Origin of the sequence: Streptomyces fragilis, assembly GCF_003112515.1 — a bacterium.
Lineage (GTDB): Bacteria > Actinomycetota > Actinomycetes > Streptomycetales > Streptomycetaceae > Streptomyces > Streptomyces fragilis.
The window spans coordinates 628,509-685,028 of sequence record NZ_BEVZ01000004.1 but is presented as its reverse complement, the minus strand read 5'-3'; the positions used below and the strand labels follow the sequence as shown (position 1 = coordinate 685,028).

Annotated in this window: 49 protein-coding genes (1 of these 49 cut by a window edge); 27 read left to right on the top strand and 22 right to left on the bottom strand. The window is 73.4% G+C overall.

What is annotated here, in order from left to right:
* Together Sfr03f_RS16295 and Sfr03f_RS16290 are read left to right on the top strand one after the other, a co-directional pair.
* A protein-coding gene (locus Sfr03f_RS16295) for a hypothetical protein (protein WP_245967583.1) crosses the window boundary here: on the top strand, positions 1 to 375 show its 3' portion. It extends 201 nt beyond the left edge of the window; only the last 375 of its 576 coding nucleotides appear in the window; its start codon lies beyond the left edge, outside the window; it ends in the stop codon at positions 373 to 375.
* Positions 376 to 377: 2 nt separating this feature from the next.
* Positions 378 to 1,040 carry an OmpA family protein gene (locus Sfr03f_RS16290; protein ID WP_108954610.1) on the top strand — a complete coding sequence of 221 codons (663 nt, stop codon included), beginning with the start codon at positions 378 to 380 and terminating at the stop codon, positions 1,038 to 1,040.
* Positions 1,041 to 1,163: 123 nt separating this feature from the next.
* On the opposite strand, the gene Sfr03f_RS16285 is transcribed toward Sfr03f_RS16290, so the two are convergent.
* Together Sfr03f_RS16285 and Sfr03f_RS16280 are read right to left on the bottom strand one after the other, a co-directional pair.
* On the bottom strand, positions 1,164 to 2,744 hold the full coding sequence (locus Sfr03f_RS16285) for an MDR family MFS transporter (RefSeq protein ID WP_218028156.1): 1,581 nt from the start codon (positions 2,742 to 2,744) through the stop codon (positions 1,164 to 1,166).
* A 190-nt stretch (positions 2,745 to 2,934) separates the two neighbouring features.
* A complete protein-coding gene (locus Sfr03f_RS16280; protein ID WP_245967582.1) occupies positions 2,935 to 3,930 on the bottom strand; it encodes an ArsR/SmtB family transcription factor in 996 nt (331 codons plus the stop codon).
* Positions 3,931 to 4,059: 129 nt separating this feature from the next.
* On the opposite strand from Sfr03f_RS16280, the gene Sfr03f_RS16275 reads away from it, so the two are divergent.
* Positions 4,060 to 5,256 (top strand): MFS transporter, encoded by a 1,197-nt coding sequence (locus Sfr03f_RS16275; protein ID WP_108954608.1) that lies wholly within the window; start codon positions 4,060 to 4,062, stop codon positions 5,254 to 5,256.
* Positions 5,257 to 5,338: 82 nt separating this feature from the next.
* Here the strand turns inward: Sfr03f_RS16275 and Sfr03f_RS30650 are convergent, their stop codons facing one another.
* The 3 genes from Sfr03f_RS30650 to Sfr03f_RS16265 form a co-directional block, all read right to left on the bottom strand.
* Positions 5,339 to 5,500 carry a hypothetical protein gene (locus tag Sfr03f_RS30650; protein ID WP_170145095.1) on the bottom strand — a complete coding sequence of 54 codons (162 nt, stop codon included), beginning with the start codon at positions 5,498 to 5,500 and terminating at the stop codon, positions 5,339 to 5,341.
* 201 nt (positions 5,501 to 5,701) lie between these two features.
* The gene (locus Sfr03f_RS16270; RefSeq protein WP_108954607.1) at positions 5,702 to 7,489 is read right to left on the bottom strand and encodes a hypothetical protein; all 1,788 of its coding nucleotides are present in this window, start codon (positions 7,487 to 7,489) and stop codon (positions 5,702 to 5,704) included.
* 358 nt (positions 7,490 to 7,847) lie between these two features.
* A complete protein-coding gene (locus tag Sfr03f_RS16265; RefSeq protein ID WP_108954606.1) occupies positions 7,848 to 8,429 on the bottom strand; it encodes a GNAT family N-acetyltransferase in 582 nt (193 codons plus the stop codon).
* Positions 8,430 to 8,602: 173 nt separating this feature from the next.
* Between Sfr03f_RS16265 and mscL the strand changes: the two genes are divergently transcribed.
* The 9 genes from mscL to Sfr03f_RS16220 all read left to right on the top strand — a co-directional run bounded on the left by mscL (position 8,603) and on the right by Sfr03f_RS16220 (position 21,602).
* Positions 8,603 to 9,094 (top strand): large conductance mechanosensitive channel protein MscL, encoded by a 492-nt coding sequence (gene mscL / locus Sfr03f_RS16260; RefSeq protein WP_108954605.1) that lies wholly within the window; start codon positions 8,603 to 8,605, stop codon positions 9,092 to 9,094.
* A 126-nt stretch (positions 9,095 to 9,220) separates the two neighbouring features.
* Entirely contained in the window at positions 9,221 to 10,246 is a 1,026-nt protein-coding gene (locus Sfr03f_RS16255) for a hypothetical protein (protein WP_108955021.1), read from the top strand.
* Positions 10,247 to 10,302: 56 nt separating this feature from the next.
* The gene (locus tag Sfr03f_RS16250) at positions 10,303 to 13,392 is read left to right on the top strand and encodes an SCO1167/SCO6262 family helicase (RefSeq protein WP_108954604.1); all 3,090 of its coding nucleotides are present in this window, start codon (positions 10,303 to 10,305) and stop codon (positions 13,390 to 13,392) included.
* Complete coding sequence (locus tag Sfr03f_RS16245) at positions 13,389 to 14,813, top strand: hypothetical protein (RefSeq protein ID WP_108954603.1); 1,425 nt, start codon at positions 13,389 to 13,391, stop codon at positions 14,811 to 14,813. The genes Sfr03f_RS16250 and Sfr03f_RS16245 overlap by 4 nt, the downstream gene beginning before the upstream one ends.
* Before the next feature lie 381 nt (positions 14,814 to 15,194).
* The gene (locus Sfr03f_RS16240; protein ID WP_245967581.1) at positions 15,195 to 16,097 is read left to right on the top strand and encodes an endonuclease/exonuclease/phosphatase family protein; all 903 of its coding nucleotides are present in this window, start codon (positions 15,195 to 15,197) and stop codon (positions 16,095 to 16,097) included.
* A 457-nt stretch (positions 16,098 to 16,554) separates the two neighbouring features.
* Positions 16,555 to 17,328: an isoprenyl transferase gene (locus Sfr03f_RS16235; protein WP_108954601.1), complete on the top strand. Its 774-nt coding sequence runs from the start codon at positions 16,555 to 16,557 to the stop codon at positions 17,326 to 17,328.
* 387 nt (positions 17,329 to 17,715) lie between these two features.
* Positions 17,716 to 19,041 (top strand): RNA 5'-3' helicase PhoH2, encoded by a 1,326-nt coding sequence (phoH2, locus tag Sfr03f_RS16230; protein ID WP_108954600.1) that lies wholly within the window; start codon positions 17,716 to 17,718, stop codon positions 19,039 to 19,041.
* A 462-nt stretch (positions 19,042 to 19,503) separates the two neighbouring features.
* Complete coding sequence (locus Sfr03f_RS16225; RefSeq protein ID WP_471997479.1) at positions 19,504 to 20,202, top strand: aggregation-promoting factor C-terminal-like domain-containing protein; 699 nt, start codon at positions 19,504 to 19,506, stop codon at positions 20,200 to 20,202.
* A gap of 164 nt (positions 20,203 to 20,366) precedes the next feature.
* Positions 20,367 to 21,602 (top strand): AI-2E family transporter, encoded by a 1,236-nt coding sequence (locus Sfr03f_RS16220; RefSeq protein ID WP_108954598.1) that lies wholly within the window; start codon positions 20,367 to 20,369, stop codon positions 21,600 to 21,602.
* A 139-nt stretch (positions 21,603 to 21,741) separates the two neighbouring features.
* Here Sfr03f_RS16220 and ahpD read toward each other — a convergent pair whose 3' ends face one another.
* Both ahpD and Sfr03f_RS16210 read right to left on the bottom strand, forming a co-directional pair.
* Positions 21,742 to 22,278, bottom strand: coding sequence for an alkylhydroperoxidase, AhpD family (gene ahpD, locus Sfr03f_RS16215; RefSeq protein ID WP_108954597.1), 537 nt, complete (start codon positions 22,276 to 22,278; stop codon positions 21,742 to 21,744).
* Between the two features lie 3 nt (positions 22,279 to 22,281).
* On the bottom strand, positions 22,282 to 22,836 hold the full coding sequence (locus tag Sfr03f_RS16210; protein WP_108954596.1) for a peroxiredoxin: 555 nt from the start codon (positions 22,834 to 22,836) through the stop codon (positions 22,282 to 22,284).
* A gap of 308 nt (positions 22,837 to 23,144) precedes the next feature.
* Here Sfr03f_RS16210 and Sfr03f_RS16205 point away from each other — a divergent pair, with 308 nt between their 5' ends.
* The 3 genes from Sfr03f_RS16205 to Sfr03f_RS16195 are packed head-to-tail and all read left to right on the top strand — an operon-like array spanning position 23,145 to position 25,081.
* Positions 23,145 to 24,194: a MarR family transcriptional regulator gene (locus Sfr03f_RS16205; protein WP_108954595.1), complete on the top strand. Its 1,050-nt coding sequence runs from the start codon at positions 23,145 to 23,147 to the stop codon at positions 24,192 to 24,194.
* 47 nt (positions 24,195 to 24,241) lie between these two features.
* Positions 24,242 to 24,646, top strand: a complete 405-nt coding sequence (locus Sfr03f_RS16200) for a roadblock/LC7 domain-containing protein (protein ID WP_174721610.1) — start codon at positions 24,242 to 24,244, stop codon at positions 24,644 to 24,646.
* Positions 24,647 to 24,655: 9 nt separating this feature from the next.
* Positions 24,656 to 25,081, top strand: coding sequence for a hypothetical protein (locus Sfr03f_RS16195; RefSeq protein ID WP_108954594.1), 426 nt, complete (start codon positions 24,656 to 24,658; stop codon positions 25,079 to 25,081).
* Positions 25,082 to 25,159: 78 nt separating this feature from the next.
* Here the strand turns inward: Sfr03f_RS16195 and Sfr03f_RS16190 are convergent, their stop codons facing one another.
* Both Sfr03f_RS16190 and Sfr03f_RS16185 read right to left on the bottom strand, forming a co-directional pair.
* On the bottom strand, positions 25,160 to 25,450 hold the full coding sequence (locus tag Sfr03f_RS16190) for a type II toxin-antitoxin system antitoxin (RefSeq protein WP_108954593.1): 291 nt from the start codon (positions 25,448 to 25,450) through the stop codon (positions 25,160 to 25,162).
* The gene (locus tag Sfr03f_RS16185) at positions 25,447 to 26,409 is read right to left on the bottom strand and encodes an SPFH domain-containing protein (protein WP_108954592.1); all 963 of its coding nucleotides are present in this window, start codon (positions 26,407 to 26,409) and stop codon (positions 25,447 to 25,449) included. Before Sfr03f_RS16185 ends, Sfr03f_RS16190 begins: the two co-directional genes overlap by 4 nt.
* A 299-nt stretch (positions 26,410 to 26,708) precedes the next feature.
* Here Sfr03f_RS16185 and Sfr03f_RS16180 point away from each other — a divergent pair, with 299 nt between their 5' ends.
* Positions 26,709 to 28,949 carry a transglycosylase domain-containing protein gene (locus Sfr03f_RS16180; protein WP_108954591.1) on the top strand — a complete coding sequence of 747 codons (2,241 nt, stop codon included), beginning with the start codon at positions 26,709 to 26,711 and terminating at the stop codon, positions 28,947 to 28,949.
* 112 nt (positions 28,950 to 29,061) lie between these two features.
* Here the strand turns inward: Sfr03f_RS16180 and Sfr03f_RS16175 are convergent, their stop codons facing one another.
* The 4 genes from Sfr03f_RS16175 to Sfr03f_RS16160 all read right to left on the bottom strand — a co-directional run bounded on the left by Sfr03f_RS16175 (position 29,062) and on the right by Sfr03f_RS16160 (position 35,813).
* Entirely contained in the window at positions 29,062 to 31,197 is a 2,136-nt protein-coding gene (locus Sfr03f_RS16175; protein WP_108954590.1) for an ATP-binding SpoIIE family protein phosphatase, read from the bottom strand.
* Between the two features lie 192 nt (positions 31,198 to 31,389).
* Complete coding sequence (gene fomD / locus Sfr03f_RS16170; RefSeq protein ID WP_108954589.1) at positions 31,390 to 32,082, bottom strand: cytidylyl-2-hydroxypropylphosphonate hydrolase; 693 nt, start codon at positions 32,080 to 32,082, stop codon at positions 31,390 to 31,392.
* Between the two features lie 268 nt (positions 32,083 to 32,350).
* Complete coding sequence (locus Sfr03f_RS16165) at positions 32,351 to 33,802, bottom strand: class II fumarate hydratase (protein ID WP_281262839.1); 1,452 nt, start codon at positions 33,800 to 33,802, stop codon at positions 32,351 to 32,353.
* Between the two features lie 346 nt (positions 33,803 to 34,148).
* Positions 34,149 to 35,813, bottom strand: a complete 1,665-nt coding sequence (locus tag Sfr03f_RS16160) for a fumarate hydratase (RefSeq protein ID WP_108954588.1) — start codon at positions 35,811 to 35,813, stop codon at positions 34,149 to 34,151.
* A gap of 145 nt (positions 35,814 to 35,958) precedes the next feature.
* Here Sfr03f_RS16160 and Sfr03f_RS16155 point away from each other — a divergent pair, with 145 nt between their 5' ends.
* Positions 35,959 to 36,660, top strand: coding sequence for a DUF1707 SHOCT-like domain-containing protein (locus tag Sfr03f_RS16155; protein ID WP_108954587.1), 702 nt, complete (start codon positions 35,959 to 35,961; stop codon positions 36,658 to 36,660).
* Positions 36,661 to 36,768: 108 nt separating this feature from the next.
* Positions 36,769 to 37,158 (top strand): WhiB family transcriptional regulator, encoded by a 390-nt coding sequence (locus tag Sfr03f_RS16150; RefSeq protein WP_108954586.1) that lies wholly within the window; start codon positions 36,769 to 36,771, stop codon positions 37,156 to 37,158.
* A 91-nt stretch (positions 37,159 to 37,249) separates the two neighbouring features.
* Here Sfr03f_RS16150 and glpX read toward each other — a convergent pair whose 3' ends face one another.
* Positions 37,250 to 38,284, bottom strand: coding sequence for a class II fructose-bisphosphatase (gene glpX / locus Sfr03f_RS16145; RefSeq protein ID WP_108954585.1), 1,035 nt, complete (start codon positions 38,282 to 38,284; stop codon positions 37,250 to 37,252).
* A gap of 124 nt (positions 38,285 to 38,408) precedes the next feature.
* Between glpX and Sfr03f_RS16140 the strand changes: the two genes are divergently transcribed.
* Complete coding sequence (locus tag Sfr03f_RS16140; protein WP_170145094.1) at positions 38,409 to 38,936, top strand: DUF4245 domain-containing protein; 528 nt, start codon at positions 38,409 to 38,411, stop codon at positions 38,934 to 38,936.
* 85 nt (positions 38,937 to 39,021) lie between these two features.
* Here the strand turns inward: Sfr03f_RS16140 and Sfr03f_RS16135 are convergent, their stop codons facing one another.
* From Sfr03f_RS16135 to xseA, 3 genes are all read right to left on the bottom strand, one after another.
* Positions 39,022 to 39,618 carry a malonic semialdehyde reductase gene (locus Sfr03f_RS16135; protein WP_108954583.1) on the bottom strand — a complete coding sequence of 199 codons (597 nt, stop codon included), beginning with the start codon at positions 39,616 to 39,618 and terminating at the stop codon, positions 39,022 to 39,024.
* Between the two features lie 85 nt (positions 39,619 to 39,703).
* A complete protein-coding gene (locus Sfr03f_RS16130) occupies positions 39,704 to 39,970 on the bottom strand; it encodes an exodeoxyribonuclease VII small subunit (RefSeq protein WP_108954582.1) in 267 nt (88 codons plus the stop codon).
* A gap of 11 nt (positions 39,971 to 39,981) precedes the next feature.
* Positions 39,982 to 41,262, bottom strand: a complete 1,281-nt coding sequence (gene xseA, locus Sfr03f_RS16125) for an exodeoxyribonuclease VII large subunit (RefSeq protein WP_108954581.1) — start codon at positions 41,260 to 41,262, stop codon at positions 39,982 to 39,984.
* 119 nt (positions 41,263 to 41,381) lie between these two features.
* Between xseA and Sfr03f_RS16120 the strand changes: the two genes are divergently transcribed.
* On the top strand, positions 41,382 to 42,395 hold the full coding sequence (locus tag Sfr03f_RS16120) for a 4-hydroxy-3-methylbut-2-enyl diphosphate reductase (RefSeq protein WP_108954580.1): 1,014 nt from the start codon (positions 41,382 to 41,384) through the stop codon (positions 42,393 to 42,395).
* Between the two features lie 216 nt (positions 42,396 to 42,611).
* The gene (gene ppgK / locus Sfr03f_RS16115) at positions 42,612 to 43,361 is read left to right on the top strand and encodes a polyphosphate--glucose phosphotransferase (RefSeq protein ID WP_108954579.1); all 750 of its coding nucleotides are present in this window, start codon (positions 42,612 to 42,614) and stop codon (positions 43,359 to 43,361) included.
* Positions 43,362 to 43,591: 230 nt separating this feature from the next.
* Here the strand turns inward: ppgK and Sfr03f_RS16110 are convergent, their stop codons facing one another.
* On the bottom strand, positions 43,592 to 44,137 hold the full coding sequence (locus tag Sfr03f_RS16110; RefSeq protein WP_245967579.1) for a DUF6542 domain-containing protein: 546 nt from the start codon (positions 44,135 to 44,137) through the stop codon (positions 43,592 to 43,594).
* A 425-nt stretch (positions 44,138 to 44,562) separates the two neighbouring features.
* On the opposite strand from Sfr03f_RS16110, the gene ychF reads away from it, so the two are divergent.
* Complete coding sequence (gene ychF, locus Sfr03f_RS16105) at positions 44,563 to 45,651, top strand: redox-regulated ATPase YchF (RefSeq protein ID WP_108954578.1); 1,089 nt, start codon at positions 44,563 to 44,565, stop codon at positions 45,649 to 45,651.
* Between the two features lie 320 nt (positions 45,652 to 45,971).
* On the opposite strand, the gene Sfr03f_RS16100 is transcribed toward ychF, so the two are convergent.
* Together Sfr03f_RS16100 and Sfr03f_RS16095 are read right to left on the bottom strand one after the other, a co-directional pair.
* Entirely contained in the window at positions 45,972 to 46,220 is a 249-nt protein-coding gene (locus tag Sfr03f_RS16100; RefSeq protein ID WP_245967578.1) for a hypothetical protein, read from the bottom strand.
* Between the two features lie 97 nt (positions 46,221 to 46,317).
* Positions 46,318 to 46,788, bottom strand: a complete 471-nt coding sequence (locus Sfr03f_RS16095; protein ID WP_108954577.1) for a hypothetical protein — start codon at positions 46,786 to 46,788, stop codon at positions 46,318 to 46,320.
* 256 nt (positions 46,789 to 47,044) lie between these two features.
* Here Sfr03f_RS16095 and Sfr03f_RS30790 point away from each other — a divergent pair, with 256 nt between their 5' ends.
* Complete coding sequence (locus tag Sfr03f_RS30790; protein ID WP_174721594.1) at positions 47,045 to 47,281, top strand: hypothetical protein; 237 nt, start codon at positions 47,045 to 47,047, stop codon at positions 47,279 to 47,281.
* Positions 47,282 to 47,581: 300 nt separating this feature from the next.
* The gene (locus tag Sfr03f_RS16085; protein WP_108955017.1) at positions 47,582 to 48,571 is read left to right on the top strand and encodes an ArsR/SmtB family transcription factor; all 990 of its coding nucleotides are present in this window, start codon (positions 47,582 to 47,584) and stop codon (positions 48,569 to 48,571) included.
* Between the two features lie 39 nt (positions 48,572 to 48,610).
* Here Sfr03f_RS16085 and Sfr03f_RS16080 read toward each other — a convergent pair whose 3' ends face one another.
* Complete coding sequence (locus Sfr03f_RS16080; protein ID WP_108954576.1) at positions 48,611 to 49,063, bottom strand: VOC family protein; 453 nt, start codon at positions 49,061 to 49,063, stop codon at positions 48,611 to 48,613.
* Between the two features lie 218 nt (positions 49,064 to 49,281).
* Here Sfr03f_RS16080 and Sfr03f_RS16075 point away from each other — a divergent pair, with 218 nt between their 5' ends.
* Positions 49,282 to 49,836, top strand: a complete 555-nt coding sequence (locus Sfr03f_RS16075; RefSeq protein WP_108954575.1) for a P-loop NTPase family protein — start codon at positions 49,282 to 49,284, stop codon at positions 49,834 to 49,836.
* 65 nt (positions 49,837 to 49,901) lie between these two features.
* Here the strand turns inward: Sfr03f_RS16075 and Sfr03f_RS16070 are convergent, their stop codons facing one another.
* The gene (locus tag Sfr03f_RS16070; protein ID WP_108955016.1) at positions 49,902 to 52,655 is read right to left on the bottom strand and encodes an MXAN_6230/SCO0854 family RING domain-containing protein; all 2,754 of its coding nucleotides are present in this window, start codon (positions 52,653 to 52,655) and stop codon (positions 49,902 to 49,904) included.
* Positions 52,656 to 53,012: 357 nt separating this feature from the next.
* Here Sfr03f_RS16070 and Sfr03f_RS31545 point away from each other — a divergent pair, with 357 nt between their 5' ends.
* Together Sfr03f_RS31545 and Sfr03f_RS16060 are read left to right on the top strand one after the other, a co-directional pair.
* Entirely contained in the window at positions 53,013 to 55,442 is a 2,430-nt protein-coding gene (locus Sfr03f_RS31545) for an FhaA domain-containing protein (protein WP_281262838.1), read from the top strand.
* 230 nt (positions 55,443 to 55,672) lie between these two features.
* A complete protein-coding gene (locus tag Sfr03f_RS16060) occupies positions 55,673 to 56,269 on the top strand; it encodes an NAD(P)H-dependent oxidoreductase (protein WP_108954574.1) in 597 nt (198 codons plus the stop codon).
* Positions 56,270 to 56,520 lie beyond the last annotated feature (251 nt).

Genomic DNA, 56,520 nt, shown 5'->3' with positions numbered 1-56,520 from the left:
GACGGTGTCACCTTGAAGATCACCTCCGCCAGGCGCGATGGCGGTGGTTTCGTCACTGTGGAAGGAACCGTCACCAACAACTCGAGCGACGCCAAGGGCATGGGGGAGTGGCGCGGCAACGAGCGTGAGCTGGCCCGTAACGCCGGATCAATGGCGGGTGCGAGTCTGGTCGACAGCGCCGGCAAAAAGAAGTACCTGGTACTACGGGACACCGAGGGGCAGTGCCTGTGCACGCGCTTCACAGGCGGCATCGATGCCGGGCAGACCACTGAATGGTTCGCCCAGTTCCCTGCTCCTCCTGAGGAGACCAACGACGTGAACTTCCAGGTGGGCGGGTTGCCCCCGGCCACCCTCTCGCTGTCCGGAGGGGAGTAGCCATGCCACCCACCCCCCGCCCCACCCCCGTCGCCGTCACCACCCTCGCCGTGTTCGTCGCCCTCACCCTCACCGGAACCCCCGCCTCGGCCGACGACGGCGGACCCAGTGAACCCCCCGGGTCCGTGAGTTCCGCCGCGCCGCCGGAGGTGGACGGAGGGGCGTCCGGGCTCCGGCTGGAGCCGGGGGCGAAGCTCGCGCCGGCGAAGGTGCTGGACATCAAGTCCGTCGTCGAGGACCTCGGCGGCGAGGAGCGCCGTGAGGACACGCCCCAGACCGTCACGCTCGCCCTCCAGGCCGAGGTCCTGTTCCCCAAGAACAGCTCCCGCCTGAACCCCGAGGCGAAGTCCCGCATCGCCGCGATCGCGGAGGAGATCAAGGGCCAGCAGGCCACCACCGTCCGCGTGTTCGGGTTCACCGACAACCTCGGCAGCTACGCGCACGGCGAGAAGCTGTCCAAGGACCGCGCCGACCAGGTGCAGCGCGAACTCGCCGCGAGCCTCGGCCCGGACGTGAACTACGAGGTCCGCGGCTACAGCGAGGACTACCCCATCGCCGACAACTCCACGGAGGAGGGCCGCCGCAAGAACCGCCGCGTGGAGGTCACCTTCCAGAAGGCGCCGACCCCCGACGTCGCCGCATCCGCCCCTTCCTCGGGCGCGTAAGCCACCGGGGCGGACCCTCACCGCGACCGGAACGGCGGGACGCGGTCCGCCCGCCCCCAAGACGGTCGGGAACGGGCGGACTTCGGCGGCGGCTGCCGGAGGACAGGGCGGGGAGGCGGTGGCTCAGTGGCCGCCCGTCACCGCCGGGGCGGCGCCCTCGGGGCGGCGGAGGGTGAGGCCGATGAGGAAGCCGGCGACGAGGACGCCCGCGCCGACCAGGAAGGCCAGCTGCGCGCCGCCCGTGAGGGACTCCGCCGCGGGGACGCCCTTCTCGGCCAGGGACTCGCTGCGGGCGGAGAAGAGGGCGACGAACAGGGCGGTGCCGGCCGCGCCGGCGACCTGCTGGACCGTGTTCAGGGCCGCCGAGCCGTGCGAGTACAGGGCGGGGGTGAGGCCGGCCAGGGCGGTGGTGAAGAGGGGGGTGAACATCATGGACAGGCCCAGGCAGAGCACGACGTGGGAGGCGAGGACCAGCAGCCAGGAGCTGTCCGGCTCGACGGTGGAGAGGCCGAGCATGGACAGGACGGTGAGGACCGAGCCCGGGACGACCAGGGGGCGGGGACCGACGCGGTCGTACCAGCCGCCCACCACCGGGCCGAGCAGGCCCATCGAGATCGCGCCGGGGAGCACGATCAGGCCGGTGGAGAGCGGGTCCAGGTCCATGGCCTCCTGGAGGACCAGCGGCAGCAGGATCAGCGCGCCGAACATGCCGAGGGCGGCGACGGACATCGCCGCGAGCGCCCTGGAGAAGCCGGGGGCGCGGAAGGCGCGCATGTCCATCAGGGCGTCGTCGGTGCGCTGCAGGCGGATCTGGCGGAGCGTGAAGAGGGCCAGGACGACCGCGCCGAGGCCGATGGGGATCGCGGGGTGGACGGGGGCGCCGCCGCCCTCGCCCATCGCGGACAGGCCGTAGACCAGGCCGCCGAAGCCGAGCGCGCTCAGCGGGACGGACGGCAGGTCGAGCTTCTGCCGGCTGCGCTCGGAGACGTCCTTCACCATCAGCGCGCCGAGGATCAGCGAGACGGCCGCGATCGGCAGCATGACGCCGAAGACGCCGCGCCAGCCGAGCGGCTCGACCAGCGCACCCGACATGGTGGGGCCGAGCGCCGGGGCGGCGGCGATGACGAGCGAGACGTTGCCCATGAAGCGTCCGCGGCGGGACGGCGGGACCAGGTTCATGACGGTGGTCATCAGCAGGGGCAGCATCACGGCCGTGCCGCAGGCCTGGATCACGCGGGCCAGGACCAGGACGCCGAACGTCGGGGCGAGTGCGGCGAGGGCGGTGCCCGCGGTGAAGAGCCCCATGGCTATGAGGAACGAGCCGCGGGTGCCCAGGCGCTGCAGCAGGAAGCCGGTCATGGGGATGACCACGGCCATCATCAGCATGAAGATGGTGGTGAGCCACTGGCCGACGCCGGCCGAGACGCCGAAGTGCTCCATGATCGGCGGGAGGGCCACGCCCATGGTCGTCTCGTTGAGGATGACGACGAACGCGGCGACCAGCAGCAGCGCGATCACGGTGAAGTGGTTGCGGGGGAGCTTTCCGTCGGCGGGTGCGGCGGCCGCGGCGGGGGAGGCCTCCGCGCCGGCCGCGTCCGGCGCGGCCGAGGTGCCCTCCGTATTCGGCGGGGCGTGCTCCCCGTTCATGTCGGGTGACGACGACGCCGAGGGCGGTGTCGGGCGGCGGGTGGACGCGGTCTCCATGGATCCTCCGGGTGCTGCGGGTGCTGCGTGCACTGCTGGTGACGGGGCGACCGTGTGCCGTGCCCGGATGTCCAACTCGCGCCGGGACGCGAGCATTCCTCGAGCCGTCCTCGGGTGACGCGTGTCACGGACGGCGGGGACGTGCCGGGCAGCGGCCCGTCCGGCGGTCGGCACGGGCCGGGACGGCCTCTCAGGCTACCGGGGGGCACAGCAGGGCGTCCGCGACGGCGGTGCGGGCGTAGAGGACCCGGCGGCCGTTGCGGTGGGCGGTCACCAGGCCGGCGTCACGCAGCGCGGTCAGGTGCTGGGAGACCCCGGCGGGGGAGAGGCCGCAGTGGCGGGCGAGGTCGGTGGTGGAGGCCGGGACGTCCAGCTCGGCCAGCAGGAGGGCGCGGGAGCGGCCGAGGACGGCGGCGATCGCGTCGGTGGAGGCGGTGGTGCGCCCCTCCCACAGCAGGCCCACACCGCGGGCGGGATAGGCGACCTGCGGCGGTTCGGGCGGCACCGCGCGGGTCAGCGGTCCGGGCCAGGTGAAGGCGGAGGGAACGAGCAGCAGGCCCGGGCCGGACCCGGTACGCGAGAACCCGGCCTGACGGCGCAGCAGCCGGAGCGCGCCGTCGTCCCAGCGCACCGAGTCGTGCAGGTCGTTGAGGACGTGCGCGGAGCCGTGCTCGGCGGTCTGCCGGGCGCGGTGGAAGACGTCGGCCTCCAGCAGCTTGCGGATGCGGGCCCAGTAGGGCGCGAGCGCCACCTCCCAGTAGGTCCCGATCTCCGCGGCGAGCTTGTCCAGGGCGGCCTCCGGGGCCCTCTCCAGCAGCCGCAGCCGTACCCCGGCCCGCGGTTCGGGGTCCGCGTCCAGCAGGCACGCCACGTCGGCCCGGACCCGGGCCGGGTCGGTGCCGCGGATCGCGTCGAGCTCCTCGGCCAGGGAGGCGAACGGCGCGGCGGGCAGCGGCGTGAGGAAGTCGGCGAGATAGTTCCGCGGCGGCACCAGCGCGGCCAGCCAGCCCCGGTCCAGCCCGGCCTCGCGGACCCGCGGACGCACCTGGGCCAGCCAGCCGCGGTGCGGCGGCGGCTCGGTCCGGGCGGACAGCAGCCGGAAGCTGGTGACCACCTCCCACATGGGGGAGACGGCGAAGCGGGTCTGCGCCAGGTCCGTCGCCGAGAAGGTGAGCTCTGCTTCCACGCAGCCCCCGTCGCGTCACGCGGGCGGACCGGACCGGTCCGATCACCGGTGCGGTCCCCGCGAGTCCGTTGGATTCGGTCTGAGCTTAATCAATAGGGACACGACGGTGACCAGGGACAACCTCCTCACATGTTCTCCACCTTCCGCGGGCTCCCCGCGACCGTCCGGACCCTCTTCGCGGGCACGATCATCAACCGGCTGGGCTGCATGGTCACGCCCTTCCTGGTCTTCTTCCTGGCCTCCCGCGGCGTCACCGGCGCCCAGACCTCGCTGATCCTCGGCGCGCTCGGGGCGGGCGGCCTGCTGGGACCGGCCGTGGGCGGGCTGCTCGCCGACCGGATCGGCCGCCGCCCGACCATGCTGATCGGGCTCGTCGGCACCGCGGTCGCGCAGGGCGCGCTCTTCCTGGCGCCGGGCGTCGCCCTCATGGCGGCGGCCGCCCTGCTGGTCAGCGCCACCAACGCGATGGTCTCCCCGGCCGTCTACGCGCTGATGGCCGACTCGGTGGACGGTCCGCGGCGGCGGCAGGCGTACGCGCTGTTCGGCTGGGGGATCAACATCGGCACCTCGATCGCCGGCGTGCTCGGCGGTTTCCTGGCGGCGCACGGGTACTGGCTGCTGTTCGCCGTCGACGCCGCGTCGATGCTGGCGTACGCCCTGGTGGTGGCGACCCGCCTGCGGGAGACCGGGTCCGCGGCGCGCGGCGGGGACGGATCGGAGGAGACCGGTGCCGGGTACGGCATCGTGGTGCGGGACCGGCTGATGCTGCTGGTGCTGCCCGTACTGGGCGTCCAGTCGTTCGTGTACGCGCTCACCGAGGCCGCGCTGCCGCTGGCGATCAGCGGGAGCGGGCTGTCGCCCACGGTCTACGGGACGCTCGCCGCGGTCAACGCGGCGCTGGTGGTGCTGCTCCAGCCGCTGGTGACCACCCGGCTCGCCCACCTGCCCCAGCTGTCCGTGCACGCGGCGGGCAGCGTGCTGGTCGCGGTGGGAGTGGCGATGACGGGCCTGGCCGACGGCGTCGCGGGGTTCGTCGTCTCGGTGGTGGTCTGGTCGCTGGGCGAGGTGGTGGTGGCCGGCATCAGCGCCACCGTGGTCTCACACCTGGCCCCGCCGCACGCCCGCGGCCGCTACCAGGGCGCGCTGAACTGGACGTGGGGCGTGGCCCGGTTCACCGCCCTGACGGTGGGCGTCCTGCTCTACACGGCGGCCGGTCCGGCGGTGCTGTGGTGGACGGCCCTGGTCGCGGGCGTGACGGCCTCGGCGCTGTCGCTCGGCCTGGCGAAGCGCGTCACGGCCCGCACCCGGCACGCGCTGGCCGCCTGAACCGCCGGGGAGGCGGTGACAGGACGGGCCGAGCGGGGCGGGCGGGGCCGTGACGCGAAGGCAGGGGTGCCGAGGTGCCGCGTCAGCGGGTGCGGCGGCCGCCCAGTCCCGCGAGGTGCAGGGCGACGGCTGCGAGGCCGAGCAGGGTGAGGTTGCCGGAGCTGAACACGGCGTTGGTGTCCAGCTCGGTGGCGTTGATCAGGAAGGCGATGACGAACAGCACCGCACCGGCTATCGCAAGCATGGGGCCACTCCTTGTTCGGTTGTCGGTCGTTGTGTGTACGCGTCGTTGTGTACTCGTCGTCCCGGGCGGGCGGCGGCCCCGCGTCCCTGAAGCCGTGGCCGCCGCCCGTGCCTTCCGTCTGCCCCGCTTCCCGGCGCTCAGACTCCCCGTCCGGCGCCGCCTCGTTCAGGCCCTTCCGGCCCAACCGCAGCGGCGCTCCTGTCAGTTGGTCCGCGTGTTGGTCAGGTGCGCGCCTATGTACCCGACGATCACCCGGCCCGTGATGCCCTTGGTGTCGTCCAGGAAGTACACGCGCGGCGAGGTGCTCCCCTTGCTGTCGATCTTCAGGTGCGACTGCATCTCCGCCCTGCCCGAGGCGTCGACCCCCGTCGGCACCGGGAAGATCCGCTCCTCGCCCCACCGGTTCATGGTCGTCTCCGACTCGACCAGCGCCACCTGCTTGCGCGGCCACTCGCCGCCCGACTGCGGCGAGGAGCAGTACTGGTAGAAGCCGCCCTTGAAGCCGTCCTTCGCGGCCTTGGCGTAGGCGTCGAGGGCCCGCAGCCCCTTCCACGCCTTGGCCGCCCAGATGTGGCCCCGCTGGGCGTCGTCGAGCTCCAGGGCCCGCTGGGCGTCCGCCGTGACCAGGACGCCGTCCAGGGAGTCCAGGCGCTCCCACACCATGGCGAACGAGTCGGGGGCGCCGGCCGCCTCCTTGACGACCGTCTCCTCGTACCGGCCCTCCTCGCACAGCCGCTCGCGCAGGACGTAGACCTCCGCCCGGGCGGCCTCCTCGCCGTCCATCGCCCGCAGCGCCGTCTCCATGTCCTCCTCGGCCTGGGAGACGGCCCGGTCCCGCTGCTCCTCCAGCGCCGCAAGACTGCGCGCGGACAGCTCCGCGTCCAGCCTGGCCTGCCGCAACTCCTCGCGGGCCTGCTCGAGTTCGGCCCGCAGCTCCTCGGCCTCCGTGCGCAGCCGCATCGCCTCGTCCGGATCCGGCAGCGGAGTGTCCGGCAGCGGAGTGTCCGGCGGCGGTGTGACCGGCGGAGGCGAGTTGGGCGGCTGCGCGTGGGGCGGTGGCAGGACCGGGACGGCGGCGGGCCGCCCGTCGCCGCGCCCGCGCTCCCGGCCGCCGTGCCGCCGCGCGGTCTCGTCGGGGAAGAGCACCCTCCGCAACGGCCGGGGCAGCGGCGCCGCGGTGGACAGGCGCTGCACGGCGCGCACCATGCCGAACCAGGCGCGGTCCCCCGCGTCGCACATCCGGGCGGCGGTCAGGAAGCGGTGCCGCGAGGCGTCCTTGCCCCAGGCGGGGTCGACATCGGTCAGGTAGGTGCGCACGGCCCCCGGGGCCACCCCGTGGTCCTCGCCTATCGCCTCCCGGAAGGCGTCCACCGCCTCCAGGTCGGCCAGCCGGTACAGCGAGGCGGCTCCCGCGGCCTGCCGGACGATCCGCTCCAGCCGCTCCGACCACAGCCCGTCGACGGGTGACCGCACCGGGTCGGCGGCCACCACGACGGGCAGCCGGCGCTCCGGGTCGCAGAGCACGTCCATCAGCGTCTCGACGCCGCCCGCCTCCACGCACTGCGCGTCCAGCGTGAGCCGGGCCGACCCGTCCTCCGGCCGCAGGGCCGCCACCAGGTCCCGCACCAGCTTGGGCCGCCCCGCCCGTGGCCGCGCACCCTCGTCGGGGAACACCTCCAGGCCCACCGACACCGCGGCCATGTCCTCCGAGGCCAGCGCGGTGATGGTGGTGCGCCAGACCGCCTCCTCCTTCTCCTCCAGCAGCTGCAGGCGTATCGCGCGTTCGGTGCCCTCGGGGAGGCGTGCCGTGTGGTTGGTCAGCACCGTGGCCGGGTCCAGACGGTGCCGGCCGGGCTCCAGCGGCGCGGCGCCGTACCTGCCCAGCAGCCACCGGGCACTGGTGCGCCGCACGTCCTCGAAGAGCGTCTCGGCATCGGGAACGGTCAGTACCGTTCTGTGGGCGAGTGGATGGTCACTGCGGTCCGTCACGGTCGGTACTCCCTCCACGCAGGCGGGGCCGGAACGACCCCGCGCCTATCGCAGAGCCCCTGTCCGGCACCCTGCCGCCCACAGGAGTTCGACGCTTGTTCCGCCAACGAGCGTCGAAATGCGTGAGTTCCAACCGTCCCCCGAACGGGTGACGGTTTTCCCCGTCCTGGCCGGATTCGGGCGCCGGTCCCGCTATCCGGGAAATCCGGTTCCGTTTTGCGGGCATGAACCGCGGAGTTCCGGCAACGAGGAGATCACCGTCGTGGCCGGGTGTGCCGGACGGGGCGTGTGCGGCGTTCGAACCGCACGACGGCGACGCCCCCTCCGGTCCCCGGCCCGATGTTCTTTCCCCACCACCTCACGGCTTCACGCGGGCGTGCAGGTGCATGTCGTGCGGACCGTCGAGGTGCCGCATGGCGCGGCGGCGGATCCCCTCCAGGGCGTAGCCCGTCTTCTCGGCGACCCGGCAGGACGCCGGGTTGGCGGTCGAGTGCTGCAGCTCCAGCCGCGCGAAGCCGGCTTCCCCCAGCGCCCAGTGAGTGGCGGCGGTGACGGCTGCGGGGCAGACGCCCTTCCCGCGGGCGGTCGGGGCGGTCCAGTAGGAGATCTCAGCCTGCCCCAGGTGCCGGTCGTAGCGCTGCAGGCAGACGCGTGCGAGCAGGGTGTCGTCGTGCGCGTCCGCCACCGCCCAGTGCACCGCCGTCCCGTGGGCCCAGGCGTGGCGCCAGCCGGCGATCCATTCGCGGGCCTCGTCGAGGGACTCGACGCGCCGCAGGTGCCACCGCTGGATCACCGGGTCGCGGAACACCTCCGCCAGGGCGGCCGCGTCCGTCTCCTTCCACGGCCTCAGCACCGTCCCGGCGGCGCCGCCGGGCATCGTGGGCTGGCCGCCGGGCAGGAGGGGCCCGGGAGGAAGGGCGTGATCGACGAGGAAGGGCATGGGCGCATGATGCCGGCCCCCGCGGGCGGGGTCCGGGGTGCGTGGACCTGCGGGATGCCCCGATCGAGCGCACGGATTGCGGCGGGTTGACGCTCGCCCCCTAGTGTTCAGGATCGTTGTGTTGGTCGACGGCGGCATGCGTGCCGACCGGTTCGGTACGGAAGGGGCCTCGGGTGAGCGAGGAGAAGGTCAGCGTGCTGGAGGGCTTCAAGGCCTTCCTGATGCGGGGCAACGTGATCGACCTGGCGGTCGCGGTGGTGATCGGCGCCGCGTTCACGAACATCGTGAACAAGATCGTCGAGGGCGTGATCAATCCCCTCGTCGGCGCCTTCGGCACGATGGATCTCGCGCAGTACAGCACCTGCATCAAGGGGGACTGCACGAAGAAGGGGCAGGGCGTCGAGATCATGTGGGGTCTGGTGCTCAGCGCGACGCTGACCTTCCTGATCACCGCGGCGGTCGTCTACTTCCTGATGGTCCTGCCGATGTCGCGGGTGCTGGCCCGCCAGGCGGCCCGCCGCAAGGCCAAGGAGGCGCTGGAGCGGCGGACACAGGACCCGGTGACCGTCACCGAGCTGGAGGTCCTGCAGGAGATCCGCGACGCGCTGGTCCACCAGCGCCAGGGCGGCACGGCGGCCGGCGGCAACGTCGTATCCCCCCGCTGAGAACGGGGGCCGGCGCGGGTCGACCGGGCCGGCCGGGGCGGGGCGGGAGGGGACGTCGGGGCGGAGGCCGGACCGGCATCACGGACCGGTCCCCCCGGCCTCGTCCGCCTCACTAGAGTCGTGGTCATGACCAGAACCACCCCGCCGCGCCCGCTGGACGTCGAGGCCGTCTTCCCGGAGCTCGCCGCGTACCGGGGCACCACCACCCGGCTGCACCCCCGCCCCGGCGCGCCCACCGTGGCGGACAGCTCGGTGGGCGGCCCGCTGCTGTGGCCGACGGGCGAGGCGTGGCCGGTCTGCACCGAACCGCACGACCGCGGCACCGGGTACCGCACGCGGGACGTCCGCCGCGCCCGCCGGGGTGACGGCGGCTCACTCGGCCCGCAGGACAGGCGCCGTCTGCTCGACCTGCCCGACGACCACCCGGTGCCGATGATCGCGCTGGCCCAGCTCTACCGCCGGGACGTGCCCGACCTGCGCCCGGGACCCGACGGCGCGGACCTGCTCCAGCTCTTCGCCTGCCCCTTCGACGCACACGGCCGGTCCGGTCACGGGACGAAGGTCCACGTGCACTGGCGGCACTCCGCCGAGGCCGCCGGGGCCGAGGTCGCCGACCCCCAGCCGGAGCCCGAGGTGGTCGGCTTCGACGGGTACGTGCCGGAGCCCTGCGTCCTGCACCCCGAGCAGGTCGTCACCTACCCCTTCGCCGGGTGCCTGCCCGAGGAGCTGTGCGAACGGCTCGACGCCTGGGAGGACGAGCGCGAGGAGGAGGCCGAGGAGCAGACCGTCGAGCAGCCCTGGACGGACCGCGGGCCGGACGGCGACCACGGCGACGAGACGCCCGACATCCCCCGGTACCAGTACGACCTCTCCGTCCCACCCGGATGGCGGGCCGGCGGGTACGCCTCCTGGCACACGACCGACCCGTATCCCATGGACTGCCAGGTGTGCGCCACACCCATGGAGCTGCTGCTCACCGTGGATTCCGGTGAATGGGACGGCACCGTCAGCTGGCGGCCGGTGGAGGACGCCGGTCTGCCGCCGCACCCGCACGCCTCACCCACCCAGGTGGTGTTCGGGCGCTGGGGCGAACTCAACGTCTTCGCCTGCCCCGGGGACCCCGGCCACCCCCACCGGTGGAGCATCCAGTAGAAACGGTCGATGCCGACGCGCCGGGCGCGCCGTTCACCCTGAGGGAGACTGTGCGCATGGTGTGGTTGACGGGGAGCCAGGCGGCGGAGCTGACGCGGTGTGCAGCGGTCTTCGAACCGGGCGATCCCGCGCGCACCGGGCGGGTCGCCTTCCGGCTTCCCGCCGGGTCGCGGCCGCCGCGGAACCCGGCGGGGGAGCGCGGGTGGGCCCGGCTGGTGGTGCGGGACGACGGCGGCCGCCTCGTGCTGCGCACCGTCCCGGTGCTGCGGCTCACCGTGGCCGACGCGCTCCCCGTGCTCGCCCTGGCCCGCCGCCGGGCGTCCGACACCGCACCCGACGCCGCACCCGGCACCGCACCCGGCACGGCACCCCGGTCGGCGTCCGCCCCGGACCCCGCCGCCGCCCGGGACGACGGGGATGCCGCTCCGCACCCCGCCACCGCCTTCTGGGGCGGCGTCCTCGCGCTGGCCCTGCGGCTGCTCGCCCGGGAGCGCGCGCTGCCCGGGGTCTCACCGGGCGGCTACGACACCTGGCGGGCCGGGCCGTTCGACACCGAGGACGTGGAGCGCCTGCGCGAACTGGTGGCCGCCGCCCCGGCGGAGGCCGTCGCCGCGCCCGACTCCGACGTCACCGCGCTGGTCCGCGGCTTCCTGGACGCCGTCGCCGACACCCTGCCCCGCACCCCTGCCGCCCCCGTCGCCACCGGCCGCGCCGCCTTCGCCGCGACCGAGCCGCAGTACGTGCCGCAGTTGCGGGCCTGGGCCGACGAGATCTCCGCCGGTGTCGACTCCGGCGTACGCGTCTCCCTGCAGATCGAGATCGTCGACCCCGGAGGCCCCGGAGGCCCCGGAGGCCCCGGAGGCCCCGGAGGTCCTGGAGACCCTGGAGGTCCCGGAGGCGCCCCCACCACCCGCCTGGTCCCGCGGGCCCACAGCCTCGCCGATCCCACCGTCGCCATGGACGCGGACGCCCTGTTCGCCGGCGCCGACCACGCGCTGGGCCCCGCCGCCCAGGTGGACATGGTGCGCGCCCTGCGCCGCGCCGCCGACGTGTGGCCGCCCCTGGAACGCCTGCTGCCGGTGCCCGGCGCCCTGGACCTCAGCGCCCGCGAGCTGCGCGAACTCCTCGGCGCCGCCGGCGACCGGCTGGCCGCGCACGGCGTCGAGGTGGTCCGCCCGCCCGGCTCGGAGACCGGCGTCCTCACCGCCCGCGCCGTGGTGGGCTCCGGCCAGGCCGACGGCGCGGACCTCGGAGCGCTGTTCGGCGGCGCACGCGGCGATCACGCCGGTCCCGTGCAGCTGACCTGGCAGCTCTGCCTGGACGACGACCCGCTCACCGAGGAGGAGACCGCCGAGGTCACCGCCGTGGTGGAGGCGGGCGGCTCCGCCGTCCGGCTGCGCGGCCGGTGGCTGCTGATCGGGGACGCCCCCGCCCGCACCGTCCGCGAGAAGGGCGGGCTCAGACCCCTCACGGCGGTCGAGGCGCTGGCCGCCGCGCTGACCGGCGGGACGGAGGTCCGGGGCGCCGAGGTCTCCGTGCTGCCCGACGAACAGCTCGTCGAGATCGCCCGCAGTCTCACCGCGCCCGGCCGGGGCGACGACTCCGGTCTGGTCGAGCCCCCGGCCGCGCTCACCGCCACCCTGCGCGACTACCAGCTCCGCGGCCTGACCTGGCTGCACCGGCTCACCTCCCTCGGATTCGGCGGCTGCCTCGCGGACGACATGGGTCTGGGCAAGACCGTCCAGCTGATCGCCCTCCACCTGCTCAGACGCGGGTGTGACAAGGAGGCCGGCGGACCCACCCTGGTGGTCTGTCCCGCCTCGCTGCTCGGCAACTGGGAACGCGAGGTGAAGCGTTTCGCCCCGGGCGTCCCGGTCCGCCGGCACCACGGCCCCGGCCGCACCCTGGAGGGCGTCGAGGACGGCTTCGTCCTCACCACCTACGGCACCATGCGCCTCGACGCCGCCCAACTCGCCGCGGTGCGCTGGGACCTGGTCGTCGCCGACGAGGCCCAGCACGTGAAGAACGCGTACTCCTCCACCGCCAAGGCGCTGCGCCGCATCGGCGGCGACGCCGTCCGGATCGCCCTCACCGGCACGCCCGTGGAGAACAACCTCTCCGAGCTCTGGGCCATCCTCGACTGGACCACCCCCGGGCTCCTCGGCGGCCACGCCCGGTTCCGCCGCCGCTGGATCGCCCGCATCGACGCCGAACGCGGCGGACGCCTCGACCGCTCCGACCGCTCCGACCGTGACGGGACCGCGGCCGCGCGCCCCGCCACCGGCCCCGGCGAACTGCCCGCCGCCGAGCAACTGGCAGCCCTGGTCAGCCCGTTCCTCTTGCGGCGGCGCAAGAGCGACCCCGGCATCGCGCCCGAGCTGCCGCCCAAGACCGAGACCGACCGCCCGGTCCCGCTCACCGCGGAACAGGCCACGCTGTACCGGGCCCAGGTCGAGCGGGCCATGGCGCGGATCCGCGCCGCGGGCGAACAGAAGGGCGGGGACGGCGCCTTCGCCCGGGCCGGGATGGTGCTGCGGCTGCTCACCTCGCTCAAGCAGATCTGCAACCACCCGGCCCAGTTCCTCAGGGAGGACCCGGCCGAGGCGCGGCTGACGGGCCGCTCCGGCAAGCTGGAGCTGCTGGACGAGCTGCTCGGCACCATCCTCGCCGAGGACGGCGCCGCCCTGGTCTTCACCCAGTACGTCACCATGGCCCGCCTCCTGGAACGTCACCTCGCTGCCCGCGGCATCCCCGCGCTGCTGCTCCACGGCGGCACCCCGGTCGCCGAACGGGAGCGGCTGGTGCGGCGGTTCCAGGACGGCGAGGCACCGGTCTTCCTGCTCTCGCTCAAGGCGGCCGGCACCGGCCTCAACCTGACCCGCGCCGACCACGTCGTCCACTACGACCGCTGGTGGAACCCGGCGGTCGAGGCGCAGGCCACCGACCGCGCGCACCGCATCGGGCAGACCCGGCCCGTGCAGGTGCACCGGATGATCGTCGAGGGCACGGTCGAGGACCGCATCGCCGCGCTGCTGGAGGCCAAGAAGGAACTCGCCGACGCCGTCCTCGGCTCCGGCGAGCAGGTGCTCGCCCGGCTGTCCGACGACGAACTGGCCGACCTGGTCGCGCTGAGGAGCACCGAATGAACGACGCCGCAGCACCGTCGTCCGGATCCGCGGGGGAGCGGACGCTGCCCGCGTTCCCCGTCCGCCGCGGAGGGGCCACCCGCGGCCGCACCGCCTGGGCGCGGGCGTGGACGGCGGCCGTGGAGGACGTCTGGCCGGAGGACGAACCGCTGCGGCGGGGCCGTGCCTTCGCCCGCTCCGGCCGCCTCGGACCCGTCACCGTCGCCCCGGGCCGGGTCCGCGCCGAGAGCTACACGGGGGACGCGGCGCACGCCACGGAGCTCACCGTGCCGGTGCTCGACGACGCCGCGTGGGACCGGATCTCCGAGCACCTCGCCGACCGGCCGGAGACGGCGGCGGCGCTGCTGGAGGGGGAGGTGCTCCCCGCCGGACTCGCCGCGGAAGCCGGGCTGCCGCTGCTCCCCGGCCACGGTGACCTGGACGCCGCGTGCGGCTGCGACGCCCCCGAGCACCCCTGCGCCCACGCGCTGGCGCTGGCCGTCCAGACGGCGTGGCTGCTGGACGACGACCCCTGGCTGCTGGCGCTGCTGCGCGGACGGACCCCTGAGGCGGTGCTGGACGACCTGAAGTCGGAGCTGCTGCTGCGGGCCATGACGGAGGTGACGGGGCAGGACGACGGGGCGGCCCCGGACGCCGAGGCCGACGAGGTCTCCGCGGAGGAGGACGAGGACGGGGCGGCCCCGCGGGAGGGGGACGACGAGGCGGAGGAGGACGTCGAACCCGTCCCCGCCGACCCCCCGGAGCCCGACGGCAAGGCACCGCGGAGCAACCGCGAGGCGTACGCCAGACCCCCGGCGCCGCTGCCGCCGCTGCCCCCGGTGCCGAAGCGGCGGACCGGAGCGGAGGAGGAACCACCGGCCACCGGGATCGAGGCGGACCCGCTGGACCGGTTGGTGGCCGACGCGGCGGTACGGGCACGCGAGCTGCTGGCCCATCTGCACGGCACGGGCGCCGAGGACCCGCCGCCTCCGCCGGACCCCTGGCAGGACACCGTGCGCCTGGCCGCCACCCACCCGGACCCGCGGGCACGGGAGCGGCTGCGGCAGGCGGTGGCGGAGCGGGCCGCCGAACGCGGCACCGGGCACGACGTCGACCAGCTGACCGAGGCGTGGCGCACGGCCGGTGCGGCGGGACTGGACGTGCTGGAACACCCCTGGACGCCGGACCCCGCCGCGACGGCGCGGGCACGGACCGCGCTGGCCGAGGCCTGGTCGCCGGACGAGGAGCCGCGGCTCACCGTGGAGGAGAACCGCTTCACCTTCGGAGGGAGAGGGCTGCAGCTGCGACTGGGGCGGGACGGCCGGTGGTACGGGTACCGGCGACGTGACGGGGTGTGGTGGCCCTCCGGCGAGCCGGCCGCCGACGCCGCCGCCGCGACCGGCGAACTGCTGGCGGCCGAGGAAGGGCACCACAAGACCTGACCCCCACCCCCGAGCCCGCACCGCCCGTGACCGGCCGCCGCCGTGGTCCGCCCGGGCCACCCGTGACCGGCCGCCGACGCCGTGGTCCGCCCGCACCGGTTGCCGCCCGGGTCACCCGGGTCGCCCGGGGACCCGAACCGGGAGCCGCCGGGTCGCGCCGTGGACCCGCACCGCCCGGACCGGCCATCCCCCGTCCCACGCCCGTCCCACGGCCGTCCCACGCCCGACCCGCCCGCCGCCCGGGTCGCCCCCGGAACCGCGCCGCCCCGATCCGCGTCCTGCCCCCACATGGCCTCGACGCCGACACCGAACCCGAACCCGACCCCACGCCGGCCCCGGACCCGGAAGCTCGCCGTCCCGGCGCGGCGGCACGCCCCCGCCGTGTTCGCCCTGCCGGTGGCCGCCCTGCTGGCAGGGCACTCGGCGGTGCCCGACGGCGGTCCGCGGCTCGGCAGCCTCCTGGAGACGTTCCTGCCCTGGCTGGGCCTCGCCGTGCCGCCGCTCCTGCTGTTCACCCTGCTGCGCCGCCGGACTCCCGTCGCGCTGTGCGCCGCGCTGCTCCCCGCCCTCACCTGGGTGTGGCTCTTCGGCCCCCATCTGCTGCCGCGGCCGGAGCCGCGCCCGGACCTCACCGTCGTCCAGCACAACGTGAACGACGTGAACCCCGACCCCGCGGCCACCGCCCGTGCCGTGGCCGCTCCCCGCCCCGACCTGATCGCCCTCGAGGAGGTCACGCCCGACAGTCTCCCCGTGATCCGCGCCGTCCTCCGCGCGCGCTACCCCCACCACGCCTCGTCCGGCACGGTCGCCCTCTTCTCCCGCCACCCGCTCGGCGACGTCCGCCCGCTCGACATCCGCCCCGCCGGGGTGGACCCCTCCTGGCGGCGGGCCCTGCGCGCCACCGTCCGGCTGCCCCGCCACGGTGAGATCGCCGTCCACGTCGCCCACCTCCCCTCGGTCCGCGTGTCGCCCGTCGCCGGGTTCACCTCCGGCCGCCGCGACGAGAGCGCCCGCCTCCTCGCCGCCGCGATCGACGCCGAGCCCCTGCCCCGCGTCCTCCTCCTCGGCGACCTCAACTCCACCCTCGACGACGGCGGCCTCGCCCCCTTGACCTCCCGCCTCGCCACCCCCGTGCACGGTGGCTTCTCCTTCACCTGGCCCGCCGCCTTCCCCCTGGCCCGCATCGACCAGGCCCTCGCCCGCGGCCCCCGCGGCCTCCACGTCTCCTCCCTCCCCCCGACGCCCAGCGACCACCTCCCCCTCCTCGCCCGCATCCGCCTCTGAGCGGCGCGGGCCGTCGCGTCAGCCGCAGTGTGTCGGAGGTCGCCCGGACGGGGGACGGGAGAGGTGGGAGGGCTGTGACGGGACGGGGCTGTGAAACGGGGGTGAGGGGGCGGTGACGCCTTGGAATGAAATGTGACATCGGCCCCATGGGATGCGAATCGATCACGAGCCGGTAGGCTGCGTGGTCGAAATGCCGGAAATGCGGTGCGCGTGGCGTCGCCGAGCGGCTTCGGAGAGTAGTTGTTTGCCGCCAATGTACGCGCCATCCCTTACGAAGGGTTATGGTGGAACTCCCCCCCTCGGGCCGGTCCGTCTCCCCCCCACGGACCGGCCCGTTTTCTTTGCCGCGACACGGCCCCGGTGTCCGCGCCCCTCGGCCCCGCAGGGGGCGGGCCGGGCGCCGCAGGGGGCGGGGGTACGCTTCCCGGGGGATCCGCACGGAGGGGCTGACAATCACGTGAAGCTGCGCGACAACCTTCGCCGCCTGCTCGTCAGGGTCTACGCACGCCGCGTAGAGGGCCACCTCGACCATGCCCAGGTGCCCAAACACATCGGCGTGATCGTGGACGGCAACCGGCGCTGGGCGAAGGCGGCCGGCGGCACCACCGCCGAGGGTCACCAGGCCGGTGCGGAGAAGATCGAGGAGTTCCTCGGCTGGTGCGCCGAGACCGACGTCGAGGTCGTCACCCTCTGGCTGCTCTCCACGGACAACCTCGACCGCCCGCAGGAGGAACTCGTCCCGCTGCTCGGCATCATCGAGGGCGTGGTGAACTCCCTCGCCGCCGACGGCCGCTGGCGTCTGCACCACGTGGGCACCACGGACCGCCTCCCCGACGGGATGCTGCGCACGCTCAAGGAGGCCGAGGAGGCCACCGCCGGCAACACGGGGATACTCGTCAACGTCGCCATCGGCTACGGCGGGCGGCAGGAGATCGTCGACGCGGTGCGCTCCGTGCTCCAGGAGGCGTCCGAGAAGGGACGGACCCTGGACGAGGTCGCCGAGACCATCGACGTCGACCTCATCGGGCGTCACCTCTACACCGGCGACCAGCCCGACCCGGACCTGGTGATCCGCACCAGCGGTGAGCAGCGCCTGTCCGGCTTCATGCTCTGGCAGACCGCGCACTCCGAGTACTACTTCTGCGAGGTCTTCTGGCCTGCCTTCCGCAAGGTCGACTTCCTGCGCGCGCTGCGCGACTACGCGGCCCGGCACCGCCGTTTCGGCGGCTGAAACTCGACGTTCCGCGGGCCCGTCCACCGGGCCGGAACGACGTTGCTTTTCCAACTCCCCCTCGCCGCCGACGAGTTCACACACTCGCGGGTGGCGTGGGGGAGTTGTCGTACGACGGGGCGTGGCGACGGCATGGCGAGGGTCCTGGGCGGGCATAACCCCTGCAGGTCGACGCCCGAACCACGGGTGTCACACCTCAGCGGGCGGCGCAGGGACCGTCCGTCCGGGAGGCCCTTTGCACCAGCCCGACCGTGCCGCCGAGGCAGTCACGGACGAAGCGGGGGGCCGGTTCTCGGCCCGCGCATCTGCGCCCGAGACCGGTCCGGACGCGTTGTCCTCAAACCCTGTCGTCGCTCCCCGACCTTCCCCGAGGGGGTACGTCCTTCCGTGGTGACCAGCGCACAGCGCCACAAGCCCGACCGGCGCACCTACGTTCTCGACACCAGCGTCCTGCTGGCCGATCCCAACGCCGTCCACCGTTTCGACGAGCACGAAGTCGTGCTCCCCGTCGTGGTGGTGACGGAACTGGAGGCCAAGAGGCACCATCCCGAGCTGGGGTATTTCGCCCGGCAGGCGCTCCGCCTGCTCGACGACCAGCGGGTGCAGCACGGGCGGCTGGACGCGCCCATCCCGATCGGAGACCTGGGAGGCACCCTCAGGGTCGAGCTCAACCACTCGGATCCCAGCGTGCTGCCCTCCGGCTACCGGCTGGGCGACAACGACTCCCGGATCCTCGCGGTCGCCCGGAACCTCCAGGCCGAGGGCTTCGACGTCACGGTCGTCTCCAAGGACCTCCCGCTCAGGATCAAGGCGTCGTCGGTCGGGCTCCTCGCCGAGGAGTACCGCGCCGAGCTTGCCATCACGGACTCCTCCGGGTGGACCGGAATGTCCGAACTCACCCTTTCGGCCGAGCAGGTGGACCTGCTCTTCGAGGAGGGAGTGGTGCACGTCCCCGAGGCGGTCGACCTCCCGGTCCACACCGGGCTGCGGATCACCTCGGAGCGGGGCAAGGCGCTCGGCCGGGTCACCGCAGAGGGCGACGTGCGCCTGGTGCGCGGGGACCGCGAGGCGTTCGGGGTGAAGGGCCGCAGCGCCGAGCAGCGGATCGCCCTCGACCTGCTGCTGGACCCGGACATCGGGATCGTCTCGATGGGCGGCAGAGCCGGCACCGGCAAGTCCGCGCTGGCCCTGTGCGCCGGCCTGGAGGCGGTGCTGGAGCGGCGTCAGCACAAGAAGATCATGGTCTTCCGGCCGCTGTACGCGGTGGGCGGCCAGGACCTCGGCTACCTGCCGGGATCCGAGAGCGAGAAGATGAACCCCTGGGCGCAGGCGGTCTTCGACACGCTCTCCGCGGTCACCGGCCGCGAGGTGATCGAGGAGGTCACCTCGCGCGGGATGTTGGAGGTCCTGCCGCTGACCCACATCCGCGGCCGCTCCCTGCACGACGCGTTCGTGATCGTCGACGAGGCGCAGTCGCTGGAGCGGAACGTGCTCCTGACCGTGCTCTCCCGGATCGGCGCCAACTCGCGGGTGGTGCTCACCCACGACGTCGCCCAGCGCGACAACCTCCGGGTGGGCCGCTACGACGGAGTCGTCGCCGTGGTCGAGCGTCTGAAGGGGCATCCGCTCTTCGCCCACGTCACCCTCAACCGGTCCGAAAGGTCCCAGATCGCCGCGCTGGTCACGGAGATGCTCGAGGAGAGCGCGATGTGACAGTCCGGAAAAGATAGCTATCGGATGACCGGAGAGGAGTGCGGCTTTTCCTCCCTTAGTCCTCCGGCGGCCCTCAACTGGGCAGCACCGCAGGGAAGTCGAGCGCCGTCCGGCAAAGGCATGAGAGCCTAGCCGGGCGGCGTTCGCACGTCCTCCGGATCGGTGAAATTCCCCTGTGCGTGGGCCATGTGAGCTTTCACACGGCACCGGGAATTGCCTTGCGGTGTCCGTTACGGCAGAGTCTCACTTCTGTCAGGCCCCGCATGCGGCTCATCGGCACCCCCAGCGGTACCGCCCCCCATGAGCATCAAGGCCAACTGCATAGCGCAGCCGCATGCCGCCCGAGCTGTACACGGCGCTCCCGCTGGGGAGTCGCCCACCGGGCCCGCGCCTCCGTGACCCGCTGTTGGGAGGCCAGCGCCAGGGGCACGAACGCGTCCGCCAGGGTCACCGATGCGGGCGATGCTGGAAGGAAATCGTGTGAGCCGGATCTCGGTCCGGGGATTCGCGGTGGCTTCGGCCACGGCGGTCACCGCAGTCGGAAGCGTGGTCGGCGTCGCGACGGGCAGCACCGCCCAGCCGAACGACGCCCAGGCAACCGCCGAGGGCGCCACGCTGCTCCTCGCGGACATCCCGGCCGGCCAGCAGGCCGACGTCCAGGTCGCGCACCTGGAGGCACAGGCCGACGCACAGGCGATCGCCGCCGACTACGAGGCCCGCAAGGGCGCCGAGGCGGAGGCCCGCAAGGCGGCGGCCAAGCAGGCCATCGCCAAGAAGCAGGCCGCCGAGCGCGAGGCCGAGCAGAAGAAGGCCGACCGCGCCGCCCGCGAGAAGGCCGACGCGGCCGACTTCGCGGTGCAGTCCTCCTACACGACGGCCCAGGTCCAGGCGATGGCGCGCCAGATGGTCGCCGCCGACCAGTGGCAGTGCTTCAGCAACATCGTCTCGCACGAGTCCGGCTGGAACTACAAGGCGGTCAACCCGTCCTCCGGCGCCTACGGTCTCTTCCAGGCGCTTCCGGCCTCGAAGCTGGCCACGGCCGGCGCCGACTGGCAGACCAACCCGGCCACCCAGATCAAGTGGGGCCTCAACTACATGGAGTCCCGCTACGGCAGCCCCTGCGGCGCCTGGGACTTCTGGCAGGCCAACCACTGGTACTGAGCGGAACCGCACCGCGGTGACCCGGGAGCTTCGCTCCCGGGTCACCGCGCGTTCCCGCGGCAGCCCCCCACCGTCCGACGGTGGGGGGCTGCCGCCATGTACGGTCGTCGATACCAAGCTGACACGCACGGACTGACGGGGAGAGACGGGGGCAGAGGACGACCATGGCGCGACTACCTGACTGGGCGGGCCGGCTCGGCGCCGGACTCAACGCCGCGGGCAAGCGGTGGGAGGAGCGGCGGGCCGAGGCCCGCCGCGACGAGGGCAACGAGTCCGAGCACGAGCCGATCGTCGTGCAGCAGGTCGTGGTGCGGCCCGACCCGGCACAGGTGGTGCCGTGGGGGCTGCGCGTCGCCGCCGAGGCCGGCTGGCGGCTGCTCGTCCTGGCCGGCACCGTCTGGGTGCTGATGCGGGTGATCAGCTCCGTCCGGCTGATCGTGCTGTCCTTCGCCGGCGCCCTGCTGGTCACCGCGCTGCTGCAGCCGCTCGCCGCCCGCCTGATACGCCACGGGCTGCCGCGCGGCGCCGCCACCGCGCTCACCGCCGTGCTCGGCTTCGCGGTACTGGGCCTGATGGGCTGGTTCGTGACCTGGCAGATCATGGAGAACGCCGACAACCTCTCCGAGCAGGTCCAGGGCGGCATCGACGACCTGCGGCGATGGCTGCTGAACTCCCCGTTCCACGTGACGGAGAGCCAGATCAACGGCATCGCCGAGAACCTGCGCGAGGCGGTCGGCTCCAACACGGAATCCCTCACCTCGGCCGGGCTCGAGGGCGTCACGGTGGTCGTCGAGGCGCTCACCATGCTGCTCCTGATGATCTTCTGCACGCTGTTCCTGCTCCACGACGGCAAGAAGATCTGGGGCTGGACGCTGAAACTGGTCCCGGCGGCGGCCCGCTCGGGCGTCGCGGGCGCCGGCCCGATGGCCTGGCGCACGCTCACCGCCTACGTGCGGGGCACGGTGGTGGTGGCGCTGATCGACGCCGTCTTCATCGGCCTCGGCATCTACTTCCTGGACGTGCCGATGGCGGTGCCGCTGGCCGTCGTCATCTTCCTGTTCGCCTTCATCCCGCTGGTCGGCGCCTTCGTCTCCGGCGCCCTGGCGGTGCTGGTGGCGCTGGTGACCCAGGGCGTGTTCGTCGCGGTGATGACGCTGCTGGTGGTGCTGGCGGTGCAGCAGATCGAGGGCCACATCCTGCAGCCGTTCATCCTCGGCCGCGCGGTGCGGGTGCATCCGCTGGCCGTGGTGCTCTCCGTGTCCGCCGGCGGCATGATCGCCGGCATCGGCGGCGCGGTGGTGGCCGTCCCGCTGGTCGCCGTGCTGAACACGGTCGTCTCCTACCTGCACCGGCACGCCCACCGGGCGAGCGGACCGCCCGCCGGATCGACGGTGGCCTGACCGGGCGTCCCGCCGGACCGGCGGAAGGGCCCGAGCCGGCGGACCCGCGGAAGGACCGGGCGGGACGGGAACGGGTGAGGGGCGGGCGCCGTGCGGCGCCCGCCCCTCCCGCATGGGTCCCACCCGCGTCGGGGACGCGTCAGGATGACGCCATGACCGCCTCGGCGTCGAGGGTGACGGCGACGGCCTGGAGGACCGCCGCGATCTTGGTCGCCTCCTGCACCACCTCGCGGGAGACCCCCGCCTCGCGGAGCTTGTGCTCGTGCGAGTCCAGGCACGCGCCGCAGGCGTTCACCGCGGACACCGCGAACGCCCACAGCTCGAAGTCCGCCCGGTCCACGCCGGGGTCACCGAGGACGTTCATCCGCAGCCCGGCGCGCAGCGAGCCGTACTCCGGGTCGGAGAGCAGGTGCCGGGTGCGGTAGAAGACGTTGTTCATGGCCATGATGGCCGCGGCCGTCTTCGCCGCCCGGTAGGCCTCCGGCTTCAGGTTCTCCCGGGCCTCCGGCTCCAGTTCCCGCAGCACGAGCGGGGAGCGCGAGGCGATGGCGCAGGCCAGCACCGTCCCCCACAACGCCTGGGTGGGCAGCAGCGAGTTGCCGATCACCGTGCCCAGGTTGAGCCGCAGGTCCTTGGCGTAGTCCGGTATGGCCGACTTCAGTTCCGCGAGCGCCATCGGTCACACACCCGCCAGCAGGGCGGCCGGGTCCAGGGTGGCGTCGCCCTTGTTCCAGTTGCAGGGGCAGAGCTCGTCGGTCTGCAGGGCGTCCAGCACGCGGAGCACCTCCTGCGGGTTACGGCCCACGGAGCCGGCGGTCACCATGGTGAACTGGATCTCGCTGTTGGGGTCGACGACGAAGACCGCCCGCTGCGCGTACCCGTCCTCGTCCTCGATGCCGAGCGCCCTCATCAGCTCGTGCCGGGGGTCGGCGAGCAGCGGGAAGGGCAGCTCACGCAGGTCCGGGTGGTCCTTGCGCCAGGCGTGGTGGACGAACTCCGAGTCGCCGGAGAAGCCGAGCACCACGGCGTCGCGGTCGGCGAACTCCTCGTTCAGCCGGGCGAAGGCGGCGATCTCGGTCGGGCAGACGAAGGTGAAGTCCTTCGGGTAGGAGAAGACGACCTTCCACCGGCCCTCGTAGGTCTTGTGGTCGATCGTCTGGAACTCCCTGCCCTTCTCCAGCGAGACGCAGGCGGTGAGTTCGAATTCCGGGAACTTGTCACCGACAGTGAGCACGGGCTCTCCCTTGCGCGGGGGTGGACGTTCCACGTGATCGTGGCACAGACGGGTGCGTTTCCGGAAATAGGCCAACTCGCGGGTTTCGGGGCGGCGGTGCGCTGTGGGGGCGGTGTGACGATTCCGGTCCCCGACCGGTCGGATGAGCGAAGCATGACGGGGCTCGGCTGGCGTGAACGGTCATCTCCCGTCACCTGGCGACAGCTTCGGTCGCGTGCGGCCGGTATGCGCCGGGCCACTGTAGACATTGCCCCCTCAGGGCGACGTGTCAGGCAGATGTGCGACGGCGTTGCGGGTCGGGGGGTGTGATGACGGGCGTTCTGGACGGGGTGCTGGGCGCCGGCGCGCGCGGATCGCTCGACCGGGCCGGCTACGAGCGGCTCTCCGGGTCCCTCGCGGAGTGCGGACGCGAGGAGTTCACCGGGGAGCTGCGGGTGCAGGGCAGGCCCGGCGGCAGCTTCCACCTGCGCGGCGGCCTGGTCGTCGGGGTGGAGAGCCCCGGCGCTCCCGGCCCGGAGGCGCTGCTGCTGAGGTCCGGCCGGGTCACCGGGGAGCGCTGGACGGAGCTGGTGCGCGGCTCCGGCGGGCGGCGGTGGCCCGAGGACGAGCTCGTCGCGGACGGATGCGTGGGGGCGGCCCAGCTGCGGGTGGTCTGCATGCTGGCGCTGCAGGACGCGGCGTTCGCGATGGTGGCGGGGCGGGTGGAGGAGTGCGAGCGGCACGCCCGTGGGGAGGGCGCGGCGGAGCCGGTGGCTCCGGTGGGGGTGGGGGAGACGGCCGGGCGGCTGCTCCAGGAAGCGGTGCGCAAGCTGACCGCCCTGGACGGCATGGCCCGTCCGGTCCGCCCCGAACGCGAGACCCCGGCGGTGACGGCCGGGGCCGGGGCGGCCCTGCGCGGACGGCTCCTCACGCCGCTGCGTCGTGAGGTCCTGGCCGCCGCCGACGGCCGCAGCACCGCGCGGGACCTGGCCTTCCGGCTGGGCCGCGGGGTCTACGTCGTCACCGTGGAGGTGGCCCGCCTCCTCGAGGAACACCTCCTGGACTGCCCCGGCGGCCCGGCCCCGGTCCGTGTGGGGCCGCTCCCGGGCGTGGAGGTCCTGCCCCGCGTCCCGGTTCCGCGCGCGACCGCGGCCCCGTTCGCCGCCCCGGCCTCCGGACCCGGGCGGGAGGGGGCGGCCACGCAGGCGCCGGTCACCGAGCCGTCGGGGGTGCGCGCCCGGGCGGACCCGGCGGACACGCCCCAGGGGCTGCCGCGGCGCGAGCCCGGGGCCAGCGGGATCACCGAGGCCCTGGGCCGCGGCGCCCGCGGAAAGGGCTGGAAGGAGTTCTTCCGCAGGGGTGACGAACCCCCGCGATGACCGGACGCGAGACGACGACCACCGGCAACGGGGACAGGGGAGCGGGCATGGACCACGAGGCGTTGGCCAGGGAGATGCAGGACCTGCGCCGGCAGGTGACCGGCATCACCGACACGGCGGTGGCCGCCGCCGACGGCCTGCTGATCGCGGCGGACACCGCCGCGTCGATCGAGCCCGAGGGCCTCGCCGCCCTCGCGGCCGCGGGCCTCGGCCTGGCCCGCCGCACCACCGACGCGACCGACCGCGGCGTGCTGCGCCGCACGGTGACCTACGGCAGCCACGGCTGCGCGGCCTTCTACGCCGTGGGGGACACCGCCCTGATGGTCGTGCTCGGCGACGAGGGGGTGGACGTCGACCGCCTGAACGCGGCGGTGCTGCCCGCCGTCGACAGGATCGAGTCGATCCTCACCGGCACCACCCGCACCAGCCCTTCCACCAGCGCGAGGATGTGACGGAACAGCATGACCACCAGAACGACGGCAGGCTTCTCGGACCAGGTGATGGGCCTGGTCAAGACCCTGCGCAACGAGGCACCCGACTGCGTCGCGTCGGGCGTCGTCGACATGGCGACCGGCATGCTGCTGGCCTACGAGACCATCGACAACCACCCGCCGGAGGTCCTGGACCTGCTGGCCGGCGCCACCCTGGACCTCTTCCAGGGCCGCACCGTGGTGATGATCGAGGACATCTTCAAGGAGCGCCGCGGGGTCCGGAGCGACAACCACTTCTTCCAGGAGATCCTGGTCAACAGCGACAACCTCACCCACCTGTTCGTGAGGATGACCGAGCAGCAGGACGTGGTCGCCGTCGTCGTCTGCCGCAAGGCGGTCAACGTCGGCATGCTCTTCGCCCAGACCCGCCGCGTCGTGCGCGAGCACGGCCTTTAGCCGGGCCTCCGAACGCCGCGCGCACGAGGCCGTCGGCACGTGACGCACGGCCGCCGCCCCGGACGGCGGCGGCCGCGGTCACTCCCCGCGCGGCCGCCCCCGCCGGGGCATCGGTCCGGTGCCCTTCGGCAGCCGGCCCGCCTCCGCCAGCGCGCGGCGCAGCAGGAACTCGATCTGCGCGTTGGCGGACCGCAGCTCCTCGCCCGCCCACCGCGCCAGCGCGTCGTGCACCAGCGGGTCCAGCCGCAGCAGCACCTGCTTGCGCTCGGCGGTCCGCCGGCGCCGCGCGGGCGGCCGGTCCCCGGAGCCGGACTCCTCGGGGGCGGCGCCGGGCGGCTCCGGCGGACGCTCGTCGTCGCCTTCGCTCACTGGTACAGCGTTCCCGTGTTGAGCACCGGCTGCACGGAACCGTGGCCGCACAGGACGACCATCAGGTTGGAGACCATCGCGGCCTTGCGCTCCTCGTCGAGCTCCACGATGTCCTGCTCGGCGATCCGGGCGAGCGCCGACTCGACCATGCCGACCGCGCCGTCGACGATCTGCCGCCGGGCCGCGACCACCGCGCCGGCCTGCTGCCGCTGGAGCATCGCGGAGGCGATCTCCGGCGCGTAGGCGAGGTGCGTGAAGCGGGACTCGATGATCTGGACGCCCGCGGCCTCGACCCGCGCGTGCAGCTCCACGGCCAGCTTCTCGGTGATCTCCTCCGCGTTGCCGCGCAGCGAGAGCTCGTCCTCGCCGTGCGCGTCGTAGGGGTACTCGATGGCGATGTGCCGCACGGCGGCCTCGGTCTGCGTGGAGACGAACTCCAGGAAGTCGTCGACCTCGAACCGGGCCTGCGCGGTGTCCTCGACCCGCCAGACCACCACGGCGGCGAGCTCGATCGGGTTGCCGTAGGCGTCGTTGACCTTGAGGACGGCGGTCTCGTGGTTGCGCACCCGGGTGGAGATCCGGGAGCGGGTGGTGAGCGGGTTCACCCACCGCAGGCCGTCCTCGCGGACCGTGCCGCGGTAGCGGCCGAAGAGCTGGACGACCCGCGCCTCGCCCGGGGCGACCATGTTCAGCCCGGCCATCGCGGCCAGCGAGAGCAGGGCGAGCAGCAGCGCGGCCACGATCAGCGCGACCTGGGCGCCGCCGGAGGCGCGGTCGGCGCCCAGGTACCCCAGGCCGACCGCGACCAGCACGCCGAGCAGTCCCAGCAGCAGCGCGAGGCCGCCGCCGAGCGAGCGGGCCGGGAACTCCCGGACGCTGGGCCTGGGCATCTCGGGCACGTCGACCGTCTCGCGGGACGGCCGGGCGGGAGGAGTGCCGGGACCGGCAGGAGTGGACATGGGAGCCCCCGTTTCATGTCTGCGCCGTCGCACGACGACGACCGATGTCTATCTAAGTGATATCACTTTTTCGGCGCCGTGAAACCCTCCCCGGGTCCTCTCCGGGCAACCGTTCGGCCTCGTGACACGTCAGAAACGGTGGAAGCTGAAAGATTCGGGTGCTGATTCTCACGTCCGCAAAAGACCGGATCGACACCTCTTTGTCACAGGGTGCGGTGTTACCTTTCGGGACTGGCCGTGCCTCCGGAGACCGCCGGGGCCAGGACGACGAACGACGTGAAGCGGGGCGAAAGAGGACCATGGGGCGAGCTGATCTACGACATGCGCGCCGACCACGGGGCATACGCAGGTTCTTCACCTGGCGGAAGCTGCTCGGCACGTTCCTCGGCGTCTGCCTGCTCGGCATCGGCTCCCTGATAGCCCTGTACCTGCTGGTCGACGTCCCGGACGAGGGCAACGCCCTGGCGCAGAGCCAGAGCAACATCTACCGCTACAGCAACGGCAAGGTCCTCGCCCAGCGCGGCGAGGTGAACCGGGACGTCGTCGACATCGACGTGGTGCCGGAGCCCGTCCAGCACGCCTTCGTCGCCGCCGAGAACAAGACCTTCTACAAGGACCCCGGCGTCGACATCAAGGGAACCCTCCGCGGCCTGCTCAACACCGCGCGCGGCAAGGGCAAGCAGGGCGGCTCGACGATCACCCAGCAGTACGTGAAGAACTACTACCTCACGCAGGACCAGACCGTCACCCGCAAGATGCGGGAGGTGGTCATCGCGCTGAAGGTCGACCGGCAGATGACCAAGGACCAGATCCTCGCCGGTTACCTGAACACCAGCTACTACGGCCGCGGCGCCTACGGCATCCAGGCCGCCGCCCAGGCCTACTACCGCGTCGACGCCAAGGACCTCACCGTCCAGCAGGGCGCCTACCTGGCCGCGCTGCTGCAGGCGCCCAACCAGTACGACTGGGCGATCGCCTCCAGGACCGGCAAGCGGCTGGCCGAGGAGCGCTGGAACTACGCGCTCGACAACATGGTCGAGATGAAGTGGCTCGGCGCCTCCGACCGCGCGGGCATGAAGTTCCCGGTGCCCAAGGAGCCGCGCCCCGCGGCCGGACTCCAGGGCCAGGCCGGCTACCTGGTGCAGCTGGCCAACAAGGAGCTCCAGCAGCAGCTGATGGAGACCCAGGGCATCACCGCGGCGGAGGCCGAGGCCAAGGTCGAGGGCCAGGGCTGGGACGTCACGCTCAACGTCGACCCGAAGAAGCAGCAGGCGCTGGAGAAGGCCGTGAAGCGGCAGCTCACCGGCAAGCTGGACCCCGAGCAGCGGAAGGTCGACGCCGTCGTCCAGGCCGGCGCGGTCTCCGTGGACCCCAGGACCGGACGGATCGTGGCCCTCTACGGCGGACAGGACTACCTGGAGCACTACTTCAGCAACGCCACCCGCACCGACTTCCAGATCGCGTCGACCTTCAAGCCGCTGATCTTCGCGGCGGCGCTGGAGCGGGGCGCGACCACCCAGGACGCGCAGCAGATCACCGCGAACACGGTCTACGACGGCACGAGCAGGCGGCCCGTCGTCGGCAGCGACATCCCCTTCGCCCCGCCGAACGAGGACGAGGTCGACTACGGCCCCGTCACCGTGCAGACCGCGATGAACAAGTCGGTCAACTCCGTGTTCGCGCAGATGGGCGTGGACGTCGGCATGGACGACGTGCTGGAGACCGCCGACCGGATGGGCGTGGACACCGACAAGCTCGACCCGCTGCCCGCCTACACGCTGGGCTCCATGGACGCGAGCCCGCTGCAGATGGCCGGGGCCTACGCGACGCTCGCCCGCCACGGCCTCCAGGTCACCCCGACCCTCGTCAAGAAGGCCGAGCAGGGCGGCACCACCGTCGACATGCCCGACGCCGTCGGGGACCGGATCCTCACCCGCAACACCGCCGACACGGTCACCTCGGTGCTGACCGGCGTGGTCGACGACGGCACCGCCCGCACCTCCGTGCGGGACAACCCGGCCCGCGCCGGCCAGCAGGTGGCGGGCAAGACGGGAACCTCCGACGGCAACAAGTCCGCCTGGTTCGTCGGCTACACCCCCGACCTGGTCACCGCGGTCGGCATGTTCGGCGAGCACCCGAAGAGCCACAGGCACGTCTCGCTGAGCGGAGCCACCGGACTCATCCCGGGCAAGGGCCGCATCAACGGCGGCGGCTACCCGGCGCAGATCTGGGCCGACTACACCTTCGGCGTGACCGACGGCTCCGCGCGGTTCGACCTGCGGACCGACCAGGGCGCGGCGATCGCCCCGACGCCGACCCAGACGCCGTCGCCCACCCCGAGCGAGACGCCGACCGAGACGCCGTCCCCCACCCCGAGCGAGACGGTCACCGAGACGCCGACCGGCACGCCCACCACGGAGGCCCCCTCCGAGTCGGGCCGGCCGACCGAGGAGGAGACGACCACCGATCCGCGCCCCGGCCGTCCGACGGACGACGCGGAGGCCCCGGCCGCCGGCGACGACCTCGACGTCCTGAGGTAGTCACGGGCCGTCCCTCCGGGGACGGGCCCTCCGGGGACCGCCACCGAACGGAAGGGGCCCCGCCGCTGTTCGCGGCGGGGCCCCTTCCCGCTGTCGTACGCCAGGCGTCGCGTCAGGGATGGTTGAGCTCGAACCAGACCGCCTTGCCGGTGGACAGACGGGTGGCGCCCCACCGGCGGGCCAGCCGGCTCACCAGGTACAGGCCGCGGCCCCCCTCGTCGGTGGCCCGGGCCTGCCGCAGCCGCGGCAGCTGCGGGACGTCGTCGACCACCTCGCAGCGCAGCACGTCGGTGCGCAGCAGCCGCAGCGTGATGGGCCGGTTCGAGTACCGCACGGCATTGGTGACGACCTCGCTGACCAGCAGCTGGACTGAGTCGGTCAGCGCGTCCAGCCCCCAGTTCTGCAGTGCCGTCCGCGCCAGCCGCCGCGCCTGGCCCGGCGCCGCGTTCTCCGGGTACAGCTCCCAGGACGCCACGTCGCTGGGGGCGATGCCCTCGAACCGGGCGGCGAGCAGCGCGATGTCGTCGTCGCGGTCGCCGGGGCCCAGCATGTCCAGCACCTCGTCGCACAGCGCCTCCAGCGGCGGCGCGTGGTCCTGGCCGGTGAGCCGGGCGGTGGCCTCCAGCCTGTCCCGCAGCTGCTCTATGCCGGTCCACACGTCGCGCAGCCGGGACTCGACCAGGCCGTCGGTGTACAGCAGCAGCGTCGCCCCGGCCGGGGCGTCCAGCTCGACGGCCTCGAAGTCGACCCCGCCCACGCCGATCGGCGCGCCGGCCGGCACCTCCAGCACCTCGGCCCGCCCGTCCATGTGCAGCAGGACGGGCGGCGGGTGACCGGCGTTGGCGATGGTGATGCGGTGCGCGACCGGGTCGTAGACCGTGTACAGGCAGGTCGCCATCCGGTCGGTGCCCAGCCGCTGCGCCTGCTCGTCCAGGTGGTGCAGGACCTCCTGCGGCGGCAGGTCGAGCCCGGCCAGGGTCTGCGCCGTGGTCCGCAGCTGGCCCATGATCGCCGCGGAGGTCATCGAGTGACCCATCACGTCGCCGACCACCAGGGCGACCCGGCTGCCGGGCAGCGGGATCGCGTCGTACCAGTCGCCGCCCACCCGGGCGGTCTGGGCGGCCGGCAGGTAGCGGGAGGCGAGGCGCACCCCCGTCGGGCGGGGCAGCGTCTCCGGGAGCATGGTGCGCTGCAGCTCGTCGGCGATGTACGCCTCACGGCCGTAGAGCACCGCCTTGTCGATGCCCAGCGCGCTGTGCGTGGCCAGCTGGGCGGCGACCAGCAGGTCGTCCCCCTCGAACGGGATGCGCTCGGGACCGCGCAGGAACACCGCCGCGCCGATCACCCGGCGGCGGCCGCGCAGCGGGGCCAGGATGGCGTGCTGGCCGGTGGCGACCGCGTCGGCGCCCTCGCCGAGCAGCCCGGACAGCGCCTCGCGGGCGGTCGGCGAGTCGGCGAAGACGGGGCGGACCCCGCGCAGCACCTCGTCCAGCGGGCTGCCCGGCGGCACCTCCGCGTCCGGCGCCTCGCCGGTGGCCAGCGCGGGCAGCGCGGGCAGCGGATCCGGAGCGCCGGACACCCGGTCGGGCGGGATGCGGTCGGTGCGGCGCAGCCGCAGCACCACCGGACCGGCGGGCCGCTCGTCGCCCACCGGCAGCGGCTCACGCAGGTGGACCAGGATGGCGTCGGCGAAGGCGGGCACGGTGGCCCGGCACAGGCCCATCACGATCTCGTCGAGGTCCATGCCGCGCGCGATGCGCCGGGTGGCCGCGCCGACGAACCGCAGCCGCTCGCCGTCGCGCCGCATGGGGACCGGGCCCGCACCCGGCCCGGCGGCCCGGCCGCTGCGGCGGTCCTTGCCCCCGGGCGCGCCGGAGCCGCCCGGGGCCCCGGACGGTTGCGGGGCGCCGGACGCCGAGGCCGGGGCGGCCTTCGCCGCGGGCGCGGTCCGCACCGCCGGGGCGCCCCGGCCGTTGCCCCGGCCGCCTTTGCCCTTGCCGCCGGAGGCCTGCTTGGCGGACCGCCGGCGGGACGGCTTGGGCTGCGCGGGGATGGAGTCGGGCGCGGGGCGTGGGCGCGGGGCGTCGGCGGGGTCGGCGCCCGACTCCGGCTGACTGTGCTCGGACCGGGCGCCGGCGGGGCCGGACCGCCGGTCGCGCGGCGCCGTGGACCGGGCCGGCCCTGCGCCGGGGCGCACGGAGGCCGGGGTGTCGGGTGTGGGGTGCTCCGTCACGCTTGTCGAATCCATCCGTCCGGGGCCGCCAAAGGCCAATCCCGTGCTCGCCGGTCCGCACCGGCGCCGCCCTCGCGAACCTTCCCTCTCATCCCTGCCACCAGGGGCTGACCTGACGTCAACCCCTGGGAGAACACTTGCCGTTGCCCGCCGCGCGCGTTCCGGAGGACGATCCTACGGTTGGGCTCCCACGGTGCATCAAGGGTCTCACGTGGAGACGTGCGCGGGCGTGCGGTCCCAGTCATCCGGCAAGGACGGAAGCGTCCAGGCCGGGTCCGGCCGCCAGTTCTCCCAGCCGTCGGAGAACGGCGAACCCCAGGCGCGCACCACCTCCACCGCCTGCAGCCCCGCCTCCCGGACCCGCACGGCGGTGCCCGCGTCCATCAGTCCGGCGCGCTGCGCCTCGGCGAACTCGTCCTCGTCCTGCCAGGACCAGGTGCGGTCCGGGCCGACGACGACGTCCAGGAAGTGGTCCTCGGAGTCCACGCCGCCCGCCCAGCGGGCCAGCGGCTCCTCCAGATTGACGTACCAGTTCTTGAACCGCCAGCCCGATTCCCAGAACAGCCACACCGACCACGGACGCCCGGGCTGCGCCAGCTTCAGCACCCCGGTGCCGAACCAGCGGCCGCGGCGCGTGGCGCGGGGCTTGGTGTAGCGCGACTCCAGCGGCTCCCGGTGGACCGGGGTGCCGTCGGCGAGCACCGGCCGGACGCACTCGGTGTCCGGGGCCAGCCAGACCGCCAGCAGTTCGGCGTCGTCGCGGACCACGGTGACGGGACGGCAGATGTGGAAACGGCTCCCGGCGTTCTCCCGGTACCGCCACAGGATGTGACTGCCGGGGGTCCAGTACTCCGTCGCCCCGCTCCCGTTCCGCCGTGCCGCTCCGCAGTCTGCTGTCATGGGCCGATCCTAGGCGTCACCCGGGCGCGCCCGCTGCGGTCCGGATCACGCGCGTTCACACGGGCGCGACGGGAGGGGTCCGCGCGGCGGTGCGGGCGTGGCGGCGCGGTGGGGTGCGGCGGCGTGGTGGGGGGCGGTCACGGGCGGTTCTGCCCGCGGCCACGGGCGGTTTCCACCCCCGGCCACGGGCGGTCCAGCCGGCGGAGCGGGGGACTGGGCCACGGGCGGTTCGCCGGCGGTGCCGGGGCCGCCCGTGGCCGTCAGCGGGTCAGGGCCGGGTCATCCGCAGCACGTCCAGGGCCTCGTCCAGCTGCTCCAGCGTGAGCTCGCCGCGGTCCACGTAACCGCCCTCCAGCACCACCTGGCGGATGGTGCGCCGCTCCGCGAGCGCCCGCTTGGCCACCTTCGCCGCCTCCTCGTAGCCGATGTACCGGTTCAGGGGCGTGACCACGGACGGCGAGGACTCGGCGTACTCCAGGGCCCGTTCACGGTGCGCGACGATCCCGTCCACCGTCCGGTCGGCCAGCAGCCGGGAGGCGTTGGCGAGCAGCCGCACCGACTCCAGCACGTTCTTGGCGATCACCGGCAGCATCACGTTCAGCTCGAAGTTGCCCGCGGCGCCCGCCCAGGCGACGGTGGCGTCGTTGCCGACCACCTGCGCCGCCACCATCAGGACCGCCTCCGGCACCACGGGGTTGACCTTGCCCGGCATGATCGACGAACCGGGCTGGAGGTCGGGCAGGGCGATCTCCGCGAGGCCGGTGCGCGGTCCCGAGGACATCCAGCGCAGGTCGTTGCAGATCTTGGTCAGGCTCACCGCGACGGTCCGCAGCTGCCCGCTGGTCTCCACGACGCCGTCCCGGGCGCTCTGCGCCTCGAAGTGGTCGCGGGCCTCGGTGAGCGGGAGCCCGGTGTCCCGGGCGACCTCCGCGATCACCGCCGCCGAGAACCCGGGCGGGGTGTTGATGCCGGTGCCGACCGCCGTGCCGCCCAGCGGGAGCTCCGCCAGGCGCGGCAGCGAGGCGCGCAGCCGCTCCACCCCGTACCGGATCTGCGCCGCGTAGCCGCCGAACTCCTGCCCGAGGGTCACCGGGGTGGCGTCCATCAGATGGGTGCGGCCCGCCTTCACCACGTCGGCGAACTCCTCCGCCTTGCGCTCCAGCGCCCCGGCCAGGTGCTCCAGCGCCGGGATCAGGTCCCGGGTGACCGCGGCCGTGGCCGCGATGTGGAGGGAGGAAGGGAAGACGTCGTTCGACGACTGGGAGGCGTTCACATGGTCGTTGGGGTGGACGTCCCGGCCGAGCCGCTCGGTGGCCAGGGACGCGATCACCTCGTTCATGTTCATGTTGGACGAGGTCCCCGACCCGGTCTGGAAGACGTCCACCGGGAAGTGGTCGTCCCACGCGCCCCGGGCGACCTCGGCGGCGACCGCGCGGATCGCCTCGGCCACCGAGCCGTCCAGCACGCCCAGTTCGGCGTTGACCTTGGCGGCGGCGCCCTTGATCCGGGCCAGCGCCTCGATGTGGGCGCGCTCCAGCCGCTGCCCCGAGACGGGGAAGTTCTCCACCGCGCGCTGCGTCTGCGCCCGCCACCTGGCCGTGGCGGGGACCCGCACCTCGCCCATGGAGTCGTGCTCGACGCGCCACTGCCCGGCCCGCGCCTCGGCGCCGGGCCCGTCGAAGTCGTCCGTCGCGGCGTCCCGTTCCGTCCCGCTCGTCATCGTCGTCCCTTTCCTCACCCGGTTTCCACCGGCCGGGGCGCCGGCCGGTCCGCCGCACGCCTCCCCCTTCAACCGGTTGACCGGTTCGTCGTCTTCCCAACCGCCCTTACCCGCCGGTACACACCCAAGGGGACGTCCGAGCGGGACACCGCACCACGCGGGAGGGGTCGTCCACCGCGCAGCACCGACCGGCCACGGCCGCCGCGCGCGGCGAACCGGCGGTTCGTGTGAGCGGCGCGCCGACGTGAGCGGCGCGCCGACGTGAGCGGCGCCCGACGCACGCGTGCGGCGCGCGCCGCCCGTAGGACCCGGGCGGTGCACGCCGCACGCGTGTGGTCGGTCCGGGTCAGAGGCCGGGGCCGCGGACCGGGATGGAGGTGAAGGTGGGGGCGGGCGCCGGGTTCTGGAAGAAGTCGTTGCCCTTGTCGTCGACCACGACGAACGCCGGGAAGTCCTCGACCTCGATCCGCCAGACCGCCTCCATGCCGAGCTCCTCGTACTCCAGGACCTCGACCTTCTTGATGCAGTCCTGCGCCAGGCGCGCGGCGGGGCCGCCGATGGAGCCCAGGTAGAAGCCGCCGTGCGTGGCACAGGCGTCGGTGACCTGCTGGGAGCGGTTGCCCTTGGCCAGCATGACCTTGGAGCCGCCCGCGGCCTGGAACTGCTCCACGTAGGAGTCCATCCGGCCGGCCGTGGTGGGGCCGAAGGAGCCGGAGGCGAAGCCCTCGGGGGTCTTGGCGGGGCCCGCGTAGTAGACCGGGTGGTCCTTCAGGTACTGCGGCATGCCCTCGCCGGCGTCCAGGCGCTCCTTGATCTTGGCGTGCGCGATGTCGCGGGCGACGACCAGCGGGCCGGTGAGCGACAGGCGGGTCTTGACCGGGTGCTTGGTCAGCTCGGCGAGGATCTCGTCCATCGGCCGGTTGAGGTCGATCTTGACGACGTCGCCGGACTGGATGAGGTCGGCCTCGGTGGTGTCCGGGAGGAAGCGCGCCGGGTCCCTCTCCAGCTGCTCCAGGAAGACGCCCTCGGCGGTGATCTTCGCGACGGCCTGGCGGTCCGCGGAGCAGGAGACGGCGAGCGCGACCGGGCAGGAGGCGCCGTGGCGGGGGAGGCGGATGACGCGGACGTCGTGGCAGAAGTACTTGCCGCCGAACTGGGCGCCGATGCCGAGCTCGCGGGTGAGCTCGAAGACCTTCTCCTCCAGCTCGGTGTCCCGGAAGCCGTGGCCCAGCTCGGAGCCCTCGGTGGGGATGTTGTCCAGGTAGTGCGCGGAGGCGTACTTGGCGGTCTTCAGCGCGAACTCGGCCGAGGTGCCGCCGACGACGATCGCCAGGTGGTACGGCGGGCAGGCGGCCGTGCCCAGCGAGCGGATCTTCTCCTCCAGGAACTTCATCATGGAGGCCTCGTTGAGGACCGCCTTGGTCTCCTGGTAGAGGAACGACTTGTTGGCCGAGCCGCCGCCCTTGGCCATGAAGAGGAACTTGTAGGCGCCGCCGTCGGTCGCGTACAGCTCGATCTGCGCGGGCAGGTTGGAGCCGGTGTTCTTCTCCTCCCACATGGTGATCGGGGCCATCTGGGAGTAGCGCAGGTTGAGGTTGCGGTACGCGTCGTAGATGCCGCGGGAGAGGGCCTCCTCGTCGCCGCCCTCGGTCAGCACGTTCTGGCCGCGCTTGCCCATCACGATCGCGGTGCCGGTGTCCTGGCACATGGGCAGCACGCCGGCCGCCGCGATGTTCGCGTTCTTCAGCAGGTCCAGGGCGACGAACTTGTCGTTGGCGGAAGCCTCGGGGTCGTCGATGATCTTGCGGAGCTGGGCGAGGTGGTCGGGGCGCAGGTAGTGCTGGATGTCGTGCACGGCCTCCTCGGCGAGCTTGCGCAGCGCCTCCGGCTCCACCTTGAGGAACGTGCGGCCGTCGGCCTCGAAGGTCGACACGCCCTCGGAGGTCACCAGCCGGTAAGGGGTGGTGTCCTCTCCCGCGGGGAGCAGATCGGTGTACGCGAACTCAGGCATCTTCGCCCATTTCCTCACTCGAAAGACAGCCGGTGCCCACCAGCCTAAGACGTGGGCGCGGGGCCGCCGATGTGAGGTGGGGCTCGTCACGACATCCCCCTTCCGGAGGATGTTCGCGATACATCGCGACTGCTAGCCTCCGGATGTGGACCTTCACAAGAACCTTGAGCTGCGGGCGTCGGACGCCGAGCGGGACCGTGTCGTGGATCAGCTGCGCGAGGCCGTCGCCGAAGGCCGCCTCACGCCCGAGGAGTACGCCGAGCGGGTCGAGGGGGCGCTCGCCGCCCGGACCCTCGGCGAGCTGGAGGAGTACGTGCGTGACCTGCCCGTGGGGCGGTCCGCGCCCGCCGCGGCGCCGGCCTTCGCCCTCGAGTCCCTCCCCGTGGCGGAGGAGAACGTGACGGCGGTGTTCAGCGCCGCCTCCCGTACCGGCCGCTGGCGGGCCGGGCGCCGCATCAACGCCTACGCGATATTCGGCAGCGTCGAGATCGACCTCAGCGAGGCCGTGTTCGAGCACCAGCAGGTCACCGTCAAGGCCGTGTCCGTCTTCGGCAGCGTCGAGGTCTACGTGCCGGAGAACGTCACCCTGCGCGGCACCGGCGGCGGCGTGCTCGGCAGCTTCGAGGTGGACACGGCCGACGCCGCGGACTCCAACGCGCCGGTGATCTACGTGGACGGCTGGGCGGTGCTGGGGAGCGTCGAGGCGCGGGCGCGCCGCGGGCGTCTGGTGGCCGACATCCGCGACCGTGTGCAGCGGCACCTCGACCGCTCACGGCACAAGCACACCGGCGGCGGGCACGGCGCCGGAGCGCGTCGGCATCTCGGCGGCGGCGCACGGGAGTTGTGACCGCGCCGCTGCGTCGCGATGCGTGTACAGGGTGCATACGGCACGTGTGCGAGGGGTAGTGCTTGACGCATCGCCGCTCGCTCGCGAAGCCTTCGTCAGGAGTAGACCGTGCCGCAGCACACGCGTTCGTCCCTGCAGGTCACCAAGGTCGCACAGGTCCCGGCCCGGCGGAGCGCCCGCAGGGAGCGCGACCAGGAGGCGCCCTGGCACAACGAGGCCGTCTGCCGCAGGGACGAGGCGGGACTCTTCTTCGCCCCGTCCAAGGAGCCCACGGCCGCCCGGCTGTCCCGCGAGGAGGCGGCCAAGCGGGTCTGCGCGCAGTGTCCGGTGATGGTGGAGTGCCGGGAGCACGCCCTGCTGCAGCCGGAGCCCTACGGCGTGTGGGGCGGGCTGACGGCCGCCGAGCGCCGCCTGGTGCTGGCGCGCCGCCGGCGGCGGGACATCGAGCTCAAGAAGGCCCGCTCCTCGGCCGGCGGCCGGATAGCGGCCGCGGGCTGACCGGCACCACAGAGGAAGCGGCGCCGGCCCGGAACCCCGAAGGGCGCCCCCGCCGCACCGGGAGCGCCCCTCTGCCCGCCGAGCCCTCCGGCTACTTGGCCCGGTCGAAGTCGATCTTGCTGTACGCCCGGAGCTTGCTCAGCCGGTGCTCGGAGTGGATCTCCCGCACCGTGCCCGACTTCGAGCGCATCACGATCGAGGACGTCGTCGCCGTCTCGGAGCGGTAGCGCACCCCGCGCAGCAGTTCGCCGTCGGTGATGCCGGTGGCCACGAAGAACACGTTCTCGCCGGAGACCAGGTCGTCGGTGGTCAGCACCCGGTCCAGGTCGTGGCCGGCCGCGAGCGCACGCTCACGCTCCTCGTCGTCCTTCGGCCAGAGCTTGCCCTGGATGGTGCCGCCCAGGCACTTCACGGCGCAGGCCGAGATGATGCCCTCCGGCGTGCCGCCGACGCCCAGCAGCAGGTCGATGCCGGTCCCCTCGCGCAGGGCGAGGATGGAGCCCGCCACGTCGCCGTCGGAGATCAGCTTTATCCGCGCGCCGGTCTCCCGGACGTCCTGGATCAGCTGCTGGTGGCGGGGGCGGTCCAGGATGACCACGGTGACGCTCTCGGGCGTGGAGCGCTTCGCCTTGGCGATCCGGCGGATGTTCACCGACACCGGGGCGTCGATGTCGACGAAGTCGGCGGCCTCCGGGCCGGTGACCAGCTTGTCCATGTAGAAGACCGCCGACGGGTCGAACATCGAGCCCCGGTCGGCGGCGGCCAGCACGGAGATCGCGTTGGTCATGCCCTTGGCGGTGAGGGTGGTGCCGTCGATCGGGTCGACGGCGATGTCGCACTCGGGGCCGGTGCCGTCACCCACCCGTTCCCCGTTGAACAGCATGGGGGCCTCGTCCTTCTCGCCCTCGCCGATGACGACGACGCCGTTCATCGAGACGGTCGAGACGAGGGTGCGCATGGCGCGCACGGCGGCGCCGTCGGCGCCGTTCTTGTCACCGCGGCCCACCCAGCGGCCCGCCGCCAGGGCGGCCGCCTCGGTGACCCGGACCAGTTCCAGGGCCAGGTTGCGGTCGGGGGCCTCGGAGGGGACCTCGAGTTCGGACGGCAGCAGATTGTGCTCGGTCATCGGCACCTTCCCTGTATGACGACGGCCGGATGAGGGTCGTTCGTCCTCGACTCTAGCCTCCGAGTGAAATTATGAGCAGAGGACCCCACGGATGAGCGCGTGGCGCACCTGCGACGATAGGGGCGTGGCAGGTATGAAAGGCAAGCAGTCGGTCCGGGACATGGTTCTCTCCCTGGGCCTCATTCTTCTCGCGGCGTTCGTGATCTATCTCTTCGTCCCGCACGACGACACCGCGCCGGAGCCGAAGCGGGTGGACTACCGGGTGGAGCTCCTGACGGCCCGCCGTGCCGCGCCGTACCCGGTGGCCGCGCCCGAGGGCCTGCCGGGCGGCTGGACGGCGACGTCGGTGCGCTACAAGGCCGAGCACGCGCGCTGGCACCTCGGCTTCGCCGACCCGGACGGCGGTTACGCGGCGCTGGAGCAGTCCACGCAGAAGCCGTCGGAGTTCGTGGAGTCCGCCACCCAGGGCGCCTCGAAGGCCGGCACGGCAAGGGTCGCGGGCCGCGACTGGGACCGTTACGAGGGCGACCGGTACGACGCCCTGGTCCTCCGGGAGCAGGGCGTGACCACGGTGGTGACCGGCAGTGCGGACCTCGAGGAGCTCACCGTCCTGGCCGGGGCGCTGCGCACCGAGGAGAAGCCCGCGGAGTAGGCGGCCCCTTCGCGGCGCCGCCGCGCCCCCCGTACACGGAGAAAGCCCCTCGCGGAGTGCGGGGGGCCTTTCCGGTGCCGGGCGGTCAGACGGTGGTGAAGACCTGCTCGTAGGACAGGCGCGGGGCGCGCGGGTAGTGGGCGCCCTCCTCCGTGGAGGGGTGGCCGATGTTGACGACCATCAGCGGCAGGTGGTCGTCGCCGAGGAACTCCTTGCGGATGCCCTCCATGTCGGCACCGGTCATCGGGCCCGCGGCCAGACCGGCGGCGCGGACGCCGATGATGAAGTAGGCGGCCTGCAGCTGCGCGTTGGCGAGCGCGGAACGCTCACGGACCGGGCGCTCGCTGAAGAACATGTCCTTGGCGTTCGGGATCGCCGGGAGCAGCGTGTCGAGCTCCTCGTGGAACTCGGCGTCGGCGGACAGGACCGCCACCACGGGGGCGGAGGCGGTCTTGGCCTTGTTGCCGTCCGACAGCAGCTCGACCAGGCGGGCGCGGGCCTCGGGGGACTGGACCAGCGTCACCCGCAGCGGCGACTGGTTGAAAGCCGTCGGGCCGAACTTGACCAGGTCGTGGACCGCCTTGAGCTGCTCCTCGGACACCGGCTCGGAGGAGAACTTCTGGGCGGTGTGCGCCTCGCGGAACAGCAGGTCCTGGGCGGCGGGGTCAAGAACGAGAGACATGCGTCAGCCTTTTCGGGGGTCCGGTGGAACGGTGCCACTGTAGGACCGAAGAGGTTGAAAATTCAAATAAGACGGGCGTGCGGGGTCATTCCGCGGTGGCCTCGCCGGGCTCCTCGTCCTCCTCGGCCAGCGCGGCGTCCAGGCGCTTGCGGGCGCCCTCCAGCCAGCGGCGGCACACCTTCGCGAGCTCCTCGCCGCGCTCCCACAGCGCCAGCGACTCCTCCAGCGAGGTGCCGCCGGCCTCCAGTCGCCGGACCACCTCGATCAGCTCGTCCCGCGCCTGCTCGTAGCCGAGCATCGCCCGGCCGGCCTCGGTCGCCCCGGCGGACTGCTCGTCGGCCCTGCTGCTCATCGCGTCCGTCCTCATGCTTCGGTGTCGGTGTCGGTGTCGGTGTCGGTGTCGGTCGGGTGGGTGGAGGCGGTGGGGGCCTTCGCCGGGGCGGCCGGCACGACCGTGAAGGTGCCGCCGGCGACCCGGGCGCGCAGCGGCTCGCCCGGCGTCGCCTCGGCGGGGTCGCGGACGACCTGGCCGCCGGGGCGCTGGAGCACCGCGTAGCCCCGGCGCAGCGTCTGCGCGGGGGAGAGGGCCACCACCCGGGCGTGGGTGTGGGTGAGCTCGGACTCCGCCCGGTCCAGCAGGTGCCCCAGGGTGCGCCGGGCCCGGTCGGCGAGCGCCGCGACCTGCTCGGCCCGGTCGTCGATCATCCGGTGCGGGTCCTGTACGACCGGCCTGGCCAGCGCGTTCTGCAGGCCGCGTTCCTCCCGCGAGACCATCGCGTCCACGCACCGTCGCGCCCGGTCCCGCAGCTGCCGCACCCGCTCCGCCTCCTCGCCCACGTCCGGCACCACCTTCTTGGCGGCGTCGGTCGGCGTCGAGGCGCGCAGGTCGGCGACGTAGTCCAGCAGCGGGGTGTCCGGCTCGTGGCCGATCGCGGAGACCACCGGCGTGCGGCAGCCGGCGACCGTGCGGACCAGCTCCTCGTCGGAGAACGGCAGCAGGTCCTCCACGCTGCCGCCGCCGCGCGCCACCACGATGACGTCGACCTCGTCCATGGCGTCCAGCTCCCGCACCGCCCGCACCACCTGCGGCACGGCGTGCACGCCCTGCACGGCGACGTTGCGGACCTCGAAGCGGACGGCGGGCCAGCGGCGGCGTGCGTTCTCCAGGACGTCACGCTCGGCCGCCGAGGCCCGGCCGCACACCAGGCCGACCAGCTGCGGCAGGAACGGCAGCGGCCGCTTCCGGTCCGCCGCGAACAGCCCTTCCGCGGCCAGGCTCTTCTTCAGCTGCTCCAGCCGCGCCAGCAGCTCGCCCATGCCCACCGGACGGATCTCCGCCGCCCGCAGGGACAGCTCGCCGCGCGGGGCGTACCACTCCGGTTTGGCGTGCACCAGGACCCGGGCGCCCTCGCCGACGATGTCGGCGACCGCGTCGAAGACCTGCCGGAAGCAGGTGACCTTCACCGAGATGTCGTGCGAGGGGTCGCGCAGCGTCATGAACACCACGCCCGCGCCGGGGCGGCGGGAGAGCTGGGTGATCTGCCCCTCCACCCAGACCGCGCCGAGCCGGTCGATCCAGCCCCCGATCAACCGGGAGACCTGGCCGACGGGCAACGGGGCCTCGGGGGTCGTGTTCACAGCCATGCGCCCGAGCGTAACCGTCGGCTCCGACAGCCACCGGCGACGCCGGCGGGCCGCCGCACCGCCGCCCCGGCCACCGGGCGGGGGACGGCACCGGGCCGGTGCCCGGGACGGCCCGTACGATGGGGCCCATGACCGACTCTCCTGGCCGCCGCCGTGTCCTGCTCGCCTCTCCCCGCGGCTACTGCGCCGGCGTCGACCGCGCAGTGATCGCCGTGGAGAAGGCCCTGGAACAGTACGGGGCCCCGATCTACGTCCGTCACGAGATCGTCCACAACAAGTACGTGGTGCAGACCCTCGAGAAGAAGGGCGCGATCTTCGTCGAGCAGACGGACGAGGTGCCGCCCGGCAACATCGTGATGTTCTCCGCCCACGGCGTCGCCCCGACCGTGCACGACGAGGCCAAGGCCGGCCGGCTCGCCACCATCGACGCGACCTGCCCCCTGGTGACGAAGGTGCACAAGGAGGCCGTCCGGTTCGCCGACGAGGACTACGACATCCTGCTGATCGGCCACGAGGGTCACGAGGAGGTCATCGGCACCTCCGGCGAGGCCCCCGACCACATCCAGCTCGTCGACGGCCCCGAGGACGTCGCCAAGGTCGAGGTCCGCGACCCGTCGAAGGTCGTCTGGCTCTCCCAGACCACGCTCTCGGTCGACGAGACGATGGAGACGGTCGGCGCGCTCAAGGAGAAGTTCCCGCAGCTGATCTCGCCGCCCAGCGACGACATCTGCTACGCGACGCAGAACCGCCAGCTGGCCGTGAAGGAGATGGGCGCCGAGTCCGACCTGGTGATCGTGGTCGGCTCGCGCAACTCCTCCAACTCCAAGCGCCTGGTCGAGGTCGCCAAGCTGGCCGGCGCCTCCGCGGCCTACCTGGTCGACTTCGCCGACGAGATCGAGGAGAGCTGGCTGGAGGGCGTCACCACGGTCGGCGTCACCTCGGGCGCCTCGGTGCCGGACGTGCTGGTCGAGCAGGTGCTCGAGTACCTGTCGCAGCGGGGCTTCGAGGACGTGGAGATCGTGAAGGCGGCCGAGGAGTCGATCACCTTCTCGCTCCCCAAGGAACTGCGGCGCGACCTCCGCGAGGAGGCGGCGGCGCTGGTCGCCGAGCGCACGGGCGGCACGCGGGGCTGACCCTGCCGCCCGTCCGGAAGGCCCGCGCCTGCGAAGGCGCGGGCCTTCCGCGTCCGCGGGGCCGGGAGTGTGTCCGCGAAGGTCCTCCGCGGTGTCCGCGTCCCGGGGCGCACCACCGGCCATCGCCGGCTGGCACCGGTCACCCGCGCGTCGCCGGCTCCCTTTCGGTACACCCTTCCGGCGGTGGCGCCCTGCCGCGCGTCGTAGCGTGGTGCCATGCAGATCTTCGGTGTGGACATCGGCGGCTCCGGAATCAAGGGCGCGCCCGTGGACCTTGCGAGGGGCGACCTGGCGGCGGAGCGGCACAAGGTGCTGACCCCGCAGCCCTCGACCCCTGACGACGTGGCGGAGTGCGTCCGGGAGGTCGTCGAGCACTTCAACTGGCACGGGCCGGTGGGCGTGACCTTCCCCGGTGTGGTCACCGGCGGTTCCACCGTCCGCACCGCGGCCAACGTCGACGCGGCCTGGGTGGACACGGACGCCGCCGCACTGCTCGGCGGGCGGCTGGGCGGCGTCCCGGTCACCGTGGTCAACGACGCGGACGCGGCGGGCGTGGCCGAGATGAACTTCGGCGCCGGTCAGGGCCGCAAGGGCACGGTGATCGTGCTGACCTTCGGCACCGGCATCGGCAGCGCCGTCTTCACCGACGGCGTGCTGGTCCCCAACACGGAGCTGGGGCACCTGGAGCTGAACGGCCACGACGCGGAGAAGCGGGCGTCCCACAAGGCCCGCGAGGACGGCGACCTCTCCTGGGAGCACTGGGCGCGGCGGGTCGAGAAGTACCTGCGGCACGTCGAGATGCTGTTCTCGCCCGAGCTGTTCGTCGTGGGCGGCGGGGTGAGCCGCAAGGCGGAGAAGTTCCTGCCCCTGATCACCAAGGTGCGCGCGGAGATCGTGCCGGCGCGGCTCCAGAACAACGCGGGGATCGTGGGCGCGGCCATGCACGCCGCCCAGCACCGGAGCTGACGCCGGGCCGCGCCGCCCCGCGGCGCGCCCCCGTGCACTGAACCCGGCGACCCTGCCGCCCGCCCGCCTTCGCCCTGCGGGCGGCAGGGTCGCCCCAAGAAGGCGGGGCGCCGGCATCCGCGGACGCGAGCGCAGGTGCACGCGTTGCCGTGCGGCACGGAAGAGAGCACGGAAGGGCACAGCACGGAACGGAAGCGAACGCCGCGCCGCTCCCGCCCCGGAAGCGGCGGCTAGCCCTCGCGGTACGCGGCCCCGGCGCCGGACCCGGACGTGAACCGGATCCACCGTCCCGTCGCCACCAGCCCGGTGACCAGCACGCCTCCGTACAGCCACCCGGCCCCCGTGGCCAGCGCCGTGAAGAAGCCCATCGCGTGCCCGCCGACCCCGCTCCCGTCGGCGATGAACAGCAGCCCCAGCGCGTACGCGATCGGCCCGACGATCGGCGCCGTCAGCAGGTCACCCGGGCGCACCCACGTCGCCGTGAGCAGGCTGACCGGCAGGAACAGCAGCCCGTAGACCGTGACCGACGCGCCCAGCAGCATGCTCAGCAGCCCCAGTGTCAGCATCGCGGCCGTGCAGAGCAGCCCGCACCCGAGGCCGGTGAGCCGAGGGTTGGGGAAGCGCCGCAGCCCGTCCGCGGCCGCCGTGCCCCGGTTCGCCGTCGCGGCGATCCACGGGACCCGCGAGCCGCGCGCCGACTCCGCCACCCGCCCGCCCCACCGGGCCAGCCCGTCCATCGCCTGCCCGGCCCGGCCGACCGCGCCACCGCGTCCCACCGTGCCGCGGTTTCCGGTGCCACGCCCCGACCGGGCGGCCGCCGCACCCGGGGGCACCGCGCCGGCGACGCCCGCTCCCGCGGCAGCCGGCTGCGCACCCTGCGGCCGCCGGGGCCGCGGGGCCCGGCGATCGCCGCCGCCTCCGGAACCGCCGCGAGCCTGTCCGGGCAGCCCCGCGCGGGCGTCGCGTCGTGACGCCGGCGCGGGCCGGGCGGCCGACCGTGATGTTCCCGTCGTCCTGTGATGCTCCACTCGCACAACCTAGGTCTGCTTATGTGCTGAATAGCCCTAATGACACGCCCAGGGTCCGCACTGGTCTGATGTTCGACAGTTACGGGTGCCCCGTCCGGCACGCCGTAGACTGGGGGATCGGTCCGCCTCAGGCCCGCCCGCCCTCTTCACCTCATGCAACGGGAAGTCGCAACGTGTCGCTCACGATCGGAATCGTCGGTCTGCCGAATGTCGGCAAGTCGACCCTGTTCAACGCCCTGACCAAGAACGACGTGCTGGCGGCCAACTACCCGTTCGCCACGATCGAGCCCAACGTGGGTGTCGTCGGCGTCCCCGACCCGCGCCTGGCGAAGCTCGCCGAGATCTTCGGTTCCGCGCGGATCCTCCCGGCCACGGTCGACTTCGTCGACATCGCCGGCATCGTCCGCGGGGCCAGCGAGGGCGAGGGTCTGGGCAACAAGTTCCTCGCGAACATCCGCGAGTCCGACGCGATCTGCCAGGTCATCCGCGCCTTCAAGGACGAGAACGTCGTCCACGTCGACGGCAAGGTCTCGCCGAAGGACGACATCGAGACCATCAACACCGAGCTGATCCTGGCCGACCTCCAGACCATCGAGAAGGTCCTCCCGCGCCTCCAGAAGGAGTCCCGGATCAAGAAGGACATCGCGCCGAAGGTCAAGGCCGTCGAGGAGGCCAAGGAGATCCTCGAGCGCGGCGACACCCTCTTCTCCCAGGGCATCGTCCAGGGCACCGAGCGCAACGAGCTGCTGCACGACCTGCACCTGCTCACCACCAAGCCCTTCCTCTACGTCTTCAACGTCGACGAGGACGAGCTGACCGACGACACCTTCAAGGACGAGCAGCGCGCGCTGGTCGCCCCGGCCGAGGCGATCTTCCTCAACGCCAAGCTCGAGGCGGACCTCGCCGAGCTCGACGAGGAGGACGCCATGGAGCTCCTCCAGTCCGTCGGCGCCGAGGAGCCGGGTCTCGCCACCCTCGCCCGCGTCGGCTTCGACACCCTGGGCCTGCAGACCTACCTGACCGCAGGTCCCAAGGAGACCCGCGCCTGGACCATCAAGAAGGGCGCCACCGCGCCCGAGGCGGCCGGCGTGATCCACACGGACTTCCAGAAGGGCTTCATCAAGGCCGAGGTCATCTCCTTCGACGACCTTGTCGAGGCCGGCTCCGTCGCCGAGGCCCGCTCCAAGGGCCGCGCCCGCATGGAGGGCAAGGAGTACGTCATGCAGGACGGCGACGTGGTGGAGTTCCGCTTCAACGTGTAGTGGGTGCCATAGCTCGGTCTCGGCCGAGCTGGCAAACCTGCTGCTCAGCGGGGTCGGTCCGGTTTCGGTCCGGCCCCGCTGGCGTTCCCGGTGCTGGTTTTCTGCTGGTTGGCCCGCGGCGGTTTCGTCCGCTGTGGTCACCCCTGTGATGCCGGACGCGCGCTGGTTGGTCGCTGGTTCGCCGGCTCAGACGCTCGCCTGCATGAGTGCCCGGGCGCGATCACCGAGGGCACGCGCGGCGGTGTCCTTCAGATGCAGTGCTGGCTGACTGCTGGTTCAAGCCCACTCCTGGGAGTTGCCTTTTGAGGGCGGGGCCCCGGTCAGCGGTCGGTGTCCTTCGGGTGCCGGGGTGAGGCGTAGATCAGCCAGATGGTGTGACTGTCGTCGTCGATTGCGTAGCGGACGCGGCCGCCGCTGGTTACCTCGTATTCCCATTGCTCCATGTCGGTGCCGTTGTGCCGGTGGGTGGCGAGGTCGCTGCGGAGACGGTGCTGGCGCTCGGGGTTGGCGCGGGAGCGGGGATCTGTGCGGAGGGTTTCAAAGCAGCGGCGGGTGTTGGCCAGTGCCAAGCGGCTTCCCAGCCGCGTACGGCGTCGGTCGTGCCGAAGCGGATCTCCCAGTGGTTTTCCGATGCGGGGACGGTGACGCGGTCGCCGCGTTTGGGGCTCATGGGGTGACGTCCACGCTTCCGTGGTCGCCAGTGGTCGGGGAGCCGGCCTCCCGGTAGGTCTGGGGGTCGCTCTTGATGCGTGCGGTGGCGCGCCAGCCGGCGATGACTTCCTGAACGGGGATGTCGATGTCCAGTTCGGCAGCGTCGGAGAGGGCAGCGACGAGCTCCACCGTGAACTCCCTGATCTCCTCCTCGTGGAGGTGCCGGACCCAGGGAAAGACATCGGGGATGGCGAGCAGCAGGGTGCGGGCCGTCGCGTCGTGTTTCATCAGGGCGAGGAATATCCGCGAAGCGGTGGTGAGCGACTGGTCGCGGAGGTCTTCCTTGTCGGCCGCGGTGAGGTAGAAGTCCTTCGCATCGCGATGTGTGACCCGGACCCGCCCCAGCTGGGCAGCGCGCTCGGCCACCTCCTTGGGACGACGCGAGAGGTCGGAGAAGGTCACGGTGTCCACGGTCATGGCGCTCATAACGGACAGCTTAATTCAGAATGTGTTCTGAAGTCCACTGGTGGAGTGATTCCGGGGCGGTCACCTCTGCTGGTTGTTTGCTGGTGCATGACCCGCCGGACGCCTTCTGCCTGGCCGTGAGGACCACGTCCGCTACCAGGCCGAAGCCGCCGTACGTTTCGCCCGGCGGCTGCGCGCGACGCCGCGCGATCTGACGAGAGCGTCCCTGAGGGACGGCAGGAAACACGCCGTCGAGTTCGACACCTTCACGATCGGGTTGCAGGTCCGTGCGGACGACGGCCACGAGACGTACCTCGCCGTACGGATCACCGGGTCGGTCCCACCGAATGTCACCCCGCTGATCCTGCGGCACGTGCCCGGGTGCGACACGGAGGGCTGGTATCCGGAGTACGCGCTGCCCGAGCGGGAGCTCCTGCCGGCGGAGCAGGCGTGGTCCGACATCATGGATCCGCGGGCGGCGGCCGAGGTTCCGGGTGATCCGGACGAGTGCTGAAAGCCCACAACGACCGACCTTTGCTGGTTCCACGCTGGTTCACGGCCACCGAACGGGCGTTTCCGCAGGTGACTGCTGTACACCTCACGTTCCGCTTCAACTTCTGACGTTCCGTCGAAGGCGCTGCCCGACCCGCTTGTCGGCGGGTCGGGCCCAGGTGTCTGCCCGCGGGGAGTCCTCGGACCGCGTTCGGCCTCGGCTGCGGCGATCAGCTCCCGCAGACGTTCCCGTTCCAGCTCGCGCTGGACGAGCCGGACCGCGCTCGGCCGGGTGGGGCGGGCCGGCGGTAGCCTGCTCGACGTGCCGCAGAAGTACGTCGAGTTCCGCCTGGCTTCGGAGGACATCTCCACCGTCCGCTTCGGCGTGTCGCCGGGGCACGAGATCGTCCACGCGGTGCGGACCCTCGTGCGGCCGCAGGAGCAGCCGCTGCAGTGGGGATGGCTGCGCGCCGTCCGCGCCGACGTCCCGCGGGACTCCCTGGAGTTGCTGCGCCTGGTCGTGGGTGAGACCGGCTACGCGCCCGATCTGTTCACGTCGGCCCCGTCGTGGGACCTCACGCCCGCGGACGAGATCGAGCGGCTGCGGCAGGCGCCGCTCGAGCCGATCTCGGTGGACCTGCGCAAGCGTGCGATCCGCAGCGCCGGCGTCGCGCGGGCCGCGCTCGAGAGGATGGCGGCCGATCCCGCGCGGATCCGCGCCATGATCGTGCGGCACGTCGAGGCGTTCTGGGAGGTCGCACTCGCGCCGTACTGGCCGCAGGTCGAACGCATGCTGCACGCGGACATCGGCTCCCGGGTGCGACGGATGACCGCGGACGGTCTGGCCGGGATGGCGGCCGATCTCGGCGAGGCCGTCGAGTGGAGCGCCGACACCGGCTTCGACACCGTGCGCGTGCGGATGGAACGGCACGAGGAGACCGTCGACTGCCAGGGGCGGGGCCTCGTGCTCGTGCCGTCGTTCTTCGGGCGGCACTGCGCGGTGCTCACCGAGCCGCCCGCGCAGCCGACGCTCTTCTACCCCGCGCTCGGTGTGTCCGAGGTGTGGCACCGTGCCGATGCGGCGGACGCGCTGGCGGGCCTGCTCGGGGAGAGCCGCGCCGCCGTGCTCGTCGCGCTCGGCACGCCGCTGTCGACGACGGAGAGCGCGGAAGAGGCCGGGATCGCGGCCTCCACCGCGTCCCATCACCTCGACGCCCTGCGCGCCGCGGGGCTCATCGCCTCCCGGCGCGCCGGGCGGCGCGTGCTGCACGCGCGCACGCCGCTCGGCGACGCGCTCGTCCACCGCGCCTGACGCGGGGGACGAGCGCGTCCGGGGTCCTCGCCGCCAAGGTCACCGCCCGGGAACGGGGTCCGGCCCCGCGCCGTGCTCGGCGACGTACGCCTCCGGACCCTGCGCGGCGGCCTGGGGCTCCATGTAGAGGAACTCCAGGATGTTGCCGTCCGGGTCCTCCAGGGAACGGCCGTACATGAACCCGTGGTCCTGCGCGGCGCGCGGCTCGCGGCCGCCCGCGGCCACGCCGGCGTCGACGGTCTTGTCGACGTGCTCCCGCGAGTCACGCGAGAACGACACCAGCACCTGGGCGACCGCGTGCGGGTCGGCGATCCGCTTGTCGGTGAACTGCGAGAAGTGCCCGTGGGTGAGGACCATGAAGTTGGTGTTCTCGTCCCAGACGACGCACGCGGCGTTCTCGTCGGTGAACATCGGGTTGATGTCGCAGCCGAGCGCCGTGTAGAAGGCCTTGCTGCGCTCGAGGTCGGTCGTGGTGAGGTTGACGAAGATCACGGGGTTTCTCCTGCGGTCGGATGGGTGCGTCCTGCGCTTGCGTGATCAGACTGGCACCGGGCTCGCGGGCGTCCAATGGATTCGAGTGGCGTCGAAAGGTCGCCCGCCGGCGGTGAGTTGGGGATGGGTGTCCGGCTCGCGGGGGCGGGTGTCCGGCGGTGCGGGTTCCGGTTGAATGGCGCGTCGGAGTGGCGGTCGGACCGGAGGGGCGTGGCGCGGTGGAGCGGGTTTCGGTGGTGGGGTGTTCGGGGTCGGGGAAGTCCACGGTGGCGCGGCGGCTCTCCGACGTCCTCGGTGTCCCGTACATCGAACTGGACGCGCTGCACTGGGGGCCCGGCTGGTCCGAGGCCTCGGCCGAGGAGCTGAGCGAGCGGGTCCGGCGGGCCACGGCCGCCGACGCCTGGATCGTGGACGGCAACTACCAGAGCAAGATCGGCACCCTCGCGTGGGACCGGGCCAACACCGTCGTGTGGGTCAACCCCTCCCGGTGGCGGGTGATGTGGCGCTGCCTGCGCCGGACCGTGCGGAGAGCGGCGACCCGGCAGGAGTTGTGGAACGGCAACCGCGAGAGTTGGAGTGGTCTGCACTTCTGGCGCGGCGAGGACTCGATCCTGTGGTGGGCGTGGACCTCGTACCCCCGCGTCCAGGAGCGCTACGAGTCGGCCATGCGCGACCCGCGGAACCGGCACCTGGCCTTCCACCGGCTGAGGACGTCGAAGGAGGTCGAGGACTTCCTGGCGACCCTCGTGCGAGACCGGCGGCCGGAGCGGTAGCACGCGCCGCGCCGGCCCAGCGCCGGGGAGGCCTCACGCGACCCCGGGGGAGCGTGGCGCCGCCGTCACTCGGCGCGCCGGGGCGGGAGCGGGGCGGTATCACCGGCGGGGCGGGGCGACGGGAGGGCGGGGGCCGCGGTGGGGGCGGGGGTGAGTTCGGCGACCAGGTCGCCGGCGGCCACCCGGGTCAGGGACTCCGAGGCGTCGCCGGCTCCGGGGAACAGGCGGTAGCAGGTGCCGGTGGCTCCCGCGGGGCCGATGTCCCCGTGCACCGTGGCGAGGAACACCCGTGCGCCGGCGGCGAGTTCGGCCGCCGCCGCGGAGGGGTCCGGGTGCGGCAGCCGCTCCTCGGGGGCGTGCAGGGAGTGCACCCGCACGGCGAAGGCGGCGGTGTCCTCGTCCGGGCGCCGCCGGAAGCGGAGCAGCGCTGGCTCCGGCTCCCGGCACACGACGGCGACCTCGGGCGAGCGTGCCGCGGCCCGCCATACCGTCAGGTCCCACAGGGTCGTCCGGCTGCCGGAGCCGAACTGCTCCCACAGGTCCCGCGCCACGGCGGTCAGGGCGCCGCCGTGCGAGCCGACGCTCTGGAAGCCGCCGGTGGCCGGCAGGTGGGTGTCCGTCCACAGGGCCCGGCGGCGGCCCAGCTCCACGATCATCGGCAGGCACACCTTGGAGTCGCCCGCCAGGTCGAAGCGCTGACGGACCGCGCGCGGATCGTAGGAGGCGTCGCGCGGGCCCTGCGCCGGCAGCGCCATGAAGCCCGCGAAGGCGTCCCCCAGCTCCTCGAACGGCACGTTGTTGTAGCTGAGGACCAGGGGGACGGCGTACACGTCGCCCTGGCCGGCCAGCCGCTTGAGGTCCAGGTCGACGTACTCGGTGGCGCCGCGCGGCGCGGGGGCGGAGGTCAGGTCGCCGGAGTGGACCGCGGCCTTCGCGCCGTGCACCAGGCTGGTGTAGTCGCACAGGCCGGTGAACGTCCAGTCGGCGTCGAAGAAGGCGACCGACAGGTCGAGGTCGGTGCGCATGCCCTCGGGTTCGGTCCAGTGCAGGAACAGCCGCAGCACCGCGCCCGGGGGCAGGGTCTGGGTGCTGCCGCGGGGGACCGCCACCAGGGACTTCGCGGTGGAGCGCTCGGTGAACGGCACGGTCAGGTCGGCCAGGCCCGCGTCCAGCACCGACAGCGCGTACGGCTCCCCGGCGGTGAAGCGGCGCAGCACCTCGGCGCGCAGCAGGGTGACCGCGGCCGTGACCAGCGCGGCGGGCAGGGGCGCACGCCGCTCGGGGACGGTCAGGGCACGGGTGACGTCGCCGCGCGGGAAGAAGACCCGGCGGCGGCCGGTGCGGTCCTCGGACCTGACCCGCAGCGCGCCGAACGCCGACAGCAGCGGGCCGGGGCCCACCTTCGGCAGCCCGCGCAGCAAGGCCCGCTCCAGCTCGGGCGCCAGCTCCTCGGAGGTGTGCAGGCGCAGCAACTGGTCGAGCCGGCGCAGCAGTTCGCCGGGACGCTCCCCGGCGATCAGCGCGGCGCGGCCCGCGTCGCCCTCGGCGATCGCCTGCTCCAGCCGCCCGGCCCAGGTGGCCGGACGGATCCGGCGGCCGCCGGCGGGGGCGTCGTCGGCGGCGGTGCCACCGATGGGGCCGCCACCGGTGGGGTCGTCGGCGGCGGGACCCTCGTCGGCGCGGACGGCGTCAGGATGCGCGGCGGCCGTCTTCAGCAGGGCGGAGCCGAGGGAGGTGCCGGGATCGACCGGCGTCCGCCGGAGGACGGCGAAGGCGAGCGCGGCACGCGGATGGCGGGCGTGCCGCTCGAAGGGGTGCAGGACCTCCGCGGCGCGCTTCCACGCCGTGGGGTGACGCAGCACGTCCTCCACCAGGTACGGCGTGGGCAGGCCGTCGAGGACCGCGAGGAGGTCACGCCGCAGTGGGCGGGGCAGGGTGGTGAAGCGCGACGGGGAGACCAGGCCGGCGTCGCCGCCGGAGAGCACGGCGAGCAGTCGCAGCACGTCGGTGGCGGTGGTGAGCCGCTCGGCCAGCAGGGTCCGGACCCGCGGACCGTCCCACGCCTCGCGCACCAGCGCGCCCAGCACCGTCGCCTTGGTCTCGCGGACCGGGATCTCCGCCGGCAGCACGCCCCGGCCGGCCGGGGTGAGCGGGAGCAGGGTGAGCAGGTCGTCCCGGTCCTGCGGGGACAGCGGGGTGCGGCGGGCCAGCAGGGCGTCCACCACACCCGTGGCGTCCCGGGCCCGGTCGGTGCCCAGGCACAGCAGTCGCAGCGGACCGGGCACCGGGGCCTTGGCGGCTCCGACGGCCCGCACCGGTCGCAGGAAGGGTTCGTCGGCGTCGACGCGGCGGTGGCAGACCGGGCAGCCCGCGTAGTCGGAGCCGTCCCAGCACAGGCGGCACACCAGATGCGCGCAGGGCGAGACGGGGAACACCGTGCGCCCCTCGCCGCACAGCACGCAGGGCTGGTCCGGCTGCTGCAGCAGGAACGCGAAGACCCGGTCCACGTACAGCGCCTCGGTGTCCCGGGGCACGGTGCGCGGGAAGCCCCGGAAGAGCGGCGTGTGGGTGCGGTCGGAGCCGAGCAGGGCGTCGACCAGCCCGACCAGCCGGGTGTGCGCGGCCGCCAGGTCCTCGGGCGTCAGGGAGGCGAGCGCCTCGTGCAGGGCCAGGGTGAGCACGTGACCGCGGCCGAGCAGCTCGGCCTCCAGCCGGCGCAGTGCCGGTCCGCCCGGCCCCGTTCCGCCGCCGGACGCGGACGCCGGGTCCACGTACACGGTCCGGATGCGGCGCAGCAGTACGGACTCGGCGGCGAGCAGCAACAGGAGATCCCCCACGACGGCCTGGGACGGCGGAAACGAAGAACAACGAAGAACAACGAAGAACGGGGACGGAGAGTGGGCGCGCCGGGTCTTTTCAAGAAGGTGAGAAGGATGCACGCCGGGGAGCCGCCCCCGTTGCCCCCGATCCGACCACATCCCCCGATGGTCGCCAAACGAATTTTCCCCGGGGGCCGGCGCCTGGGCGTCGCCCGGGAGAGGCCGGTCCGGCGACCGATCCGGTGAATTCCGGCGACACGCCGCGCCTGATCACGCCGGGTGGCTATATCACCACTATCCGCAATCTCTTCGGATCGTCTGATCAAGTCACGGCGGATCGTCACCCCGGAGGCCGTAGTGGGGGCGTTGAACAAAATAGAACGAAGTTTCGAGACCATGGTGAACGGCGCGTTCGCCAAGGTGTTCAAGTCCGCGGTCCAGCCCGTGGAGTACATCGGCGCACTCAAACGCGAGTGCGACATCAATGCCAGGATCTGGGACCGCGACTGCGTCATCGTGCCCAACTGCTTCGTCATCGAGCTGAACCCGGGCGATCACGAGGTGCAGAGCTCGTGCCTGGTCATGCTCGGCGAGGAACTGGTGCACAAGCTCCGCGAGTACGCCGAGCAGCAGCACTACTCGTTCGTGGGTCCGCTGAAGGTGCAGCTGCAGCGCACCCCGCAGCTCAAGGCCGGACGGTTCCGGGTGCGCAGCCGCGTCGAGGTCCCGCCCGACGTGCAGCGCGCCCTGCAGGCCAACGAGTGGCTCCACACCACGTACGCGATGTCGGCCGGGCTGGGCAAGGCCGGGCTGGGCAAGGAGCGTGGCCCGGCCTGGCAGCCGCCCCCGCACGTCGTGCGGGGGGAGAAGCGGGTGCTGACCGTCGAACAGTTCATATCCCTCGGTCTGACCTTCACCCAGGACGGCACACTCGCCCGTGTCTACCCCCCGAGCGCGCCCACCGGTTCGGTGAAACCGCCACGCCCGCTGGAGCCCGGCGCGGACCACACGGGGGTGGCCGTGATGGCGCGAGCAGGCCGGCAGCCACGCGCCCTCCCCCCGGTGTCCGGGGCGCGTCCCGCGCTCACCCCCGCGCTCACCCCAGCGCTCACCCCCGCGGACGTCGGGCGGACGCCCCGCCGGAAGCGTGACGCCGGCCCCCGGCGCCGCACCCGCTCGTCCGAGCCGCGGGGCAGGAGCCTCGCCACGGCGGGACCGCCGGTCCCTCCCGCCGCCGCTTCCGACGGTCCGCCCCGCGCGGACGCCGCACGCCTCCGCTCCGGCCGCCGGTCCCTGCCGTCGGCCGCGGAGCAGGGCTGTCGTCATGCCGCCGACCCGGTGCCCGACGGATCTCCCACCCATGCGAAAGGACCCACCGTGACCAACGACCGCGACGCCTCCGGCGGCAGCCCCACGACCGACCGGAGGCCGGAGGGATCCGACGGGGCCGACCTCGTGCCGACGCCCGCGCAGGCCCCGGCCGACGGGCACCCGAACGCCGTGGGGCAGGCCCCGGTACCTCCCGGCCCGGCGCAGCAGCAGCACTTTGCGCCCGCCGCGCACCACGCGCCCGCCGCGCACCACGCGCCCGCCGCGCACCACGCGCCCGCCGTGCACGGCGCGGGCCCCGGCAACGGCCCCGGCGTGGAGCACCCGCCGCCGCCTCCGCACGGCCCCCAGGCGGGCTGGGGCGGGTACGCGCCGCCGCCCGGCGCTCCGGGAATGCCGCAGCCCTACGGACCGCCGGGCCACTACGGCCAGGCGCACTGGCCGGCGCCGGACCCGGCCGCTCGCGCCGGGGGCCTGGGGCTCAGCGCCGCGGTCGAGCTCTCCTCCGCCCGCCTGCTGCGCAAGCAGCCCCGCGAACGCCGCGGCCTGAACCGCCTGCGCATCGGCGGCAGGAAGGCGGAGCGGGAGCGGGAGCAGAAGCTGGCCGTCCTGCGCACCCCGGTGACCCAGTGCCACAAGATTGCCGTCATCAGCCTCAAGGGCGGAGTGGGCAAGACGACCACCACGACCGCCCTGGGCGCCACCCTCGCCACCGAGCGGCAGGACCGCGTCGTCGCGATCGACGCGAATCCGGACGCCGGAACCCTCAGCCGGCGGGTGCGCTGCGGGACCAGTGCCACCATCCGCGACCTGGTGGCCGAGATCCCGAACATCGACAACTACATGGCCGTCCGGCGCTTCACGTCCCAGTCCCCGAGCGGGCTGGAGATCCTCGCCAACGAGGCGGACCCCGCGCTGTCCACGGCGTTCAGCGAGGAGGACTACCGGCAGGTGATCGGCTGCCTCGGCCAGCACTACCCGATCGTGCTCACCGACTCCGGCACCGGCCTGCTGCACAGCGCCATGCGGGGCATCCTCGACCACGCGGACCAGCTGATCCTGGTCGCCACGCCCAGCGTGGACGGTGCGACCAGCGCCAGCACCACCCTGGACTGGCTCAACGCGCACGGTTACGAGGACCTCGTCCAGCGGAGCATCACGGTGATCTCCGAGGCCCGCCGGAAGAGCAAGAACGTGCGGGTGGACGACGTGGTGCACCACTTCCACGCCCGCTGCCGGGGCGTCGTGATCGTCCCCTTCGACGAGCACCTCGCCACGGGCGCCGAGGTCGACCTGGACCAGCTCAAGCCGCGGACCCGCGAGGCCTACTTCGATCTGGCGACGCTGGTGGCCGCGGACTTCCACCGCACCCAGCCCGAGGCCGCCGGCTGGGGCGCCTCCTACCCGCACGCCGGGTACAACGCGGCCAGCATGTTCACCGCCCCCGCCTGGAGCTGACTCCCCCCCAACAGGCACCCGGGCGAGAAGACCCGTCACCACCCGGACGGCCCCCCGACCCCTGCCACGACGACGGGGGCTCTCCGGGGGGCCGTCGTCCATGCCGTCGTCGATGCCCGTGACGGTCGCGGCGGTCGTGACGGTCGTGACGGTCGTGGCGGTTGTGGCGGGCGCTGCCGCAGTGGAACAGTCGGGGCCTGACGACGAGGGGACGGGGACGGGGAGTGACGATGCGGGCAGGGGTGTATCTGGCTCATCCGCGGGCCGGGAGCTTCAACCACGCGGTGTTCGACGCGGTGGTGGGGGAGCTGCGCGACCGCGGCTGCGAGGTCGTCGCGCACGACCTGTGCGCCGAGGGCTTCCCGGCGGTGCTGTCGGCGCAGGAGACGGAGACCGTGCGGATCGGCGCGGCGGACGACGGCGACGAGCAGGTCGCGCTGCACCGCGCGGAGGTGGCCACGCTGGACGTCCTGGTCCTCGTCCACCCGAACTGGTGGGGCATGCCGCCCGCCGTGCTGACCGGGTGGGTGCAGCGGGTGTTCGTGCCGGGCGTCGCCTACAAGCTGGGCACCGCGGAGGGCGAGCCGGACGGCATGCTGCGGGCCCGCCGGGCGCTGGTGCTGAACACCTCCGACACGCCCGCCGAGAGGGAGGCCGCCGTGTTCGGTGACCCCCTCCAGCGGATCTGGGCGGCGTGCGTCCTGCCGTACGTGGGGGTCGAGGACGTCCGCCGGGTCGTGTTCCGGACGGTCACCGGCTCCGACGAGGCGACCCGCAGGACCTGGCTCGAAGAGGCACGCCGGCACGCGGCCGCCCTGCTGGGGTGACCCGGCCCCGCGGCCGGGACGCCGCGGCGCCCATGGTCCCCGTCCAGCGGCCCCGTCCCGCGGTCCCTTCCCACGGTGACGGGCCTCGGCCGCGCGTCCTGCACGGCGCGCGACGCGCGCCTCGGAGGCCTGCCGCACGTCACGCCCGCCGCGCGCGCCGGCCGGCGGGCTGGGATGCTGGAGAGGTGGCCGGGCGGCCCATGCCCTGCGGACAGTGGTGGTGAGCGCTGTGGCAGTGAAGCGGAGCGGGA

What these genes read in the sequence shown, in the direction of transcription:
- Sfr03f_RS16180 (WP_108954591.1), top strand. Translation starts at nt 26,709, where the DNA reads ATGGGGCGAGCTGATCTACGACATGCGCGCCGACCACGGGGCATACGC.
- Sfr03f_RS16265 (WP_108954606.1), bottom strand. Translation starts at nt 8,429, where the DNA reads ATGCCCTTCCTCGTCGATCACGCCCTTCCTCCCGGGCCCCTCCTGCCC.
- ppgK (WP_108954579.1), top strand. Translation starts at nt 42,612, where the DNA reads ATGCAGATCTTCGGTGTGGACATCGGCGGCTCCGGAATCAAGGGCGCG.
- Sfr03f_RS16225 (WP_471997479.1), top strand. Translation starts at nt 19,504, where the DNA reads ATGCTGGAAGGAAATCGTGTGAGCCGGATCTCGGTCCGGGGATTCGCG.
- Sfr03f_RS16245 (WP_108954603.1), top strand. Translation starts at nt 13,389, where the DNA reads ATGAACGACGCCGCAGCACCGTCGTCCGGATCCGCGGGGGAGCGGACG.
- Sfr03f_RS16165 (WP_281262839.1), bottom strand. Translation starts at nt 33,802, where the DNA reads ATGACGAGCGGGACGGAACGGGACGCCGCGACGGACGACTTCGACGGG.
- Sfr03f_RS16250 (WP_108954604.1), top strand. Translation starts at nt 10,303, where the DNA reads ATGGTGTGGTTGACGGGGAGCCAGGCGGCGGAGCTGACGCGGTGTGCA.
- Sfr03f_RS16285 (WP_218028156.1), bottom strand. Translation starts at nt 2,744, where the DNA reads ATGGAGACCGCGTCCACCCGCCGCCCGACACCGCCCTCGGCGTCGTCG.
- Sfr03f_RS16220 (WP_108954598.1), top strand. Translation starts at nt 20,367, where the DNA reads ATGGCGCGACTACCTGACTGGGCGGGCCGGCTCGGCGCCGGACTCAAC.
- Sfr03f_RS30650 (WP_170145095.1), bottom strand. Translation starts at nt 5,500, where the DNA reads ATGCTTGCGATAGCCGGTGCGGTGCTGTTCGTCATCGCCTTCCTGATC.
- Sfr03f_RS16175 (WP_108954590.1), bottom strand. Translation starts at nt 31,197, where the DNA reads ATGGATTCGACAAGCGTGACGGAGCACCCCACACCCGACACCCCGGCC.
- Sfr03f_RS16095 (WP_108954577.1), bottom strand. Translation starts at nt 46,788, where the DNA reads ATGAGCGCCATGACCGTGGACACCGTGACCTTCTCCGACCTCTCGCGT.
- glpX (WP_108954585.1), bottom strand. Translation starts at nt 38,284, where the DNA reads ATGACCGAGCACAATCTGCTGCCGTCCGAACTCGAGGTCCCCTCCGAG.
- Sfr03f_RS16135 (WP_108954583.1), bottom strand. Translation starts at nt 39,618, where the DNA reads ATGTCTCTCGTTCTTGACCCCGCCGCCCAGGACCTGCTGTTCCGCGAG.
- Sfr03f_RS16130 (WP_108954582.1), bottom strand. Translation starts at nt 39,970, where the DNA reads ATGAGCAGCAGGGCCGACGAGCAGTCCGCCGGGGCGACCGAGGCCGGC.
- Sfr03f_RS16160 (WP_108954588.1), bottom strand. Translation starts at nt 35,813, where the DNA reads ATGCCTGAGTTCGCGTACACCGATCTGCTCCCCGCGGGAGAGGACACC.
- Sfr03f_RS16185 (WP_108954592.1), bottom strand. Translation starts at nt 26,409, where the DNA reads ATGTCCACTCCTGCCGGTCCCGGCACTCCTCCCGCCCGGCCGTCCCGC.
- Sfr03f_RS16060 (WP_108954574.1), top strand. Translation starts at nt 55,673, where the DNA reads ATGCGGGCAGGGGTGTATCTGGCTCATCCGCGGGCCGGGAGCTTCAAC.
- Sfr03f_RS16275 (WP_108954608.1), top strand. Translation starts at nt 4,060, where the DNA reads ATGTTCTCCACCTTCCGCGGGCTCCCCGCGACCGTCCGGACCCTCTTC.
- Sfr03f_RS16200 (WP_174721610.1), top strand. Translation starts at nt 24,242, where the DNA reads ATGGACCACGAGGCGTTGGCCAGGGAGATGCAGGACCTGCGCCGGCAG.
- Sfr03f_RS16120 (WP_108954580.1), top strand. Translation starts at nt 41,382, where the DNA reads ATGGGGCCCATGACCGACTCTCCTGGCCGCCGCCGTGTCCTGCTCGCC.
- Sfr03f_RS16255 (WP_108955021.1), top strand. Translation starts at nt 9,221, where the DNA reads ATGACCAGAACCACCCCGCCGCGCCCGCTGGACGTCGAGGCCGTCTTC.
- ahpD (WP_108954597.1), bottom strand. Translation starts at nt 22,278, where the DNA reads ATGGCGCTCGCGGAACTGAAGTCGGCCATACCGGACTACGCCAAGGAC.
- Sfr03f_RS16290 (WP_108954610.1), top strand. Translation starts at nt 378, where the DNA reads ATGCCACCCACCCCCCGCCCCACCCCCGTCGCCGTCACCACCCTCGCC.
- fomD (WP_108954589.1), bottom strand. Translation starts at nt 32,082, where the DNA reads ATGACAGCAGACTGCGGAGCGGCACGGCGGAACGGGAGCGGGGCGACG.
- Sfr03f_RS16205 (WP_108954595.1), top strand. Translation starts at nt 23,145, where the DNA reads ATGACGGGCGTTCTGGACGGGGTGCTGGGCGCCGGCGCGCGCGGATCG.
- Sfr03f_RS16195 (WP_108954594.1), top strand. Translation starts at nt 24,656, where the DNA reads ATGACCACCAGAACGACGGCAGGCTTCTCGGACCAGGTGATGGGCCTG.
- xseA (WP_108954581.1), bottom strand. Translation starts at nt 41,262, where the DNA reads ATGGCTGTGAACACGACCCCCGAGGCCCCGTTGCCCGTCGGCCAGGTC.